The organism is Pseudomonas sp. zfem005, from assembly GCF_032621735.1.
Classification (GTDB): domain Bacteria; phylum Pseudomonadota; class Gammaproteobacteria; order Pseudomonadales; family Pseudomonadaceae; genus Metapseudomonas; species Metapseudomonas solani.
In genome coordinates this window covers 286578-343229 of the sequence record NZ_JAVYJE010000004.1, presented here as the reverse complement: position 1 = coordinate 343229, position 56652 = coordinate 286578, and the positions used below count along the sequence as shown (strand labels likewise).

Genomic DNA, 56652 nt, shown 5'->3' with positions numbered 1-56652 from the left:
GCGGTTATCGCGGCCCGCTGTCCCTGGAAATCTTCAACGACGGCTTCCGCGCCGCACCGCCCCGGGCCAATGCCGCCGACGGCCTGCGTTCGCTGCTGTACCTGGAGGAGAAGACCCGCGACCTGCTGCGCCAGGACCCGACGCCGCCCGCCGACCTCGACCTGCTGTTCGCGCCGCCGCCGGCCGGCCGCTACGACGGTGTGGAGTTCCTCGAATTCGCCGTGGACGGCGAGCAGGGCGCGCGCCTGGCCACCTGGCTGGAGCGCCTGGGCTTCGCCCGCGCCGGGCAGCATCGCTCCAAGGACGTCAGCCTGCTGCGCCAGGGCGATATCAACATCGTCCTCAATGCCGAACCCTATTCCTTCGCCCACGGCTTCTTCGAGGCCCATGGCCCGTCCCTCTGCGCCACCGCCCTGCGCGTGGGCGACAGCGCCTCGGCCCTGGAACGGGCGCGGGCCTATCGCGGGCAGCCTTACCGCGGCCTGGTCGGCCCCAACGAGCGGGAAATCCCCGCCGTGCGCGCACCGGATGGCAGCCTGATCTACCTGGTGGAACCCTCCGCGCCGGGGCAGACCATCTATGACAGCGACTTCCGCCTCGACGCCGCCGCACAGCCCAGCGGCAGCCTCACGCGCATCGACCACATGGCCATGGCGCTGCCGGCCGACAGCCTCGACAGCTGGGTGCTGTTCTACAAGGGGCTGCTGGATTTCGAGGCCGACGACGAGGTGGTGCTGCCCGACCCCTACGGCCTGGTGAAGAGCCGCGCCCTGCGCAGCCGCTGCGGCAGCGTGCGCCTGCCGCTGAACATCTCGGAGAACCGCAACACCGCCATCTCCCACGCGCTGTCCAGCTACCGGGGCTCGGGTGTGCACCACATCGCCTTCGCCTGCGACGACCTGTTCGCCGAGATCGCCCGGGCCAAGGACGCCGGCGTGCCGCTGCTGGACATCCCGCTCAACTACTACGACGACCTGGCCGCGCGCTTTGACTTCGACGACGAGTTCCTCAGCGAGCTGGCTTACTACAACGTGCTCTACGATCGCGACGCCCAGGGCGGCGAACTGTTCCACGTCTACACCGAGCCGTTCGAGGGGCGCTTCTTCTTCGAATTGCTGCAGCGCAAGGGCGGCTATGCCGGCTACGGCGCGGCCAACGTGGCGGTGCGCCTGGCGGCCATGGCCAAGGCGCGCAGTGGCACCGCACGCCAGGCGAAGCTCTAGCCGATGGGCGGGCCGGCGCTTCCTTCGCAGGGGCGACCGGCCCATAATCCGGCCGGTATGCATTTGGCCTGAGTCCGTTATGACCCTTACTGCTGACCTGCCCGACGAGCCTGTCGAAACACCCCGCAAGAGCCGCAAGAACAACCCGGAGAAGACCCGCGAGAACATCCTCCAGGCGGCCATCGTCGAATTCGTCCAGCAGGGCCTCTCCGGTGCCCGGGTCGATGCCATCGCCGAGCGCACCCAGACCTCCAAGCGGATGATCTACTACTACTTCGAGAGCAAGGAGCAGCTCTACCTGCGCGTGCTGGAGAAGCTCTACGGCGACATCCGCCACACCGAGGCGCAGCTGCACCTGGCGGAACTGGAACCGCGCGAGGCGATCCGCCGCCTGGTCGAGTTCACCTTCGACCACCACGACCGCAACGTCGACTTCGTGCGCATCGTCAGCATCGAGAACATCCAGCACGGGCAGTACATCCGCGAGTCCGATGCCATCGGCTCGCTCAACGTCACCATCCTCGCCAGCCTCGACGACATCCTCCGCCGTGGCGTGGCGGCGGGCGCCTTCCGCACCGGCGTGCAGGCGATGGACGTGCACCTGCTGATGTCGTCGTTCTGCTTCTACCGCGTATCCAACCGCCACACCCTGGGCGCGATCTTCGCCATCGACCTCAACGAGGCCGAGGTGAGGGCGCGCCACCGGGACATGATCGTCGAATCGATCCTGCGCTTTCTCCAGGCCTGACCCCGGGCGGGGTCAGGTACCCAGCAACTGGCGCTGGCGCACGGCCGGGGCGCTGGTGGGGAACAGCGGGCGGGTGGGGATGTAGCGGGCGAGGGCGCAGGCAGCGGCGACGCGCTGGCGCTGGTAGCCGGTCTTCAATACGTCCAGGCAGCGGGCTTCGCTCAGGGGCTGGCCCAGCAGGTAGCCGGCGCCCTTGGTGAAGCGTTCCTGGTTGGCCTGCCACCAGGCTTCCACCCGTGCCGGGTCCGGCCAGGCCAGGTCGGTGTCCGGGTCCATGTCCACGTTCGGGTCGTCGGGGTCGTCCGTGGGGCCGGCGTCGTAGTCGGGGTAGACCTTCAGCTCCAGGTCCAGCTCGGCCAGGTCTGCCCCGGTGATCAGGGTGAAGGCTTCGCCGGCCACGCGGGCGTGGGGCAGGTCGCCCATCTGCTGGATCAGCCAGGGCACCGTCACCGGGTCACCGAACAGGCCGGTGGCCTGGATCACCAGGCGTCGGTGCTCGGGGCTCTGCATCAGCCCGCGCAGCCAGGCGATGCTGGCCTCGCGGGGTTGCCAGCAGAGCAGGGCGTTGAGGGCCCGCAGGCGGAACATGCCTTGTTGTTCGGCCAGCAGGCGCAGGGGGCCCAGGGCCTCTTCGTCACCCATCTGCACCGTTGCCCAGTTGGCCCAGAAGCGAACCGCCTCGTCGGCGTGCAGGCGATGGGCGCGGATGGCTTGCATCAGGTCGCGCCGGCGCAGTTCGCCGGCGGTGCGCGCGGCACGGGCCAGCACGCCGGGGTCGGCGTGGGAGAGCCCGGCGATCAGCGCCGGGCCCGGGTCGCGGCGGTGCATGCCGCAAGCGGCCAGGCCCAGGCGGCGGAACAGCGGCTCCTGGGAGGCCAGCAGGCGTTCGGTCCAGGGTTCGACCTTGTCCCAGTCCAGCCAGCCAAGGGCCGCGGTGAAGGCCCGCTCGCCGTCCGGCGCCTTGCGCAGGTGCTCGGCGAGGGTGGACAGCGCCGGGCCGTTGCCGGCCATGAAGGCCAGCGCGGTGGCGGCGAACACCTCGCCCGTGGCCAGCGGATGCAGCCCCTTGAGCAGCAGGTCCAGGCCCTTGAGCCCGGCGATCAGCAGCCCGTCCAGGTGCGCCTCGATGCGGCCATCCAGGGTGCGCAGGTGCTTGAGGTCGTAATGCGGCGCGCGCACGGCATAGTCGCGCAGGCCGGCGAGGAAGCCGGCCTCTTCGGCGTGCTGGTCGAGGACGCGCAAGACAGGCTGGTTCATGGGCACACCGCACTCGGGAGCACCGGGAAAAAGGCGAAGGGCGTATCAGTAGCTGGCATCGTCATAATCCACGACCGTCCAGTTTTCGCCGTCGGCGGTATAGGCGAGGTGCCGGTTGCCAACGGACCAGAGCACGCCGTCCCCCTTGGTGAGGTAGGACGCCGAGCCGGGGCCGACCGAGCCGATATCGGCTTTCTTCAGCTCGCCGTCGATGATCCGGTAGACGCCCTTGGAGGACGCGACGAACAGGGTCCCGTCGAAGGTCTGCACCCCCCACAGGTCTTCGCTGAAGTCGCTCAAGTCGATGAAGTCCCATTGGTCCCCTCGACCGAACAGCACGACGCCGGCCTGGCCGACGATATAGGCCGTGCCATCTTCGCTGCAGTGCACGGCCTGCAGCGCGACGGAGGTCGGGCTTTCCAGGGCCTGCCAGCGCTGGCCGTCGAATATCCAGATCTCGCCATCCATGCCGACGGTGTACAGCTCGTTCGGCGTGAAGCCGTCGATGGCGTTGAAGCCCTTGATGCCCTCGCGGTTGAGAATGGCGTCGGCGATGGATTGCCAGCTGCCGTCGTCGTTGCGCCGGTAGACCTGGCGTTGCATGCCCGCGGCATAGTGCGTACCAGCGATCAGGCGCATGTCGCGCAGTGGGCCGAAATCGCCCGGTCCCACGATGCGTTCGGTGGTCCTGTTGGAGCCCTGGAAGACATGGATGTCGCCATCGAGTCCCATCGACAGCAGGGTCAGGGGGGGCGTCGTCGCGCTGATCGCGGTGGTGGCCCAGTCGATCATGAAGTGCACGAAGGCACCGTCCTTCCAGCGCAGCACCTTGGTGTGATCGACGTTGCGTTCGTTCAGCTCGGTGACCTGGGCGCTGATGAATACCAGGTCACGCCTGACTATCGAACACCTGGCAAAGGTTACGTTTCCGTCATTCATGTTGTTCACATCACTCTTCAATCGTCATCCATCGATTCGAGCTGCTTGGCGCCCCATTCCTTCTGCTCGTCCTTGAGCGGCGAACGGTCCGCGCGTAGCGGCGTATCGTTGTTCTTCACGCCGACCTGCTTGTGGTAGTTGTCGAGCTGGGCTTCCAGGCAGCCTTCGCTGCAGGGCTTGCCATCCTTGCCGGAGGTGGGGAAGGTCTTCTGGTGGGCGAAGATTCCGGTCTTCTTCGCGGCGCCGTAGTTCCAGGTGTTGTCCTTGCCACCCATCTGCGACCGGGCGCCGCCGGCGCTCTCCGACACCATGTAGCCTTTCTCGGCCGTGTTCTGGATGGCGTGCATGTTGCCGTGGGTCTCCGTATAGCGTGACCCCGTGACGCACACGCAGGGCGCACGCGTGTCGTCGTATGCGCTGAAGCCGCTCAGGCGGGTCTTCTCCTTCCTGCCGCCGGCCTCGGTGAAGCAGTGGACTTCCACGAGGTGGTGCGGGGTCTCGCCTTCGCAGCAGCCCTTCTGGTTTTCCGTCGAGCGTGCGGTGTAGGGCACCAGCATGCACTTCTTGGCGTTCTGGCAGGCGTCGTCCTTGCAGTCCTTGTCATGGTCCCCGGAGCACTTTTGCTTGACGTTCTCGCGCTCCTCCTCGCAGCCCTTGCCCGGCGCTCCCGTGGCCACCTCGTCGATGTAGGGCCAGGTGGGCGTGTTGCCGGGGAAGGACGCATGGTTGTGGGTGGTCAGGTCCATCATCCTCACGACGTTGAGGCTTTCGAACTTCACGTTCATCGACCAGGCGGTGAAGTAGACCTTGCCCTTGATCTTGCTGGTGACCACGCCCTTCTTGGGGGCGCAACCCGCCTCGTCGCCGTAGCTGGTCTTGAAGTAGCTCTTGTTCTTGAGCATCACTTCCTGGCCGGAGATCTTGATGGTCCGGGTGCCGTTGGTGGTGTCCTTGGCCATCCCCGTGTTGGGGTAGGGGATGGGCACGCCGGTGGGGGTGGGAGGAGCCTGCGGAGGCGTGAAGCAGACGTCGGGGAAGCAGGCCACGGACTTGCCGTCGGCCGCCTTGCACGAGACCTCCATGTTGTTCGCGTAGACCTGGTTGGCCATCAGGCAGCCCTCACGCGCTGATAGCTCAACAGGGCGACCGCGCGCTGGCCGGCATCGTTGCCCAGGTGGCAGAGGATGTTGTTGCCGGGGCTGTAGCCCTTGCGGCTGGCGGAGTGCGCCAGCGCCAGCATCGCCGGGCCTATCGCCGCGCCGCATTCACCGATGCAGTCGGCGGGATGCCAGAGGTCGAAGAACTCCTTGCGTACCCGAAGGTTGCGGCTGAGCGCGAGGGACGCTTCCTTGAAGTAGTACTGCTCTCCCGAGAGATCGGTGAGGCGGTAGTCGTAGGACTCCATGCGGGAACCGGCTTCCTGCAGTGCGGCGCGCAAGGCCTGGGTGAGGCCATCCGCGCGCAGGGGGATGTCGAGCGACTCGACGGTGGCCGGCTCCATGCCGAAGCCCAGGCCCGTGCAGACCAGCTGCGGTTGGTCTTCCGCGACCGGGGCGCAGAGGCTCACCGCCGCGGCGCCTTCTCCGGGGATGAAACCGTTCGAGTTGAGGCTGGTGAGCAGGCGATCACGTCGTTCGTAGGCCTCCATGACCGGGGCGTTGAGAAACGAGTCGACGCCCGCGATGAGCACATGGCGGTGGCCGAGTTCATGAATCAGCTTGCGCGCATTGAGCAGCCCCACCGCCGCACCGACACGGCCGCGGGCGATGAAGCTCGAATCGGCATGGAACTCCACCCCCAGCTCTTTCTGGATGCCGCGAATCAGGCGCGGGCCGAGGTCGGCGAGTCGGGCGGGCCTGTCTTCTTCGGCGATGCAGAGCAGCAACGGGGTCTTCGCGGGGTCGAGGCCAGGCGTGGAGGCGATCGCTTCGGCAACGGCCCTGGCCGCCATCTTCACCAGCTTGGTCTGGCCGCGCCAGGCCTCTTCGAGCTGCACGCTGGAGCCGACCAGCCACTCGCCGCCCTTGTCGAGGAAACGGGTGTCCTGGAAGTTGTCGATGGCGCAGCGTATCGCTGCACAGGTGGACAGGGCGTCATGGCCGACGGCCGTGACCATCCCGACGCCCTTGATACTGAGTGCCTGCATCACGGGTTGATTTCCTTGCGTCGCAGCATGTCCAGGGACGGGTAGTAGGTCTTGCCAAGCTCCCGTGCCCGCCACCATGCACGGGAACGTGAGCCGACCAGCAACTGCTCTACCTCGAACATGTTCCTCCTCAACGCCCGGCTCGCGCGCCAGGTGATCTCCACCTTGCCGGCATCGGTGTCCACCACCAGCGTGTCGATCACCGCCTGCAGCGTCTCGTGGCCACCCTTCTTCAGGAAGAAGGTCACCGGCACCTGCATCCTCGGCACCTTGAAGCCTGCGCGTTCCTGCTTGGTCAGGTTGAGCAGCAGCACGTCCTCGCCCCCTTGCAGGTGCTCGGTCTGCTGGTCCGGCGGGGCGGCCTGGTAGTAGCGGGGGTCGAAGTCCGGTGGCAGGAAAGGGAAGTGGTCGGCCAGCCAGGCGTCGTCGTAGGTGCCGGCGTAGCCGATGCGCGGCGGCCAGTGGCGGCCGATGGGGCCGAGGGCCATGGGGGTGAAATCGCCGTGGGGGCCGTCGATGGGCTGGCCCAGGGCTTCGGTGTTGGGCATGGGCATGCCGACGATCTCGGCGGTGCCGGCGCTCTTCGGGTACCAGCCGGTGCCGGCCGGGTTGGGCAGGTAGGTTTCGGCGAAGTCCGGGCGGTCGGCCATGGCGCGGCTGCCGCCGAAGGCGTGGGCGTAGCCGATGTCCTGTTCCAGGAAGGGCTGCGGCACGCCGGGGCTGGCGCCGAGCATGCCGGGCTGCCACTGGCGCGGGCCGAGCACGCTGAAGGCCTTGCTGACCCGGCCGACGCGGATGCCGGCGGTGATCTGGGTGGCGGGGCGGCCGTTGGGGGCGTGGGCCTTGCCCATCACCAGCACGTCGCAGAAGGGTTTGAGCGGGGCGAAGTCCATTTCCTGGCGTGGCGCCGAGAGGCCGGGCTCGCCGACGTATTCGTCGGCCATCAGCAGCGGGCGCTGGACCTCGGCCAGGCGCGCTTCGCTGCCGTCCAGCGGCAGGTCGAAGGTGCCCTTGGCGACCACCACCAGGGACTCGCGCCCGTCGGGGGCCAGGCCTTGGGTGTAGGCGGCCATCAGGCGGGTGGCGTTGAGCAATTCCATGTGCGCGGCTCTGTCAGTTGATCTGCACCGAACCGCCCTTGATGCGGTTGACCCCGGAGGAGCGGCTGGAGAGGTAGGCGCCCTTGATCAGCACCTTGCCTTCGCGGGTGAGGGTGATGCTGGCCTTGCCGCAGCGCAGGACGATCTCGCGCTCGGCCGAGAACTCCAGGCGCTCGCCGTCGATATGCGCCACCGCCGGTTCCTTGCGGGTTTCCGGCAGGCGCTGGATGCGGCCGATCACCAGGGGCTGGGCCGGGTCGCCGCCGACGAACATCAGCGCCACCTGGGTGCCGATGTCCTCGCGGGCGAGCACGGTGGTGGTGGTCGCGGCGATGCCGGTCTCCGACGGGCAGCCGGGGAAGGCCACCACCGGGCTGGAGGCCTCGGGTACGTCGAGGAGGATGCCGATCACCACGCCGTCGAGGCGGGTGGCGGCGGGGGTGTGGATCTGGACTGTCATGCTCTGTACTCCCTGACCGAGCGCGGGCTCAGTTCTGCAGGATCTTCTGACCCTTGACCACGACGTTGCTGCTGGCCTTGATGTTGATCGCGCCGGAGCCGTCGATGGTGATGTTCTTGCCACGGATGACGATGGTGCCGTCCTTCTTCATGGTGATGCTGGCGGAGCCGGTGACCAGGCTGATGGAGTCGCCGGCGTTGAGCGAGAAGCTCTTGCCGATGTCGACGCTGTCGTTCTGGCCGACGTCTGTGCTGCGGTTCTGGCCGATGCTGCGCGACTCGTTCTTGCCGATGCTGGTGGTCTGGTTGCTGCCGATGTCCACCTGCTCGTTGGCACCCACGCTTTCGGTGCGGTCGGCGCCGATGGTGATGTTCTCGTTGCTGCCCACGCTTTCGGTGCGGTTGCTGCCGATGGTGATGTTCTCGTTGCTGCCCACGCTCTCGGTACGGTTGCTGCCGATGGTGATGTTCTCGTTGCTGCCGACCTTCTCGGTGCGGTTGGCGCCGATGGTGATGGTCTCGTTGCTGCCGACGTCCTCGGTACGGTTGACGCCGATGGTGATCTTCTCGTTGTTGCCGACCTTCTCGGTGCGGTCGACGCCGATGGTGATGGTTTCGTTGTTGTCCACGGTCTCGGTACGGTCGTGCTTCACGTGCACCGTCTCGTCGTGGTCGATGGTCTTGGTGCGGTCGTGGCCGACCCAGTGGGTCTCGTCGTTCTCGACCTCGATGTCCTGGTTCTTCTCCGCGTGGATGAAGAGCTGCTCCTCGCCCTTCTTGTCCTCCATGCGGATCTCGTTGAAGTTCGCCGGCGTGCCGCCCTTGCTCGAACGGCTCTTGGTGCCGCTCTGGGTGGCGTTGGCAGGCAGCTCGTAGGGCACGGTCTGTTCGGCGTTGTACACGCGGCCAGTGATGATCGGCCGGTCGGGGTCGCCTTCGAGGAAGCTGACGATCACTTCCTGGCCGATGCGCGGAATCTGGATATGGCCCCAGTTCTTGCCGGCCCAGGCCTGGGAGACGCGCATCCAGCAGGAGCTGTTCTCGTTGGACTGGTCGTGGCGGTCCCAATAGAAGTGCACCTTCACCCGGCCGTACTGGTCGGTCCAGATTTCCTCGCCCTTGGGCCCGACGACCATGGCCGTCTGCGGGCCCTGGACGATGGGCTTGATGGTGGTGGGCATGGGGCGGAAGGCCTGGGCGGCCTCGATGCAGTCGAGGGCGCTTTCGAACTGCAGCACGCCACCGGCGGAGCCGCTTTCGTAGCTTTCCTGGCTGACCGAATAGCGCGCGCCGACGATCAGGTACTCGCGGTTCTGGTCGTCGCGGGGGTAGCCGGTCATCTTGAACAGGTGGCCGCAGCCCAGGCCGCGTGCGTTGGTGCGCAGTTGCACGCGCTCGTACTGGGTCTGGATGGCTTCGATGCGGTTGCGCGCGTACTGCTCGCCGTCCTTGCTCTGCACGTATTCGCCTGGGTAGTCGTACAACGGGTGTTCGGCGTTGCTGTGGGAGCGGCTCACGGTGGAGCGCACTTCCAGCCGCGCGCTGGGGCGCTGGAAGTCATAGTCGTTGAGCGCCAGGGAACCCGGTTGCACCTCACGGGCCAGGTACCACTCATAGATGTGGTCGCGCTCGCGCATCTGGTCTTCGAGCGGGTAGAAGGGCACCGAGGCGTAGTCGGCCACCGTCTTGTGCGCGCCATAGGCATCGGAGAGCACCAGCACGTGGCGCTCTTTCTCATGGCGGAAGTAGTAGTAGATGCCTTCCTGTTCCATCAGGCGGCTGACGAATTCGAAGCTGGTCTCGCGGTATTGCACGCAGTACTCCCACTCGCGGTAGGAGCGTGACAGCGAGTCTTCGAAGTCGGAGAAACCGAGGTCGCGGAACACCTGCTTGATGATGTCCGGCACCGTCTTGTTCTGGAAGATGCGGCAATCGGAGGTGCGCGACAGCAACCAGAACCAGGGGCGCAGGCTGATCTGGTAGCCGGCGAACTGGCCGGTGCCGGAGGTCTGGCTGCAGCGGCAGGCGATGCCGTGGAAGTAGCGCTGGCTGCCGTCGGGCAGTTCCAGGGAAACGCCCATGGGCTTGCCCAGCAGGGCATCCAGCTTGATCGAGTAGTTTTCCGAAACCAGGCTCAGTTCGTAGTCGAAGAGCCGGCCGAGCTCCTCGTGGCCGTCGAGCCGGTCCAGGACCAGCACGTTGGGCCCCAGCGGGCTGCTGACCTTGGCCATGCGGGCCTGTTGTGTGATTGCCATGCTGTCCTTGCCTCGTATACCACTGGGGATCGGAGCGAACCGCCAACGGGCCGACGTCAGGGTATCGACGCGGGGCGGGCAGGCCGGGATTTCCGGGGAAACCTTGGTCGAAGTATTAGCAGACGACGCTCGTCCCGGGCGCTTTTTCCGATATCCGCGAATCCATTCGGGGGTGGCGAGAAACAACGGTGCCGATCATGCGGCAGAGTCTCGCCGGCGATTGTTGTAGTGCAGAGCGGCTCCGCTGTCCAGACGCCCGTTCTTCGAGTGCCCGATGCGCGCTCCACTTCAAGACGGGGTTCACATTCATGGCAACGGGGCGGGCGAGGGGAGACGGGGGCCGGGTGCTATGCTCGCCGCCTGCCCGAACCCCGGAGCCCTCCATGAACGACACCCTCGAACGAGCCATCGCCCTGGCCTGCCGTGTACACGCCGGCCAGCGCGACAAGGCCGGCAAGGCCTATATCCTCCACCCCCTGCGCCTGATGCTGCGATTCGACGATGCCGAGTCGCAGATGGTCGCCGTGCTCCACGACGTGGTGGAAGACGGCGACGTCGGCCTCGACGACCTGCGCGCCCTCGGCATCCCCGAACCGGTGCTGGCCGCCATCGACTGCCTGAGCAAGCACGAAGGCGAGGGCTACGAGGCCTTCATCGAACGCATCCGCCCCAACCCGCTGGCCCGCCGGGTCAAGCTCGCCGACATCCGCGACAACCTCGACGTCTCGCGCCTGCCGCACCTGGATGACAAGGACCTGGCGCGGGTGGCCAAGTACCACAGGGCATTGCAGGTGCTGGAGCAAGAGGGCTGATGGCCTGGCGTGATGTGGCGGTGAGCCGCGCCGGGCGTTTCGCCATCGGCGTGGAGGAGGGCAGCGGCCGCCATTACCTGGCCATCCCCGTGAGCAATCGCCTGGTGGATTACGAGGAGCGCTACGCCATCAGCGTCGAGGATTTCGAGCGCTATGGCCGCGACCTCGACAGCGCATTGCCCTTCGTCGAGCAATGCCGGGCACGGCTCATGGATCACCTGCTGCTGGAGCCTCCCGGCGCCGACCGGGGGATTCCAGGCTGACCTATAGGTCGGGTGAAACCCGACAGGCCGCTCCCCGCATAGATAAATCGAGACCTGGGGCATATCCAGCGGCCTTGCTCCTTGATGTTTGTTTCGCGTTCCCCGAAAATTTTTCGCCTCACCGGTTGTCGAACCCGCACCCCCGGGTCGCGACGAGGTATTCGGCGACCCGCTCATGCGCGATACAGACTAGGGAAGGCCTTCAGCAGTGACTCTCTACCGACTCCACGAGGCGGATCTGGATATTCCGGACTCCTGGCAGGACCAGAGCATCAACATCTTCAAACTGCCCGCAACGGGCCCCGCCAAGGAAGCCAGCTTCGTCATCAGCCGCGACCCCAGCAAGGGCGATGGCGTGTTCGCCGATTACATCGAGCAGCAGCTTTCCAATGCACGCCAGCAGTTGCCGGGCTTCGCCCTGATCAAGCAGTGGGACATCAACATCCAGGGCTCGCCCGCCGTGCTGCTGGATTACACCTGGCAGCGCGAAGGCCGCCAGCTGATGCTGCGCCAGGTGTTCATCGAACTCAGCGCCACGGTGCTGATCGCCACCCTCACCACCACGCCCCAGGACCTGCCGTACCACGAGCCGGCCTGGAAGCAGGCGATGCAGACCTTCAAGCCGCTGCCCCCGGCGGCCTGAACCGAGCGCCGCGAGGCACCCCGCAACAAGGATGTAGACGTAACCCATGGATGCACAGGCAGCAGCACGGCTCGGTGATGAGATAGCCCACGGTTTCGGCGTGGCGGCCATGGTTGCCGGCGCGGTGGCGGGTGCGCTGATCGGTGCAGCGGTGATCGCCGCCACGGCGGCCACCGGCGGCGTGGCCCTGGCGGTGATGGCCGGCTCCATCGCTGCGGGCGGCCTGTCGATGTTCCAGATCCTCAAGGGCCTGAACACCATTTTCAACCTTCCCGAACCCACCACGGGGGTGTTGATACGGGGCAGCCCGAACGTCTTCATCAACATCCGCGCCGCCATGCGCGCCGGGGACGATGCTTCGTCCTCCTGCAGCGGCTTGCCCTGCAACCACCCCATCTGGCCCTTCGAGGTGACCATCGCCGAGGGCAGCGCCACCGTTTACATCAACGGCAAGCCGGCGGCGCGCATCACCAGCAAGATGGTCTGTGGCGCTCACATCAAGAGCGGCAGCGAGAACACCTTCATCGGCGGCCCCACCGAGCGGGTCGCCTTCGTGCTGGATATCGAAGGCTGGATGCACAGCGGCCTCGAAGCCCTGGGCTTGGCTGCCCTGGGTGTCGGCCTGGTGGTGGCGGCCATGGCCGGCCTGGCCGCCCTGGCGGCCACCGTGCTGATCGGCGGTGCCATCTATGGCGGCATGGAGCTGCTGGGTGACCTGGGCGACCGCCTCGGCCCCGGCTACCGCGACCTGCTGCAGGGCGTGGCCGGCATGGCCATGCTCGGCCTGGGGCCGAAGATGGCGCGCCTGGGCAAGCCGACTCCGACCACGCGTACGCCCGCCTACAAGGCCGGCGTCACCGAGGCGGACATCATGGGCATTCCCAAGGGCTCGCGGCCGCCACCGGGCGACTATCTCGAGCAGCCCTACATCGACAAGCACCTGAAGACCTTCAAGGACGAAGGCGGCGCCTTCCTGTTCACGGCGGACGATATCGCCAACCCGAAATACGCCGCGTTCAACCCCAACAAGTTCGTCATGGCCGACTCCGACCTGTCCTCGGTGGTGGCCCAGTACAAGAAGACCGGCGATGTCTCCGTGCTGGAGTCGGCGCTCGGCTATGATCCCGGCTCCCTGGCGGGCAAGGAGATCTACATGCTCAAGGTGGAGAACCCCAAGGTGCTGATGCCCACCGGCAACGAAGGCGGGGTGAACTCCCTCTGGCGCCCCGGCGGCCTGACGCACCCGGGTGGCATGCGCGAAGCGGTGCTGGATAATGTCGCCATCAGCCACGGAAACGACATCAACGTACTGAAGTCGGCCCACGACGTCGTGAGAATCCAATGAATCAGAAACTGGACAACGTCCTGCTCCTCGCCCTCGCCAACGATGAACTGGACCGCTTCCTGGTGGGCGAGCCGTTCTACTTCCTCGAAGCGCGCAGCGACAACGACGAACCGCAGAACGTGGTGGCCGCCTTCGACCAGCTGGTGGTGCCGTACTGGCGTGAAACCCGCGACCCGGCGTTCCCCCAGCGCTTCGTCGCGGCACTGCTGAAGATCCTGGCCACCTACCCGGACCGCAACCGCGCCATCTACCTGGCCCACGACTGGGTCTGGTACTACCGCTTCTGCCTGGCGAAGAAACGTGCCCAGCCCGAAGGGCCCTATGGCGAGCTGTTCGAGGTGGACATGAACGGCGTGGCGATAGCCCTGCAACGCCAGCTGGAAGCCAACAAGGCCGCCCTGCAGGCCGACACCCGCTGGGCCGGCGCCGCCTGGAACAGCCCCGACGGCATGTGGACCCCGCTGCTGCGCACCGCCGTGACCGTGCGCGACAAGCTCGGCGGCCCGGACTTCGTGCCGGCCAACGCCTGAGGGGCAACGCCGTTGCCCTTGGGCGAATGAATTCGCCCCTACACCATCCCCAACCCAGGCGCCGTGCCGTCGCCCGCCTCGTGGGAGCGAATTCATTCGCGATGGAATACCCGGCGACTCGCCGCCCTGTACCGGCTGCTAGTCTTTCGCGGCTGAAGCCGCTCCCACAAGGAGAGCCCGCCGCAAGACCGGACAGGGCGGTGTTGGGCCTCGCTGCGCTCGGCGCCAACCTACGGCACCGCGCCCAACCCGAACCACGGTGCCAACCGGTGTGTAGGGTGGATGGCGCTTTTTTCATCCACCAGCGGAGTGGCCGGCGAACACGCAAGGTGGAGCGATGGCGCGGGGTCCACCCTACGCGGCGGAGGCATGGGTGATCGGCCGGGCGATCAGGCCTTGGGCGGGGGGAACAGCGCCTTGACCATGGCGTCGATGGTGCCCTTGATGCCCTTGCCCTTGTTCGGCACTTCGCTGGCGACCCCGGAGTTGAGGTCGAGGCGGCTGCCGGTGTCGATGGCGGTGTTGCCGCTGGTGTAGAGGTTGAAGGCGGTGCCGGAGATGTTGATCTCGCCGCTGGCGTTGAACTCCAGCACGCTCTTGCCGCACACCAGGCGGATCTGCGCGCCGGCTTCGATCAGGTACTGGGTGCTCACGCTGTCGGTCTTGGCGCCGCCCACCATCAGGGTGTCGTTGCGCTTCACCGCGCGGGTGCGGTCCTGGCCGATGCGCGCCAGCTCGTCGTTGTCCACGCTCTTGGTGCGGTTGTGGCCGACCCAGTGGGATTCGTCGTGCTCGACGGCGATGTCCTGGTTGCGTTCCGCGTGGATGTACAGCTGCTCGGCGCCCTTCTTGTCCTCCATGCGGATTTCGTTGAAGTTCGCCGGCGTGCCGCCCTTGCTGGAGCGGCTCTTGGTGCCGCTCTGGGTGGCGTTGGCGGGCAGCTCGTAGGGCACCGTCTGCTCGGCGTTGTACACGCGGCCGGTGATGATCGGCCGGTCGGGGTCGCCTTCGAGGAAGCCGACTATCACCTCCTGGCCGATGCGCGGGATCTGCACCGAGCCCCAGTTCTTGCCGGCCCAGGCCTGGGACACGCGTATCCAGCAGGAGCTGTTCTCGTTGGACTGGTCGTGGCGGTCCCAGTAGAAATGCACCTTCACCCGGCCGTACTGGTCGGTCCAGATTTCCTCGCCTTTCGGGCCGACGACCATGGCCGTCTGCGGGCCCTGGACGATGGGCTTGATGGTGGTGGGCATGGGGCGGAAGGGCTGGCGCGCCTCGATGCAGTCCAGCGAGCTGTCGAACTGCAGCGGGCCGCCCGAGGCGCCGCTTTCATAGCTTTCCTGGCTGACCGAATAGCGCGCGCCGACGATCAGGTATTCGCGGTTCTGGTCGGCACGGGGGTAGCCGCTCATCTTGAACAGGTGCCCCGAGCCCAGGCCGCGGGCGTTGGTGCGCAACTGCACGCGCTCGAACTGGGTCTGGATGGCTTCGATGCGGTTGCGCGCGTACTGCTCGCCGTCCTGGCTCTGGGTGTATTCGCCCGGGTAGTCGTACAGCGGGTGCTCGGCGTTGCTGTGGGCGCGGCTGACGGTGGAGCGCACCTGCAGGTGGGCGCTGGGGCGCTGGAAGTCGTAGTCGTTGAGGGACAGCGAACCCGGCTGCACCTCGCGCGCCAGGTACCAGTCATAGACGTGGTCGCGTTCGCGCATCTGGTCCGCCAGCGGGTAGAAGGGCACCGTGGCGTAGCCGGCCACCGGCGCATGGGCACCGTAGGCATCGGAGAGCACCAGCACATGGCGCGCCTGCTCGTGGCGGAAGTAGTAGTAGATGCCTTCCTGTTCCATCAGCCGGCTGACGAACTCGAAGCTGGTCTCGCGGTACTGAACGCAGTATTCCCACTCGGTGTAGGGGCGGGTGAGGGCGTCTTCGAAGTCGGAGAAGCCGAGGTCGCGGAACACCTGCTTGATGATGTCCGGCACCGTCTTGTTCTGGAAAATGCGGCAGTCGGAGGTGCGCGACAGCAACCAGAACCACGGCCGCAGGCTCACCTGGTAGGCGGCGAACTGGCCGGTGCCGGCGGCCTGGCTGCAGCGGCAGGCGATGCCGTGGAAGTAGCGCTGGCTGCCGTCGGGCAGCTCCAGGGAAACGCCCATGGGCTTGCCCAGCAGGGCGTCGAGCTGGATCGAGTGATCCTCGGAGATCAGGCTCAGTTCATAGTCGAACAGCCGCCCCAGTTCCTCATGGCCGTCGAGCCGGTCCAGCAGCAATGCATCGCCGCCCAGCGGGCTGCTGACCTTGGCCATGCGTGCCCGTTGCGTAATCGCCATCCCACTACTTCCTTAGCGCTGCGCGCGTCACTGCCGGGTTCCGACGCGCCGGAACCGTTTATATCAGGCGGCGCACTCCAGGGCGGAGTGCGCCGCGTCGCTTCAATCGAAGCTGTAGGTGAACTCGCCGTTCTCGGCGCCCACCACCACCTTCTCGACCTTGCGGCCTTCCAGCATGCGGCCGAGGAACTCGCGGGAGAGGTCCGGCAGCATGCTGTTGGTGAGGATGGCGTCGATCTGGCGACCGCCGCTCTCGGTTTCGGTGCAGCGCGAAACCACCAGGTCCACCACCTTGTCGTCGAAGTCGAAGGGCACCTTGTGCGAGCCCTCCACGCGCTTCTTGATGCGGCCCAGCTGCAGGCGGGTGATGCTCTTCAGCATCTCGTCGGTCAGCGGGTAGTAGGGGATGGTCACCAGGCGGCCGAGCAGGGCCGGCGGGAAGATCTTCAGCAGCGGCTCACGCAGCGACTTGGCGATGCCTTCGGGTTCGGGCATCAGCTCGGGGTCGTTGCACAGGCTGGCGATCAGGTCGGTGCCGGCGTTGGTGGTGAGCAGGATCAGGGTGTTCTTGAAGTCGATCACCCGGCCTTCGCCGTCTTCCATCACGCCCTTGTCGAACACCTGGAAGAAGATCTCGTGCACGTCCGGGTGGGCTTTTTCCACCTCGTCCAGCAGCACCACGCTGTAGGGCTTGCGCCGTACCGCCTCGGTGAGCACGCCGCCTTCGCCGTAGCCGATGTAGCCGGGCGGGGCACCCTTGAGGGTGGAGACGGTATGGGCTTCCTGGAACTCGCTCATGTTGATGGTGATGACGTTCTGCTCACCGCCGTACATGGCTTCGGCCAGTGCCAGCGCGGTTTCGGTCTTGCCCACGCCCGAGGTGCCGGCGAGCATGAACACGCCGATGGGCTTGCTGGGGTTGTCGAGCCCTGCGCGGGAGGTCTGGATGCGCTTGGCGATCATCTCCAGGGCGTGGTCCTGGCCGATGATGCGCTTCTTCAGGTGGGTGCCCAGGTTGAGCACGGTCTCGATCTCGTTGCGGGCCATGCGGCCCACCGGGATGCCGGTCCAGTCGGCCACCACCGAGGCCACGGCCTGGTAGTCCACGGTCGGCAGGATCAGCGGGTTCTCGCCCTGCAGCGTGCTCAGGCGCTGTTGCAGGTCGGCCAGCTTGGCGCGCAGGCCATTGAGCTCGTCTTCGCTCAGGCTCGGCGCATCGGCGCCACCTTCGCGGCTGGTGCCGTCCACCGGTTCGGCGGCGGCGCGCAGGCTGGCGCGGGTGGCCAGCAGCTCGTCCACCAGGGCCTTCTCTTCGTTCCAGCGGGCTTCCAGCTCGGCCAGGCGGCCGCGCTCTTCCACCAGCGCGTTGTCGACGTCGGTGCGACGGCTGCCGATGGCGACGCCGATGGCGTGCTCGCGGCCGATGATGGCCAGCTCGGTTTCCAGGGCCTCGATGCGACGGCGGCTGTCGTCCACCTCGGCCGGCACGGCGTGCAGGCTGATGGCGACGCGGGCGCAGGCGGTGTCCAGCAGGCTCACCGACTTGTCCGGCAGCTGGCGTGCGGGGATGTAGCGGTGGGACAGCTTGACCGCCGCCTCCAGCGCTTCGTCGAGGATCTGCACCTGGTGGTGCTTCTCCATGGTCGAGGCGACGCCGCGCATCATCAGGATGGCGCGGTGCTCGGACGGCTCGTCCACCTGCACCACCTGGAAGCGGCGGGTGAGGGCGGGGTCCTTCTCGATGTGTTTCTTGTACTCGGCCCAGGTGGTGGCCGCGACGGTGCGCAGGGTGCCGCGCGCCAGGGCCGGCTTGAGCAGGTTGGCCGCGTCGCCGGTGCCGGCGGCGCCACCGGCACCCACCAGGGTGTGGGCTTCGTCGATGAACAGGATGATCGGCTTGGGCGAGCTTTGTACGTCTTCGATCACCTGGCGCAGGCGCTGTTCGAACTCGCCCTTCATGCTGGCGCCGGCCTGCAGCAGGCCCACGTCCAGGGCGCGCAGTTCGACGTCCTTCAGCGAGGGCGGCACGTCGCCGGCGACGATGCGCAGGGCGAAGCCTTCCACCACGGCGGTTTTGCCCACGCCGGCCTCGCCGGTGAGGATCGGGTTGTTCTGGCGGCGACGCATGAGGATGTCCACCAGTTGGCGGATCTCGTCGTCACGGCCGACGATGGGGTCCAGCTTGCCGCTGCGGGCCTGCTCGGTGAGGTCGACGGTGAAACGCTTCAGCGCTTCCTGCTTGCCCATGGCGGAAGGGGCCATGGCACCGCTGGCTTCGCCCGGGGCAGCGCCGGCGTTGAAGCCGTCGGTGGCGGTCAGGGCGTTTTCCGGGGAGCTGCCGACGATCTCGTCGAAGCGCTCGATCAGGGTTTCCACCTTGATCTTGTCGAACTCGCGGGAAATGGAGGTCAGCGCGTGGCGCAGGCTCGGCGTCTTGAGGATGCCCACCACCAGGTAGGCGGTGCGCACCTGGCTTTCACCGAACATCAGGCTGCCGTAGACCCAGCCGCGCTCCACCGCTTCCTCGACGTGGGAGGACAGGTCGGTGATCGAGGTCGAGCCACGGGGCAGGCGATCCAGCGCCTCGGTGATGTCCTTGGCCAGGCGCCCGGGTTCGATGTTGAACTGGCGGATGATCTGGTGCAGGTCGGAATCCTGCAGCTGCAGGACCTGGTGGAACCAGTGCACCAGTTCGACATAGGGGGTGCCACGCAGCTTGCAGAACACCGTGGCCGCTTCGATCGCCTTGTAGGCGAGGCTGTTCAGCTTTCCGAACAGCTTGGCACGACTGATTTCGCTCATCTTGCTCTCCTTTTCCTGACGGCACGCTTGCTGTGATGGCCGTGTGGTTGGTCCTGTCTGAAGCACTCCATGCGCTTCGTGTTTTTTCTATCGGCGGGTCGCGGTGGCGTGCACTCAGGCGCGCGCCTCCGCACCGTGGTTCAGGTGGCTCACCGCCAGCAGCAGGTCGTCGGCGTCGCCTTCGGGCTTGCCCAGCCAGGTGTTAAAGCCCAGCCGGTCGCCGCCGCCCAGGGTCATGGGCGGCACTTCGTCACGTTCCAGCACCAGGTTGCTGTCCCAGTCCAGCTCCTCGCCCAGGTATTCGGCGACCCAGGCGGCCAGTTCATGGAACAGCTCGCCACCGGGGAGGAAGCGCTGGTACTGCGAGAGGCCCAGCGGGCCGATGCGGATGCGGAACTTGTGCTGGCGGTCCCACACGTGGGTGCCCAGGCACAGGTCGACGCCCAGGGTGCTGGCCTGGGCGCCCAGGCGGCTGTATTCGGGGAGTTCCAGCCATTGGCCGACGTACTCCTCGATGGCCACGGGCACGCCGAAGAACTCCGCGAGTATGGTGCGCAGGCCGTCCGGGTAGCGGGTCTGTGCCGCCAGGTGGCCGGTGAAGTAATAGCGCGCGGCGTCGTCGATCGGGCCCTGGCCCATCAGGCTCTGCATGCCGCGGCCGGAGAGGGCGCCGAGGCGCGGCGACCAGTAGTCGTCGCCGGGGCGGTCCTGGCTCACGGTCGGCCGGGCTTCGGCCCAGGCGCGGTAGAACAGGGTCAGCAGGCGGTGGTTGAAGACGTCGAGGAAGCGCTTGAAGGTGGCGTCGGCGTTGTTGCGCTGGCGTTCACGGGCGTATTCGGTCAGGTGCAGCGGCAGCGGGCCGTTGGGGCCGGTGAGGCCGAAGAAGTACTGCTCGATGCGCGGCGTGCCATCGGGGTTGTGCTCGACGCTGGCCAGGGTCGAGGGGGCGAAGCCGCAATCGGGTTTCTGCCCCAGGCGCAGCGGGTCGTCGGCCAGGCGCACGGAATGCCCCAGGCGCGGGCGCTCGGGGAATTCGCACTCGATGCGGCGCAGCGCCTGGAAGAAATCGTAGTTCCAGGGCGCGGTCTCCATGGCCGCGAGGGTGTTCACAGATTCGGACGGCGTCCGGGCTTCGCCCGCCATCGCATCACCTCGCCCCGTTCAGTGGTCCGCATCACCGTTTCGGTGAAGCTGTTGATTGACACGTAACGTGTCAGGAAACGTTCCAGCACCGCGCCCAGGAGGAAGACCCCGGTGCCGCGGAAGGCGTTCTCGTCGAACTCCAGGCCGATCTCCAGGCCGCGGCCGAAGACGATGGGCCCCGGCATCGGCAGGCGCCGCGTGCAGGGTTTGCTGGTGACCTGGCGCAGGCCTTCGATCTGCATCTGCAGCGCCGAGTCGGTGGGGTCGCCATACAGGCGCAGCAGTTCGCGCAGGGCAGCGGCGCCCTGGCCTTCCTGGCTCAGCGACAGGTAGTTGAGCGACAGCTGGCTGATCAGGCGCCAGGCGCTGGCGTCATGGGCACGGCTCACGCGCGGCCGGCTCGGCCCGGCCAGGCAGCGCACGGACACCACCGGGGCGCTGTCTTCCAGGGTGAAATCGCTGCGGCCGTTGCCCACCGGCATGAACAGCGGCAGGTCGCGGTTGGTGCACAGCGCGCCGATGCCCAGCTGGCGCAGGTCGTGGCGGTAGGGCGCCTGGTTGGCGTCCACCAGGGAAACGAAGGTCTCGCTGCCGATGTAGGTGGAGCGCGGGCCCTTGCGGCGCTGCTTGCTGGAGAGCACGCGGGGCTCGCGGCGCACCGTGTACCAGGCCTGCTCGCGGCCATAGCGGGACGGGTCGCGCACGGCATAGAAGGGCTGGAAGGGCTGCTCGGGGCCGGCACCATGGCCGCTGACCTCGGTGAGCGAGTGCACCTCGAAATCCAGCGGGCGGGTGCGGTCGACGATCACCTGGTGCTCGTGCACGCGGTCGCTCAGGTGGATGCGGTCGGCGCGCCGGGGGAACAGGTTCACCGCCGGGGTGCAGAACAGCTTGAACTGCTCGGTGCCGATGCTGCCTTCCAGGCTCTGGTCGATGCGGTTGAACAGCACGATGACGTCCAGCTCCTGGCCGGCGCAGCGCTGCACCGGGCGGCGCAGGTTGGCCACGTCGATGAACAGGAAGCGGTTGGGCAGGGCGAAGTATTCCTGCAGCAGGCGGTAGCCCTGGAAGGCACGGGGCACCACCGGCAGCACCGCGTCCTCGTCGTCGAAGCCGCGCGGGCGCAGGCTTTCCGGCGGCAGGCGCTCGACCCAGTCGCCACCGGGGGCCTGGACGAACACCGCGCAGGCATTGCCCAGCAGTTGCTCGTAGAGGCGGAAGGGTTGTTCGTCAGCGCCGTGCAGGTAGAAAGACAGGCTTTCCAGGGGTAGGGCGCTGAAGGGCAGCCCGGCACCGGTGCGCAGGCGCAGGCGCAAGGCGGCCTTGGCGCTGGGCTCGGAGGCGGCGAGGCGGCCGAGCACCGAGGCGGGGTTGCCGAAGTATTCGACCTTGGCCACTTCCAGCGGCCACAGGGTCACCGGCTGGGAGGTGCGGTACTCGCAGGCGGTCTGTTCGTCGGTGCCCAGCAGGCCGCGCAGGGAGGCATTGCGCTCCACGGTGAAGCCGCTGGCCAGGGAGCCTTCGTTGGGATCGGCCTGCAGCTGCACCACGGTCATCGACGGGGTCGGCGCCAGGTAGTGCGGGTAGGCGATCTCCAGCAGGTTGTGGGTAAAGGTCGGGTACTCGGCGTCGAGCTTCAGCTGCACCCGCGCGGTGAGGTAGGCGAAGCCTTCCAGCAGGCGCTCGACATAGGGGTCGGCGCAGTCGATGCCGGAGAGGGTCAGGCGGCTGGCGATCTTCGGGTACTCGCCGGCGAATTCCGCCGCGCTTTCGCGGATGTGCTGCAGCTCCTGGTTGTAGTACTCGAGCATGCGCGGGTTCATTTGTTGCGCTTCCGCAGGTGGTCGGCGGGGACGATCTGCACGTGGCCGGTCTCCAGGTCCAGGTCGGTGGTGAGGAGCATGCGCAGGGGCACGGGTTCGGCCCACAGGTCGCCTTCGATCTCGAAGGACAGGGCGTTGTGGTTCATCTGGTCGGCTGCCAGTTGGGCGCGCACGCGCAAGGTGGATCGAATGATGCGCGGCTCGTAGTCGGCGATGGTCTCGGTGAGCAGGGCCTCGATGGCCTGCACATCGACGCTGGAGGCGGTGTGCCCGGCCAGCGGCGGCAGGCCGTAGTTGACCACCGAGTTGCCGGCCTGGATCTCGCTGGAGGTCTCGCTGTCCAGCGGCGCGATGGTGTTGAACAGCCAAGCCAGGTCGCGCAGGACGGACGCCTTGAGCTGGGTCAGGGAGAGCACGCGCTTGTCGACGCTCTCCTTGGCGTTGCTCGGGTCTTCGTCGGTCAACCGGTCCAGAAGGGAGGGTTGCAGACGTTCCTGCAGCGTCAGCTCGGCCATGCTCAGGCCTCCGGCTGCCCGAAGGCGAGGGTGCGCAGCTCGAACAGCGCGGTGTCGCCCTGGTCGGTGACGAACAGGCGCTGGCCGATGGGGCGGCCGTCGTCGAGGAAGTCGGTCTTGCGGCTCAGGCGGATGGCGCCGTCGGCGTCGTCCTGGCTGCCCGGGTAGCGGCTGGGGATCAGGCCCACGGTGGCGCCACCGTTGACCAGGGTGACTTCCACCGGCAGCCACACCAGGTCGCGCAGGTCGGTGGGGGCCTCGGTCACCAGGCTCTGGATGTTGTGCATCGGCAGCCACACGTAGCGGCCGTTGACGATGAGTTCGAGCACCGGGCCCAGGCGCGGGTCGGCGTCGGCGAACCATTCGAAGGGCTGGTCGTTGAGGGTGCCGGCGACGGCGGGGGCGGCTTCGAAGGCCTGGTCGCGCAGGGCCTGGGCGGCTTCGTGCTGGCCTTCGGCGTCATGCTTGAGGGCCTGGATCAGCGGCGCCACCCATTCGGCGGGCTCGCCCAGCACCACGGGGGTGAGGCGGCCGGCGAACACTTCGGCGCGCAGGGCTTCGCATTCCAGGGCGGTGCGGTAGGTCTGCACCATGGCCAGGGTGCTGGCATCCAGCTCGCCGGCGACTTTCAGCTGGTTCTGCGCGCGGCTCCATTGGCCGAGCACCGCCAGCAGCTGGAACAGGAACACCCGCAGCTCGGCGTTGGAAGGTTGGGCACGCACCTGGTCCTGCAAGGACTTCAGGGCTTCGTCGGCGCGTCCTGCGCGCAGTAGTTCTTCGGCGGTCATGGTCGTCCTGCCTGCAGCCGGGCTGCGCGAAGGGAATGGGGGATGTGGCTCGAGGTGGCGCTCTCCACTGCGGCCTGGGGCAGGCGGCAGTGGGCAGCGTCACGAAGGTCGACCGGCGGAGGGGAGGCCGCTGCGTGGGAATCGGGCAAGGGTCTGGCCATGGTCGGTCCGGGGGAGGGTGGCTTGAAACGCATCCGGGCCCGCTTGCGCAGGCCCGGATGAGAGAGCATCAGATCTTGACGTTCTCGCGGATGTTCCAGCCGTATTTGACCGGGCCGCCATCTTTGGCGCCGTCGGCTTTCTGCGGCTGGTAGTCGACCTTCACCTGGGCGAAGTTCAGGCTGATGTTTTCGGTCAGGCGATCCTCACCACCGCTACCGCCGGTGCTCACGGAGGAGATCAGCACTTCGCTCATGGTGATGATCAGGTACTCGACCGGCGACTCGCCGCCCGCCTTGCGGATGGTCAGCTTGGCTTCCGGGTAATGCTTACCGCTGGAGCAGGCCATCATCAGGTTGGGGCTGGACTTGTCGACGTACTTGGTCAGCGACAGGTCCTGCACGCTTACCTTGCCGGCGCCGCCGCCACCACCCTGGTGCATGTTGCCGGATTGGGACATGCCCCAGCTCCAGGCCAGCACGTCGATTTCCTTGCCGTGGCTCTTGTCGGCGGACTCGCCTTCGACGTCGCCGATCTTGATGAACATATCTACAGCCATCATTCCTCCTTCGTGGCTTTCGCCACTTTGTCAGAGACGCCCGCCACCTGGCGGGCGCTTAAAGTGACGCGCCTCAGGCCCCCTTGGCCGAAGGCAGCTTGGATACCAGGCGCAGCGACACGGTCAGCCCTTCGAGCTGGTAGTGCGGACGCAGGTAGAACTTCGAGCTGTAATAGCCCGGGTTGCCCTCGATCTCCTCGACCACCACTTCAGCGGCTGCCAGCGGGTGCTGCGCCTTGGTGGTTTCGGTGGAGTGAGCGGGATCGCCATCGACGTAGTTGAGGATCCAGTCCTGCAGCCAGCGCTGCATGTCGTCCTTCTCCTTGAACGAGCCGATCTTGTCGCGAACGATGCACTTGAGGTAGTGCGCGAAGCGGCAGGTGGCGAACAGGTACGGCAGGCGCGCCGCCAGGTTGGCGTTGGCGGTGGCGTCCGGGTCGTCGTATTCGGCCGGCTTCTGCAGGGACTGGGCGCCGATGAAGGCCGCCAGGTCGGTGTTCTTCTTGTGCAGCAGCGGCATGAAACCGTTCTTCGCCAGCTCGGCCTCGCGGCGGTCGGAGATGGCGATCTCGGTCGGGCACTTCATGTCCACGCCACCGTCGTCGGTGGGGAAGGTGTGCGCCGGCAGGTTCGGCACTTCACCACCGGACTCCACGCCACGGATGCGCGAGCACCAGCCGTAGAGCTTGAACGAACGGTTGATGTTCACCGCCATGGCGTAGGCCGAGTTGGCCCAGGTGTACTTGGCGCTGTCGGCGCCGGCGGTGTCTTCCTCGAAGGCGAACTCTTCCACCGGGTCGGTCTTGGCACCGTAGGGTTGGCGGGCCAGGAAGCGCGGCATGGTCAGGCCGATGTAGCGCGCGTCGTCGGACTCGCGCAGCGAGCGCCAGCCGGCGTATTCCGGGGTGGTGAAGATCTTGGTCAGGTCACGCGGGTTGGACAGCTCCTGCCAGGAACCCATGCCCATCACGGTGGGGGAGGCGGCGGAGATGAACGGCGCGTGCATGGCGGCGGAGACCTTGGCGATCTCGCCCAGCAGCTCCACGTCCGGCGGCGACTGGTCGAAGTAGTAGTCGCCCAGCAGGCAGCCGTAGGGCTCGCCACCGAACTGGCCGTATTCCTCTTCGTAGAGCTTCTTGAAGATCGGGCTCTGGTCCCAGGCGGTGCCTTTGAATTTCTTCAGGGTCTTGTGCAGCTCGCCCTTGGAAATGTTCAGCACGCGGATCTTCAGCTGCTCGTCGGTCTCGGTGTTGTTCACCAGGTAATGCAGGCCACGCCAGGCGCTTTCCAGTTGCTGGAAATCCGGGTGGTGCATGATCAGGTTGACCTGCTCGGTGAGCTTGGCGTCGATCGCAGCGATGATCGATTCGATCGACTTGATCGCATCGTTGGAGATCAGGCTGGTCTGTGCCAGGGCATGCTCGGCGAGGGTGCGCACGGCGGTTTCCACCGCTTCGCGGGCACGCTCGGTCTTGGGTTTGAATTCCTGCAGCAGCAGCGAGGCGAACTCGCTGGTCTGCTCGGTCGCTTCGCCGCCCTGGGGCGCAGCGTCGGTCATCAATTCGGCCATCTGGGTGTCCTCTTAAGCTTGCGGCTCGTTGTCTTGCGGCTTCGGCGCGCTGGCCAGGGCCTGCAGCAGGGCCGGGTCCTTGATCGCTTTCATGATCAGCTCTTCAGCGCCGGTCTTGCCGTCCATGTAGGTCAGCAGGTTGGCGAGCTGGGTGCGGGCTTCGAGCAGCTGGTTCAGCGAGTCGACCTTGCGCGCCACGGCGGCGGGGCTGAAGTCGTCCATGCTCTCGAAGGTGATGTCCAGGGAAAGGTTGCCGTCGCCGGTCAGGGCGTTGGGCACGTTGAAGGCGACGCGCGGCTTCATGGCCTTGAGGCGCGAGTCGAAGTTGTCGACGTCGATCTCCAGGAACTTGCGGTCCGCGACGGCGGCCAGGGGTTCGGCCGGTTTGCCGGCGAGGTCGGCCATGACGCCCATGACGAAGGGCAACTGCACCTTCTTCTCGGCGCCGTAGAGTTCCACGTCGTACTCGATCTGGACGCGGGGCGCGCGGTTGCGTGCGATGAATTTCTGACTGCTGGTGCTACCCATGGTGCTCCTCCTTCGCTGCCTGTGCGGCTGTATTGGCGTCATCGGCAGCTAGCCGGTAACGGTTGCGTGAACCCGCTTCGAACGTGCCCTGCACTATTCGGACTCGGGGCCCCGCAAATTCTCGAACTGGGACATCCCATCCGGGATCAGGTTGCGCACGATCGCCGCGAAATCGGCCGTGACCAGGGTCTTCGCACGCTTGAGCAGGATCGGCACCGGGCTCGATGGCTCCTGGCGCGCGTAGTACTCGAGGATGCGATCCAGGGTCTTGAGCACGTCGTCGCGGTTGGTCACCTCGCCGGAGATGCGCGGCGTGGCGCGGGCGCTCGGTGCGCTGCTGGTGCTGCCGGCGCCGCTGGCGGTGTCGTCACCGGCCGCCGGCTCGTCGGCTACGGCGTCGTCGCCGGGGGCCTGGTCCTTGTGGATCTGCAGGGCGTGGCGCAGCAACTGCTTGAGGGCGCCGAGGTCGGCGCTCTGGGCCGAGCCCACGCGATCGGAAAGGGTCGACTCGATGGTGGCCAGCGCGGACTGGGCATCGGTCAGGGCGTTGCGGGTGCTGGCGAGCAGCGCTTCATCGCTGTCGCGGAAGGCGCCCTGCAACTGCTCGGGGGTCAGCGTTTCACTGGGGAAGCGCTGCAGGTCGAGGGCGTTGAGGGCGGCACGCAGGCTCACCGAGCCAAAGGCCCGCGAGCTGGTCAGGCTGCTTTCGCGCAGCAGCTGGATCACCGGTTCCGCCGCAAGCCCGGTGAGGGCGTTGATGCGGAAGGTGGGGTCGTTGTCATCGTCGGCGTCGAGCTGCGGGTACAGGCCGTCCCAGTATTGGGTCAGCAGCTCGCGCACCAGGATCAGGCCCTGGGCGAGACCCGGCAGCCCTTCGAGGGCGAGGGTGCTCTGCAGGAAATAGTTGGCGATGCGCAGGTCTTTGCTGCGTTGCAGCAGCTCACTGGACAGCTCACGGACATCACGCCAGACAGGGGGCTCGGCGGGGAGTACGGAGTCGCCCATCTGGCGCTCGGGTTGCCCTTGGGCAATACGTTCCAGTTCGAGATACGCAGCGTCGTATTCGAGGTCGTCGCCGCAAGGCGAATCAGCGGAAACAGGGGATAGCAAACGCGACACATCCACCACGGTGGGTGTTCTCCTTGTCAGGCCTCAGAGGTAAAGGCGAGCAGTATTCAGAGTGAACGTACGGCCTGATCACAGTCCTTTGGATCAACGTTCCGATGACGCCAATTTCATGGCTTCACCCGCTGCAACTCTTTTCCATTCTTGGGGTCGTATTTCGCCCTTGTCAAGACAATCCCAGAGCACAAACGACAGATGTGCACCAGTCCACGCTAGCCTCTTTCAGCTGTCATTTTTGTCTTTTTTCGATCTAAGATATTTCGGCTAAAGCCATGCATATTTTCCGTTCGTCTATACGATGGGTGTATGGCCAAGGGCCACGTGCAGAACAGGGACCGGATCGAAGTTGCACGGCATCGAAGGGACTCGGTGCTCGCGTCCACAGTGAGAAGTGCAAGGAGTCGCAATGCCACTGCGTTTGACCATCACCAGTTATCACAAGCTGACGCCAGGACAACGTCCCGAGGTGGAGCTTGATCGTGGTGAGCTGAGGATTGGCCGCAGTGCCGATAACGATTGGGTGTTGCCCGATCCCGAGCGCCTCGTTTCCAGCCAGCATTGCACCATCCAGTTCCGCGACGGCACCTACTACCTGACCGACACCAGCACCAACGGCGTGATGCTCGCGCAGTCGGGCGTGCGCCTGCGTCGCGGTAACAGCGAGCCGCTGCTGGATGGCGAAATCCTCAAGCTCGGCGAGTACGAGATCCTCGTTCAGGTGCAGGGCATGAGCATGAACATGCAGCCCGCCAGCGCCGCGCCGATGAGCGGGGGCGGCGACCCCTTCAGCAGCTTCGATGCGCTGATGAGCCGGCAGACCTCCACGCCTTCGATTCCCGAGCCGATGGCGCCGCCGCCGGCTTCCATGGCCCATATCCAGGGTGGCGGTTCGCCGCTGGACACCAAGCCCGACCTGTTCGACTTCCTCAATCCGCCACCGGCTGCCGCACCGTCGATTCCCGATCACGTGCCCGCCGAGCGTCATGATTTCCGCCCGCCGACGCCGATCCCCAGTTTCGAGCCGACGCCAGTACCGCCCGTGAGTGCCCCTGCCGCATTCGCCGAGCCTGCAGGCGTCGCACCGGCGATCCCTGCCGACTGGGACCCCTTCGCCGACCTCGGCCTCACCAGTCCTGCGCCCCAGCACGCGCCAGCCGTTCCGGTGCCGATGCCCACGGCGGCGGCACCGCTGGAGCCGGCACCGGTAGCCGTCGAACTGCCGGCGGACTTCTTCAGCAATCCGCCGCTTGGCCACGACTCCGCCGCCACCTCGATCCCGACGCCCATTCCCGATCCGCAGCCCATCGCCCAGCAGACCATCGCGCCGATGCCACCGGCCATCCAGATGGCCCCGGCGGCGATCCCGGCGCCTGCCGTTGCCACGCCCGCACCGGTTCCGGCACCACCCGCGCTGACGCCCACTGCCCAGGCCACCCACGCCGCCGCGGTGTCCGCCCCAGCGGCCCATGCACCTGCACCGAGCGGCGACGACGGTGCGCTGATGGATGCCTTCCTGCGTGGCGCCGGCCTTGGCCAGCTGCGCATCGATCGCGCTGAAGCCGCCGCGCAGATGGAAGCCATCGGTCGCAGCTATCGTCTGATGGTGGAAGGCCTGGTGGATGTGCTGCGTGCGCGCTCCAGCCTCAAGGGCGAGTTCCGCATGGCGCAGACCATGATCCGACCGGTGGAGAACAACCCGCTCAAATTCGCCCCCAACGTCGACGAGGCCTTGCTGCTCCTGCTGCGCCACGGCAACGCCGCGTTCATGCCGCCGGACCAGGCCGTGGGCGAAAGCTTCGACGACCTCAAGGCCCACCAACTGGCAGTGATGGCCGGCGTGCAGGCGGCCATCAAGCACATTCTCAAACGCTTCGAGCCCTCGGTGCTGGAAGCGCGGCTGAACAAGCCCTCGGGGCTTTCGGCCTTGCTGCCGGGTTCCCGGCAGTCGCAATACTGGGAGCTGTTCACCGACCTCTACGCGAGCATCTCGCGGGAGGCCGAAGATGATTTCCAGGACCTTTTCGGGCGCGAATTCAGCCGCGCCTACGAGGAGCACAGCGCCAGACTTCGCGGGCATTGACCCCCGCAACCCCTTGGGTGCCAGGCAGTCGGCCCCGCGGATCAACAGCAGTCATTGAGGACGAATCGAAATGCCAAGGATTCTACTGGTAGCCGTAGTAGCGCTTCTGGGCGCATGTGCTTCCGAGCCACCGCCGCCGCCACCGCCTACCGTGGTGCAGCTGCATATCGAAGCCTCCAGCGACGTCAACCCGGGGCCGGGCGGGCAGGGCGCACCCGTGCGCGTGCGGGTGTTCGAACTGAAGAGCGCCACCGCCTTCAACCGTGCCGACTACTTCTCCCTGGTGGAGCAGTCGCAGGCCACCCTGTCCACCGACCTGGTCGCCCAGGACGAGTTGCTGGTCAAGCCCGGCGACAAGCAGATGCAGGAGCGCAAGCTGGACGACGCCACCCGCCAGTTCGGCATCGTCGTCGGCTACCGCGAGCTCGACAGCGCGGTCTGGCGTGACGTGATCACCGTGCCCCTGAACCAGACCAGCGCCTACAGCGTGAAATTCGGCGCCCACGCCATCAGCGTCTCGCCGGCTCCCATCGCCGAGCCGGCCAAATAGAAACGGAGAGTTCGTCCATGTCCTGGAACAACCGAGTGGTCTGGTCTGAGGGGATGTTCCTGCGTCCGCAGCATTTCCAGCAGCACGACCGCTACCTGGAGTCCCTGGTGGAAGGCCGCTGCCGAGCGCTGCAAGCCGGCGGCTGGGGTTTCTCCGAACTGAAGATCGACGAGGCGCTGCTCACCCAGGGCAAGCTGGCCATCGTCTCGGCCCGTGGCGTGCTGCCCGACGGCACCCCCTTCGACATCCCCGGCGACGACGTGGCCCCGGTGCCGCTGGACGTCGAGGACAGCCTGCGTGACGGCATCATCTACCTGGCCCTGCCGCTCAAACGCGCCGGTGCCCGCGACACGGTGGAAGAGGGCGAGGCCCTCGGTGGCGCGCGCTACCAGAGCGCGGTGCGCGAAGTGCGCGACGACAACGCCCCCTTCGAAAGCCGCGCCCCCGTGTCCATCGGTGGCCGCGCCCTGCGCCTGCTCACCGCCCGTGACGGCCTCGGCGAATACGCCGCCGTCGGCGTGGTGCGGGTGGTGGAAAAACGCGCCGACCGCTCCCTGGCGCTGGACGAAAGCTACATTCCGCCGCTGCTGGATGTGACCGCCTCGCAACCCCTGGCGGCCTTCCGCAGCGAACTGCTGGGCCTGTTGCACCAACGCGGCGAGGCCCTGGCCGGCCGCGTGGTCGCCTCCGGCGCCGGTGGCGCCTCGGAGATCGCCGACTTCCTCCTGCTGCAACTGGTCAACCGCGCCGAACCCCTGGTCTCGCACCTGGCCAACATCACCCCGTTGCACCCGGAATGGTTCTACCGCGAGGCGGTGAGCCTGGCCGGCGAGTTCTCCACCTTCTCCGCCAGCGGCCGTCGCCCGGCGGAATTCCCGGCCTATGAGCACGACGACCTGGCCACCACCTTCGCCCCGGTGATGCTTGCCCTGCGCCAGGCGCTGTCGATGGTCATCGACAGCCGCGCGGTGCCGATTCCGATCATCGAGAAAGCCTACGGCGTGCACGTGGCGATGCTCGCGGACAAGAGCCTGCTGGACAACTCGGCGTTCATCCTCGTGGTGCGTGCCGACGTGCCGGGCGAGTCGCTGCGTTCGCGCTTCCCGCAGCAGGCCAAGATCGGCTCCGTGGAGCACATCCGCGACCTGGTCAACCTGCAGCTGCCGGGTATCGCGCTGCTGCCGATGCCGGTGGCGCCACGGCAGATCCCGTACCACGCGGGCAGCACCTACTTCGAACTCGACCGCGGCAGCGACCACTGGAAGCAACTGGTGCATTCCGGCGGCTTCGCCTTCCACATCGCTGGCCAGTTCCCTGGCCTGAACCTGGCCTTCTGGGCCATCCGGAGTTAATTCGCGATGCATCCAATCGACGATCCCTTCGGCGGGCCGCCCGCCGGTGGTGGCAGCGGCGGCAACGGTAACGGCAACAACGACCGCACCATGATCATGCCGCGCCCCGGTGGCCGTGCCCCGGACCCGGCCGCGCCGCGCTACGACGCGCCCACGCCGCCGCCTGCGGGCCCGGCGCCCACCGGCCCGATGCTCACCGCGCGCGGCCAGGGCCTCAACCCCCTGGAAGCCGCCGCCGGGCCGATGCTGGCCTTGCTCACCCGCCTGCGCAACACCATCGCCCACCCGATGCCCGCCAGCCTGCGCGCGCAACTGCTGGGCTACCTGCGCCAGTTCGAAGAGAAGGCCCGTGCCGCCGGCATCGCCCAGGACGAGGTCATGCTCAGCCGCTACGTGCTCTGCACCGCGCTGGACGAAGCCGTGCTCAGCACCCCCTGGGGCAGCGGCAGCGACTGGAGCAAGCAGAGCCTGCTGATCACCCTGCACAACGAAGCCTGGGGTGGCGAGAAGGTCTTCCAGCTGCTCGACCATTGCCTGCAGAACCCGCGCCAGCGCCTCAACCTGCTGGAGCTCCTGTACCTGTGCATCAGCCTTGGTTTCGAAGGCCGCTACCGGGTGATGAACGATGGCCGCAGCCAGCTCGAGGCCCTGCGCGAGCGCGTGGCCGGCACCATCCGCAGTACCCACGGCGAGATCGAACGCGAGCTGTCGCCGCACTGGCGCGGCCTGGTGGTGGCGCGTGATCGCCTGCGCCAGTTCCTGCCGCCCTGGGTGGCCGTGGCCATCGGCGCCGCGCTGCTCCTGGCGCTGCTGTTCGGCATGCGCCTGAAGCTGGCCGCCGAAGCCGAGCCGGTGTTCAAGAACCTGCATGCCCTGGGCGACGTCCCGGTGCAGACCATCGACCGCCCGCCGCAACAGCCGAAGATCGTCGAGCGCCCGCGCCTGGCCGGCTTCCTCGCCGAGGAGATCCGCCAGCAGAAGGTCGCGGTGGAAGACGCCGTCGACCGTTCGGTGGTGACCATTCGTGGCGACCAGCTGTTCGCCTCCGGCAGCGCCACCATCGCCGACGACTTCCAGCCCCTGCTGCTGCGCATCGCCGAGGCGATCCGCAAGGTGAAGGGCAATGTGCTGGTTACCGGCCACAGCGACAACCGGCCCATCGCCACGCTGCGCTACCCGTCCAACTGGAAGCTGTCCCAGGACCGCGCCCAGCAGGTGATGGACGTGCTCGCGGCCAAGAGCGGCCAACCCGAGCGCTTCCGCGCCGAGGGTCGCAGCGACACCGAGCCGGTCGCATCCAATGACACCGCCGACGGCCGTTCGCGCAACCGTCGGGTGGAGATCACAGTCTTTGCGGAGGGCGTCGAGTGAAGGCGTTTTTCAGTTTCCTCGCCCGCTGGGTGATACCGGTGCTGGGCCTGATCGCCCTCAGCCTGGTGATCTGGTTCGTCGGCCCGCTGATCGCCATCGGCGACGTCGAGCCCCTGGCTTCGGCCACCGTGCGCTGGGTGCTCATCGGCCTGCTGTTCGCGGTGTGGATCGGCTGGCGCGTGCTGCGCATCATCCAGGCCCGTCGCAACGCCGCCAAGGTGATGCAGGGCCTGGTCGCCGTGGCACCGGATGCCGCCAGCGTGGCCACCAGCGAAGAGCTGGCCACCCTCAAGCAGCGCATGGACGAAGCCCTGGTCCTGCTCAAGCGCGCCAAGCTCGGCGGTAGCGAGCGGCGCAACCTCTACGAGCTGCCCTGGTACGTGATCATCGGCCCGCCGGGTTCGGGCAAGACCACCGCGCTGGTCAACTCCGGCCTCAACTTCCCCCTTGCCGAGCAGATGGGCAGCGGCGCCATCCGTGGCGTCGGCGGCACCCGCAACTGCGATTGGTGGTTCACCGACGAAGCCGTGCTGCTCGACACCGCCGGCCGCTACACCACCCAGGACAGCCACGCCCAGGTGGACAAGGCTGCCTGGCTGGGCTTCCTCGACCTGCTGAAGAACCAGCGCAAGCGCCGCCCCATCGACGGTGCCTTCGTGGCCATCAGCCTGTCCGACCTGCTGCTGGGCAGCGAGACCGAGCGTGCCGCCCACGCCCGCGCCATCCGCGCCCGGGTGCAGGAGCTCTACGCTCAGCTCGGCGTGCGCTTCCCCATCTACGTGATGCTCACCAAGCTCGACCTGGTGCCGGGCTTCATGGAGTTCTTCGACTCGCTGAGCAAGGAAGACCGCGCCCAGGTCTGGGGCATGACCTTCGCCCTCGACGACGGCAAGAGCGCCGAAGGCCCGCTGTCGGTGTTCGGCAATGAGTTCGCCCTGCTCGAACAGCGCCTCAACGACCGCCTGGTGGAACGCCTGCAACAGGAACGCGACCCCGCGCGGCGCGACCTGATCTACGGCTTCCCGCAGCAGTTCGCGGCCCTGCGCGATGCGCTGTCCACCTTCCTCGACGGCGTGTTCAAGCCCAACCCCTATGAAGAGCGCGCGCTGCTGCGTGGCGTCTACTTCACCAGCGGCACCCAGGAAGGCAGCCCCATCGACCGCCTGATCGGCGCCATGGCGCAGAGCATGAACCTCGACCGCCAGCACCTGGCCCGCCAGACCGGCACCGGGCGCAGCTACTTCATCGAGCGCCTGTTCCGCGAAGTGGCCTTCGGCGAGCGCGGCCTGGTGGGGGCCAACCCCAAGGTCGAGCGCCAGCGCAAATGGATGGCCCGTGGCGTGCTCGCCGCGACGGCGATCCTGGTCCTGGGCATCGCCGCCATCTGGTTCGCCAGCTTCAGTGCCAACCGCAGCTACATCGCCGCCGTCGACGGCCGGGTCAAGCCGCTGCACGGTGAACTCCAGGGCCTCAGCCCGGCACAACGCGACGTGCTCGCGGTGCTGCCGCTGCTCAATGCCATCCGCAACGTGTCCGGCGATGCGCCGAGCTGGGCGGAAGGCTACGGCCTCTACCAGGGCGACATGCTCGGTGCCGAAGGCGCCAGCGTGTACCGCAAGCTGCTGATCGCGGTGATGGCGCCGCGGGTCATGGCCCGCATCGAGGAACAGCTGCGCAGCGGCGGCTCCTCGGACTTCCTCTACGAGGGCCTGAAGGCCTACCTGATGCTCGCCGACCCGGAACACTACGACGGCGACTTCATCAAGGCCTGGGTGGCGCTGGACTGGGACCGCAGCCTGCCGCGCGACCTGGTGCCCGAACAGCGCCAGGCGCTCAACGAGCACCTGGCCGCGCTCTACGACCGCGCGCCGCCGGCCGTGCGCCTGGACGACAACCTGGTGCAGGACACCCGTCGCCAGCTGCAGCAGCTGTCCATCGCCCAGCGCGTGTACGACCGCGTCAAGCGCCAGAAGCTGCCCCAGGGCCTGCCGGACTTCCGCATCAGCGAAGCCGCCGGCCGCGACGCCGCCCTGGTGTTCTCGCGCAAGAGCGGCAAGCCGCTCAACGATCCGCTGTCGGGCTTCTTCACCCAGCGGGGCTACCGCGAAGTGTTCATGGTCTCCAGCCTGAGCCAGTCCGGCACCCTGGCCGAGGAGCAATGGGTACTCGGCCGCACCATGGACGACACCCAGGACGCCGCCAGCCTGGCCCTGGAAGTGCGCCAGCTGTACTTCCAGGACTACCTGCGCCAATGGGATGCGCTGCTGGCCGATATCGACTTCGTCGCCATCACCAGCACCGCCCAGGCCGCCGACGTGCTGCGCGTGCTGTCCGGCCCGCAGTCGCCGCTGAAGAAGCTGCTCGAAGCGGTGGCCAAGGAAACCGACCTGCAGAAGGAAGAACGCCTGGCCGCCGAGAAGCTCAAGGGCACCAGCGACACCGTCGGCAAGCTCAAGGATCGCCTCGGCTCCCTGGTGGGGCAGGGCGACGACGCCCCGCAACAGCAGCAGGCGCCGAGCGAGGACCCGATTACCGCGCACTTCGCCGAGCTCAACAGCCTGGTGGCCAAGAACGACAACGAACCGGCGGCCATCGACGGCCTGCTGGCGGACATGAACGCCCTCTACGTGCAGATCAGCGCCATGAGCGGTGCCAGCGGCGACGCCCTGCTGGGTGAAGCGAAGAACCAGGCCCAGGCCGCCGCCCAGCGCGTCAGCCTCGGTGCCGAGCGCCAGCCGCCGCTGGTCCAGGGGCTGGTCAAGTCCGTGGTCAGCGCCACCACCAGCACCATGATGGGCGGCATCCGCAACCAGCTGAACGCCGCCTGGACGGCCGAAGTGGTCAACGTCTACCGCCAGTCCCTGGCCGGCCGCTACCCGCTGGATCGCAACAGCACCCGCGATGCCACCCTGGACGACTTCGGCGCCTTCTTCGGCGTCGGCGGGGTGATGGACAGCTACTTCCGCAAATACCTGCAGCCCTACGTCGACACCTCCGCCACCACCTGGCGCTGGCAGCCGGGCGCGGCGGAGAAGCTCGGCATCGGCTCCGGCGTGCTGGGCACCTTCCAGCGTGCCGCGCAGATCCGCGACGCCTTCTTCCGCTCCGGCAACACCACGCCCATGGTGCGCTTCGAGCTGAAGGCGGTGGCCATGGACGCTGCCATCGACCAGTTCCAGCTCGACCTGGACGGCCAGCAGTTCAGCTATGACCACGGCCCCAGCCGGCCGGTGGCCATGCAGTGGCCGAGCCCCAACAGCCTGGGCGTGGTGCGCCTGACCATCTCGCCGCCGTCCTCCAGCGGCCGTTCGGCCATCACCATGGAAGGCCCCTGGGCCTGGTTCCGCCTGCTCGACCAGTCGGACCTGACCCAAGGCAACGCGCCGGACCGCTTCACCCTGCGCATGCGCGTGGACAACGCCAGCATCTCCAGCGAGCTGCGCGCCAGCAGTGCCTTCAACCCGTTCCGCAGCCGTGTGGTCAGCGGCTTCGGCCTGCCGGAGCGCCTATGACGACGGCGGGCTTCTACGGCAAGCTCGCCGGCCGCGGCGACTTCATTCATCGCGGCCTGCCACCGGCCTTCATCGAGGCCTGGGACCAATGGCTGGCCGCCGGCATGGCGCAGAGCCAGGCCGAGCTGGGCGCTGCCTGGCTGGATGCCTACCTGGTCAGCCCGTTGTGGCGGTTCGCGATCGCGCCCAACCTGCTGGGCGGGGACGCCGTGGTCGGCGTGGTGATGCCCAGCATCGACCGGGTCGGCCGCTACTTCCCGCTGGCCATCGCCGTGCTGCTGGACGAGCGCACCAACCTCGGTGCCATCGTCGGCGGCGCCGATGACTGGTTCGACCGTGCCGAAGCCTTGCTGCTATCCACCCTTGAGCCGGAGGCGGATTTCGACGCCTTCGAAGCCGGGGTGCAGGGGCTGGGGTCGCCGCTGGTGACCACGCGCCATGACGCGCGGCTCAGCGAGGTGGGGGCGTTGCGTTACGCGGTGCAGGGCGGCGAGTCGCGACAGGCGGTACTGGCGCAGATCGCCAGCGACGGCTGCAGTTTCTGGTGGGGGCATGGTTCAGAGCGTGTCGCGGCCGAGCTGGTGAGATTCCAGGGCTTGCCGCCGACGCGGTATTTCAGCCGCTTCCTGGTGGGCGAGGGCGCCGTAGAGCAGCCCGCCGGCATCGGGCAGATCGATTTCGGGAGCCTGTGATGCCACTGCCTCCGGTTGCGCAATACCGCTCGGCCAGCCACAGCCACGTCGGCATGGTCCGCCAGGTCAATGAAGACGCCTGCCTGGATGCCGGCGACAACGGCCTCTGGGTGGTCGCCGACGGCATGGGCGGCCACGCCGCCGGTGACTACGTCAGCAACCTGATCGTCGATACCCTTCGCGGCGTGCAATACGGCGACGGGCTCGATGCCTATGTCGACGCCTTGCGCGCGGCGCTGATACACGTCAACACCCTGGTCCGTGCGGAGACCCAGCATCGCGGGGTGAGCACCATGGGCAGCACGGTGGTGCTGCTGGCCGCGCGGGGCAGCGAGGGCACCTGCCTGTGGGCCGGTGACAGCCGCCTTTATCGCCTGCGCGAGGGCAAGCTGGAACCCATCAGCCGCGACCACAGCTACGTGCAGGAACTGGTGGACAGCCACCTGCTCAGCGAGGCCGAGGCGAAGGTGCATCCCATGGCCAATATCGTCACCCGTGCGGTGGGGGTCCAGGATGACCTGGACGTGGAAGAAACGAGGTTCGTGGTGCTGCCCGGCGACAGCTTCCTGCTGTGCAGCGACGGTCTGAACAAGACCGCCGAAGACCACGAACTGTGTGAAGTGCTGGGCCACGAGGACCCCTATCAGGTGGTCCGCAGCCTGGTGCATCTGGGCTTGACCCGGGGCGCGCCGGACAACATCACGGCGGTAGTCGTCAAAGCATCCTGAAAAAGAAAAAAAGACCAGCATGGACATAGAAATTCCGGGGTATGAAATCGAGCGCGAGCTGGGCGACGGCGCGATGGCCGTGGTCTACCTGGCCACCCAGCGTTCGCTGGAGCGCAAGGTCGCGCTGAAGGTGATGGCCGCGGCGCTCGCCGCCGACGCCAGCTTCTGCGAACGCTTCCTGCGCGAGGGCAAGACCCTGGCGCGGCTGTCGCATCCGCACACCGTCACCATCCACGACATCGGCAACGTCGGCAGCCTGTACTACATGGCCATGGAGTACCTGCCCAACGGCACGCTGAAGGAGCGCATCAACGCCGGCCTCAGCCCCGAGCAGGGCCTGGTCTGGCTGCGCCAGATCGCCTCCGCGCTGGGCTACGCCCACGCCCAGGGCCTGGTGCACCGTGACGTCAAGCCGGCCAACATCCTGTTCCGCGCCGACGGCGGCGCGGTGCTCTCGGACTTCGGCATCGCCAAGGCGCTGGACGACCGCACCCAGTTCACCCAGGCCGGCTTCGCCGTCGGCACCCCCAGCTACATGAGCCCCGAGCAGGCGCGCGGCCTGGAAATCGACGGCCGCGCCGACCTCTACGCCCTGGGCGTGGTGCTCTATGAAATCCTCACCGGCAAGCTGCCCTATGTCGGCTCCGACTCGCTGTCCACCGCCCTGGCGCACCTCACCGAGCCGCTGCCGGAGCTGCCCATCGCCCAGGGTCGCTACCAGGAGATCCTCACCCGCCTGTTGGCCAAGGACCCCAAGGACCGCTACCCGGACGCCGCCGCGCTGATCGCCGCCCTCGACCGCCTGCCGACGCTGCCCGCAGCGGCCCCGGCGGACGACGACGGCGCCACCCAGTTCCGCCCCCTCGGCCTGCCGCCGACCCCGCCCGCCGCGCCGACGGGCAGCGGTATGACCGGGCTGACCCCGGTCTCGGTGACCATGCCCCCCCTCGACGCCCCCGCGCCGCCGACCCAGGTGCCGCCACCGGCGACACCCCCGGCCACGCCGCCCAAGAAGGGCAAGCGCGCCTCGGTGCTGGACACCGAACTCAGCGCCGCTGCCGCCCAGCCCTCCAGCGGCCCCAACCGCGCACCGCTGATCGCCGCCGCCGGCCTGGCCGTGCTCGGCCTCGCCGGCATCGGCGGCGGTGCCTACTGGTGGCTGAACCAGTCGCCGGCCAAGCCCGACACGGCCCAGGTCGACGCTGGCCAGGTCGATGGCGGTGCCAGCGGCACCACCGGCGGCGAAGGCGACAAGCCGGCAGACAGCGGTTCCAGCGCCGACTCCAAGCCCGTGGGCAACCAGGACGGCGGCAGCCGGCCGTTGATCATGGCCGGCAAGAAAACCCTTTTCGAGCGCGTGCTGAGCAAGCCCGGTGCGCGCTTTGCCAGCGCCGCCGGCGCCCAGGCCGACGGTGCGCCGGTGCCGGCGTTCTCGGTGTTCTACGTGTACGCGCGCAAGGTCGTGGGCGGCACGCCCTGGGTGGAAGTGGGCGCCTCCAGCGATGGCCACCGCGATGGCTGGCTGCCCCTGGACAAGCTCAGCGACTGGAAGCAGAGCCTGGTGCTGAAGTTCACCGAACGTTCCGGCCGCTCGCCGGTGATGTTCCTGCGTGACCCGGACCAGGTCGAGCTGTTCCTCGCCGACTCCAGCAAGGCACGCAACGCCGTGCACCAGGCCCAGTTCGGTGACAGCACCGACCCGGAGATCGTCGCCATCGAGCCGGCCGCCAGCGCCATCCCCCAGGACCAGTTCTACCTGCTGCCGATCTTCGATTCCCGCGAGAGCTTCGACGCCAGCGGCCAGCCGGTGCAGCTGCTCAACGTCGCCTCCATCGACCCGGGCGACACGCCCCAGGTGAAGGGCGAGGGCAGCGCGCCGGCGGCGAAGACCGATGCCTTCCGTACCGCCATCGTGCTGGTGGTGGACACTTCGGTGTCCATGCAGCCCTACATCGACCGCGTGCGCGACGTGGTGCACGAGTTGCACAACCAGATCGCCGCCCGGGGCGAGCTGGACAGCGTCAGCTTCGGCATGGTCGGTTTCCGCAGCAACACCGACAAGACGCCGGGCCTGGAGTACACCGCCAAGACCCTGGTGAGCCTGGACGAGGGACGCAATCCGGACCAGTTCCTGCAACTGGCGCAACAGGTCAAGGCCACCAACGTCTCCAGCCACGACTTCAACGAGGACGCCTTCGCCGGTGTCATGGAAGCGGTCGACGGCATGGACTGGAGCGGCTACGGCGGGCGCCTGATCCTGCTGGTCAGCGATGCCGGCGCGATCCGCAAGAACGACCCCCTGGGCCGTACCCAGATGAACGAGGCCGAGGTCCGCGAGGCGGCGCTGCGCAAGCAGATCAAGATCTACGCCCTGCACCTGAAGACCGACGCAGGGAAGAAGAACCACGGCTTCGCCGAGCAGCAGTACCGCAGCCTCACCGCCGATGCCAACCCGCAGATCGGCGACCTGTACATCCCGGTGGCCGGCGGCGACGTGAAGAAGTTCGGCGACAGCATCGGCGAGATCGGCAGCGTCTTCGCCGACCTGGTGCACAAGGTGCGCAGCGACGCACCGCTGGAGGCGCCGGTGGCGGGCAACAGCATCGCCGCCAAGACCGCCGCCATCGGCTACGCCATGCACATGGACTTCCTCGGCCACAAGTCCCAGGCCCGTGCGCCGCAGCTGGTGACCGCCTGGACCTCCGACCGCGACCTGACCAACCCGCAGCTGCCGGCCTTCCAGGTCTGCGTGCTGCTGACCAAGCTGCAGCTCAACGACCTGCAGCAGTCGCTGAAGGTGATCGTCGACGCCGCGCGCCGCACCCAGAGCTCGCCCAAGGACTTCTTCCAGGAGATCGCCAGCGCCAGTGCACACATGGCCCGCGACCCCTCGAAACTGGCCCGTGGCAGCAACCTGGCGCAGAGCGGCATCCTCGGCGAGTACCTGGAAGGGCTGCCGTACCGCAGCAAGTCGCTGAACATGAACCAGGATCTGTGGCTGTCGCTGTCGGTGGCCGAGCAGGAGGACTTCATCGACGAGCTGGACTCGAAGATCCGCCTCTACGAAACCTTCCACAACGACACCGCCAACTGGGTGCGCTTCGGCGACGCGGCGCCCGGTGACGCCCTCTACCGCGTGCCGCTGTCGACGCTGCCCTGATGCTCAGGCTTCGCGACCTGCGCAAGACGCGGGGGCAGGGCGCCCAGCGCTACAGCCTGGAAATCCCCAGGCTGGACCTGCGCGCCGGGCAACGCCTGGCTCTGGTCGGCCCCAGCGGCAGTGGCAAGAGCACGGTGCTCGACCTGCTCGCATTGATCCTCTCGCCGGATGCCGGCGGGGTGATGGAATGCGAGCTGGACGGCCGCGTGCGCGATGTCACCGCGCTCTGGCGGCAGGGTCGCAACGACGAACTGGCGGCCCTGCGCGGCCGTGGCATCGGCTACGTGCTGCAGACCGGCGGCCTGCTGGGTTATCTCGATGTGGCCGGCAACATCGGCCTGTCCCGCGCACTACTGGGCATGCCCGACGACGACACGGTGCGCCACCTGGCGACCCACCTGGAAATCGCCGACCAGCTCGGCAAGCGGCCATCGGCGCTCTCGGTGGGGCAACGCCAGCGCGTCGGCATCGCCCGCGCCCTGGCCCACCGCCCGCGGCTGCTGCTGGCCGACGAGCCCACCGCGTCCCTCGACCCGATCAACGCTGAGCGGGTGATGCAGCTGCTGGTGGAACAGGCCCGCGCCCATGACCTGTGCCTGGTGGTGGCGACCCACGACCAGGCCCTGGCCGCCCGCGCCGGCCTCACCCCCTTGCCCCTGGCGCTGCAACGCGGCGTCGACGGCGGCGTCACCGCCACCCTGGCGGAGGCCGGCTGATGCGCAAGGGGCTGCTCGCCACGCTGGCCTGGCACGACTACCGCAACGAGGCGCGGCTCTCGGCCTGTGCGGTGCTCGCGCTGGTGGCCGTGGTGGCGCCGCTGCTGGTGCTCTTCGGCCTCAAGCACGGCCTGGTCAGCACCCTGACCGAGCGCCTGGAGCGCGACCCCGCCGTGCGCGAGGTGATCCCCCTGGGCGGTGCCCGCTACAACCTGGACAGCATCGCCGAGCTGGCCGCGCGCCCCGAAGTGGCCTTCGTGGTGCCGCGTACCCGGCAGATCGCCGCCACCGTCGACCTGCACGCCGACGGCGGCAGCCAGCCACTGACCGTGGAGATGGTGCCCACCGCCGAAGGCGACCCCCTGGTGCCGGCCGAGCAGCTGCCCCGGGGCAGCGGTGAGGTGGTGCTCAGCCAGCGCGCCGCCGAGCGCCTGGGCGTGAAGGTGGGCGATGAACTCACCGCTGCCTTCGGCCGCTCGGTTTCCGGCACCCCCGAATACCAGCGCACCCGCGTGAAGGTGAAGGCGGTGCTGCCCCTGGAAGTCTTCCAGCGCCAGGCCCTGTTCGCCCGCCTGGACCTGCTGGAAGCGGTGGAAGACTACCGCGACGGCCTGGCCGTGGAACGCTTCGGCTGGCCGGGTCGCGAAGCCGCCGGCACACGGGCGCGGGTCTACCCCGGCTTCCGCCTCTATGCCCGCGACCTGGATGCGGTGGAAACCCTGCGCCTGCACTTCGCCGGACACGACCAGGAAGTCGCCACCCAGGCCGAAGCCATCGCCCAGGTGCGTTCATTGAGCCGCAACCTCACCCTGGTGTTCTGGATCATCGCCGGGCTGGCCCTGGCCGGTGCCTTCGCCGCCATGGCCGCCAGCACCCTGGCAGCGGTGGAGCGCAAGCGCCGCGAACTCTCGGTGCTGCGCCTGCTGGGCTTCTCCACCGCCGCGCTGGTCGGCTTCGTGGTGCTGCAGGCGCTCTACACCGGCACCTTCAGCCTGGCCCTGGCGGGTGTGCTGTACCTCGCCGCCGAGACCGGGCTCAACCACTTGTTCCAGTCGGCGGCGGGCGAATCCGCCTGCCGTCTGCTGTTCTCCCATTACCTGCTGGCGTTGCTAGCGACCCTGGCCTGCAGCGCATTGGCTGCGGCCACCGGTGGCTGGCGTGCGGCCCGAATCGAAGCTTCGGAAGGATTACGTGATGTTTAAGTTGCTGACAGTCGCATTCTCACTGTCCCTGGCGGTGGCCTCGGCGCACGCCGACCCGGACCCGCTGTACAACCCCAAGCCGCTGCCGGACGACGTCAGCCTGCCGCTGCCCTGCGACGGCGAGATGGTGTTCCGCTACGTCTACGTGCTGGCCAAGGGCACCCTGGACGACCGCGAAGTGAGCCTCGGCTACCCCTTCAGCGAGAGCGAGACCGGCTACCAGCAGTCGTTCATCTCCGGTTATCGGCGCGACTACATCAACGGCCAGTTCACCCTGTCGGACCTGTCCAAGGACTGGCAGGGCAAGCTTTCCGGCAGCCTGCCGAAGCCGGAGAAGGGCACGCCGCTGAAGCCGATGCTGTACTTCGTCGGCAAGTACGAGGTGACCCAGCGCCAGTACGACCTGGTGATGGCCCAGGCGGCCTCCCTGGCCGGCCAGGGCGAGGCGCCGGCCTGCGAGCCGGCACCGGCGGGCATGGCTTCGCGCCTGCCCAAGGTCAAGCTGTCGCGCTTCGAGGCCGAGCGCTTTGGCGCGGTGTACAGCGCCTGGCTGCTGAAGAACCACCGCGACCTGCTGCCCATCAGCGGGCGTGGCAGCAAGGCCGAGGACGGCGGAGTCGGTTTCGTGCGCCTGCCCACCGAAGTGGAATGGGAGTTCGCCGCCCGTGGCGCCCATGCGGTGAGCCGCCAGGAGCTGGAAGCACGGCTGTTCCCACGCAAGCAGGAAGGCGCCGAGGGTGACGGCCCGCTGGGCGACTGGGCGGTGTACAACCAGGTCGCCGGTGGCACCGGCCAGGCCGCGCGCCTGCTGCCCATCGGCTTGAAGAAGCCCAACCCCATCGGCCTGTTCGATGTCATCGGCAACGCCGCCGAGATGGTCCAGGAGTCCTTCCAGCTGGTGCATGCCGGGCGTCGGCAGGGCACCTACGGCGGCTTCGTGGTCAAGGGCGGCAACTACCTGGAAGGGGAGATGACCCTGTTCACCGGCATGCGCCGCGAGTACCCGCTGTTCGCCGCCGACGGCACTGAGCAGCAGAACGAGACCACCGGCTTCCGCGTCGCCATCGGCGCGCTGTCGGCGCCGCGCTCGCGCTACAAGGACCTGTTCGAACAATGGAAGGCCGAGGGCCGCGCCTCCTCGCTCACCGATGAGATCGCCGACGACCAGGACCCGACCCAACTGCTCGACAGCATCATCGCCGGCAGCACCGACACCGAGTTGCAAGGGCGCCTGGCGCTGGTCAACGAGGAGCTCAAGCGCAACATTTCGCTGATCGCCAAGCAGCGCGAAGAGGCTGCGGGCAACCTGATCCAGTCTGCCGCCCTGGTGGCCGAGACCATCAACAACTACAACATCCGCCTGACCAACCTGAAGAAGAGCCGTGACCAGGCGAAGACCGCCAAGGACGAAGCCTCGGTCAAGCTCTACGAGAGTGCGATGGCCAACGGTAAAACGGCACTCGACGGCGCCGTGGCGATCTATATTGACAACCTGGCGACCGGTACTCGCTATACCGATGCGGTGATCCAGGCGCAGTTCCAGCGGACCAAGGAAGAACTCAACCGCAACCCGGTGCTGGGCAAGAGTCTCGTGACGCGCGCCACGCTTTTCGTCAAGCATGTGGGCGAGTATCGTCAGCAGCGCAGGGCGGACCCGGAAGCGATTCTGAAAGAACTGCTCGGCCCCTGAGGCCACGCTACAAGGACGGCGTTTTAGGTGGCTTCCGTGAAGCCTTAATGGATTGGCAAGCCACTGAGAAGCGTAAGCGAGGCCGCCAGCGCAAGGCGAAAGCAGGTGAGAAAGCGGAGTCTACGAGCTGTAGATGAGCATTTCGAGACTGTTTTCAACGCTGCGATGGCAACGCAGATAGCTTCTCAGCGGCTTGTTAGACACACTCAAGAACGAGAGCATCGACCATGGCAACCCCACGTAACATTCCCGCATTTTCCGCAGTACGCACCGCACTGTTCACCGCCGTCACCTGCACCAGCGTGCTGCTCACCGGCTGCGCCGGTATGGGCTCCCCCAGCTCCAAGGTCGCGGCCAGCACCAAGGCCGAGTACTACCCGCAGTGCTACCAGCCGGTCAGCCAGCTGCGTGCCTCCGACCAGGCGATGACCCAGTCGGTCGCCACCGGTGCCATCGCCGGCGGCGTGATCGGCGCCCTGGCGGGCGGCCTTTCCGGCGGTGACCACGCCGGCCGCAACGCGCTGATCGGCGCAGCGGGCGGTGCCCTGGTAGGCGGCGCAGCGGGTTACTACAGCGCCCGTCAGCAGCAGATCGCCGACGACAACGCGCGCATTGCCTCCTACGCCAGCGACATCGATCGCAGCAGCGGCGAGATCGACCGCAGCATCCAGTACGCCAGCGCCGCGCAGAACTGCTACCAGCGCGAGTTCGCCTCGCTGCAGGCCTCGCGCAAGGCCAAGACCGTGAGCGAGACCGAAGGCCGCCTGCGCCTGGCCGAGATCGTCAGCGGGCTGAACGAAACCAACGCCCTGATGGCGGCCGTCGACGGCCGTGCCGGCGAGAACATCAACACCTACACCCAGGCCTACGAGAAAGACCTGCAGACCGTCGGTGTCGAGCGCAAGGACGTGAGCCAGGTCGTCGCCGCCGAGACGCCGGTCACCCCGGCTACCACCAAGACCACGACCAAGACCAACACCAAGACCACCACGTCCAAGACCACCACGCCGCCGAAGAAGACCACCGCCACTGCCAAGGCCGTGCCGAAGGAAGCGGTGAGCACCGAGCGCACCCTGCAACAGGCCGAAGCCAAGCGCGCCGAAAGCCAGAAAGTCGCCAGCCGTGGCCAGACCATGGTCAGCGATGTGTGCAACAGCCCCGACATGGGTGACTGGGCCCCGGCCAGCTGCGCCTCCAAGGCCTGACCCCTCGGCAGGCCCCTCCAGCCCGCCGCCTGCATCACCCGCCCGTCCGGGCGGGTGATTGCCTTCCAGCGACAACCCTTCCTGTTTTCACCTCGTACCCGAGAGCGATGCTGCGTGCCGCCGGGTGGCCCCTGGACCGTGCCGGGTGGCTCGGGCCTGCTCAGTGGCCCCGTAGCGTGCGGGTGAAGCGCTGGATGGTGTCCACGACCCGCTGGGCCCCCTCCTGGATGCTCTGGATGGCCCGGCCCGCCTCGTTGGCCAGGCGTACACCCTGGTCCACCTTCTCGCAGCTCTCGCGCATGCTGCCGACGGCTTCCTGGGCCAGCTCATGGTTGCGCTTGACCACTTCGACTATCTCCTCGGTGGCCCGTGCGGTGCGTGCCGCGAGGTTGCGCACCTCGTCCGCCACCACCGCGAAGCCACGGCCTTGCTCACCGGCGCGCGCCGCTTCGATGGCGGCGTTGAGGGCCAGCAGGTTGGTCTGGTCGGCGATGCCACGGATGGACTGCACGATGCTGTTGATTACGTCGGACTGCTGGCTCACGGCGCCGATGCGCTCGGCGGCATGGTTCAGCTCCCCGGCGATGCCCTGGACCAGCGCCACGGTGCGATTGACCACTTCTGCGCCACCCTGGGCCTCGGCGTCGGTCTGCTGAGCGGTCTCGTACGCCACGTGGGCCGCTTCGGACTCGGCCTGCTGCTCGAGCACCTCGGTGGTGATGTCGGAGGCGAACTTGACGATCTTGTACAGCTTGCCGCGGGTGTCGAAGACCGGGTTGTAGCTGGCCTCCAGCCAGATGACGCCACCGTGGCTGTTACGCCGTTCGAAGCGACCGCTGACGTACTCGCCCCGGTTCAGGCGCTGCCAGAACTGCTGGTAGCCGGGGTTGCCGGCTTCCTCCCTCGAACAGAAGATCCGATGGTGCTTGCCGACGACATCCTGCGTGCGGTAGCCCGTCACCGCGAGGAAGTTCTCGTTGGCGGCGACCACCTCGCCGGCCGGGTTGAATTCGATGACCGCCATGGAGCGGTTGAGGGCATTGATGATCGCGTCCTCCTCATGTTCGTGCATGAGGTTGGCGCTGATGTCGGTGGCCAGCTTGATCACCTTGGTGACCCGCCCGCTGGCGTCGCGTACCGGGTTGTAGGTGGCCTCCAGCCACACATCGTGCCCCTGCTTGTCCAGCCGCAGGAAACGCTCGCGGATGAATTCGCCCTGGGCCAGTCGCTGCCAGAAGCGCCGGTATTCGGCGCTGTCGGCCAGCGTAGGTTCGCAGAACAGGCGGTGGTGCCGGCCGGAGATCTCGTCCAGGCGGTAGCCCATGGTGCGCAGGAAGTTGTCGTTGGCCGCGACGATGGTGCCGTCGGGCAGGAACTCGATGATGGCCTGGGAGCGGTCCAGCGCGTCGCGCAGGGCGCGTGCCGTGGCCAGTTCATCCTGGCACCTGGCCAGTTCGTTTTTCAGGGCTGCACTGAACAGGATCATTTCACGTCGCTCCAAGGTGGCGTCGGGCGTGTGGGGGGCTACACGCACACCCGGATTCAAAAGGGCCCAGCGGCACCGGCGACGGAGTGGGGAAGTCGCCGACTGCGCATCGCCGGGCCACGAACTCAGGGGCGGTCGCCCCTCAGGATCTGGGCCGGGATCTGCTCCAGGGGGATTTCGCGTCGCACCGCGTCCAGCTTGCGGGCTTCCTTGGGCATGCCGTAGACCACGCAGGTGGCCTCGTCCTGCCCCAGGGTGTAGGCGCCGGCTTCGTACATTTCCCGCAGGCCTCGGGCACCGTCATCGCCCATGCCGGTCATGATGATGCCGGTGGCGTTGGCGCCGGCGGCGCGGGCCGTGGAGCGGAACAGCACGTCCACCGAGGGCTTGTGGCGGGACACCGGTGGCCCGTCGACGATGTCCACCACGTACTGCGCGCCGTTGCGCTTGAGCAGCATGTGGCGGCCACCGGGGGCAATCAGTGCGCGGCCGGGAATCACCCGGTCGCCGTGGCGCGCCTCGCGCACCTCGATCTGGCAGAGGCCGTCCAGCCGTGCGGCGAAGGCAGCGGTGAATTTTTCCGGCATGTGCTGGACGATGACGATCCCCGGGCAGACCCGGGGCAGGGCGGTGAGCACGTATTCCAGGGCCTGGGTGCCGCCGGTGGAGGTGCCCAGGGCGACGATGCGCTCGGTGGTGCGGGTCATGGCGGCCGGCCCGCCGGCCGGCAGGATGGCGTCGGCGCTGAGCTTGGGCGCCACGGCCGGCGTGGCGGACGCGGGGGCGCCGGGCAGGCGCTTGAGGCGTGCCTGTGACGCGGCCTTGATGGCCCCCACCAGCTCCTCGGTGGCCTCGATGAGGAACTGGCGCAGGTTGCCCTGGGGCTTGGTGACGATGGCCACGGCACCGGCGGCCAGGGCCTCCATGGTGGTGGCGGCGCCCTTCTCGGTCAGGGTCGAGCAGATCACCACCGGCGTGGGCCGTTCGGCCATCAGCTTCTTCAGGAAGGAGATGCCGTCCATGCGTGGCATCTCCACGTCCAGCACGATCACGTCCGGCCAGTTGCGGTTCATCCGTTCCAGGGCGAACAGCGGGTCGGCGGCGGCCCCGATCACCTCGATGCCACTGTGGCCGGACAGGCTGCCGGTCAGTACCTGCCGAACGACGGCGGAGTCGTCGACGATCATCACCTTGATCTTGTTCATGGCGAGCAGGCCTCGTAGCGCCGACTGGCAAGTTGTTGCGGGTTGGGGTGGCGGAGCGCGACGTTGCCGCTCCACACGTCGAAGATCAGGTTGCGGTAGCCCTCGCCGCCGACGTGGCGGGCGTGGCAGGCGAGCCCGTGGGCGGCCAGCAGGGCCAGGCCGGCCTCGACATTCTTGTGGCCGATGTGCCGGCGCTCGCGGCTGCCGAACATGTTGCCACCGCCGAACAGACTGACCCGGTAGTCCGTGGCGCGGGTGCCGCTGTCGCGGATCTCCTGCAGCAGCTGGTGCAAGGCTTCGTCGGCGTAGCGCCCGTCCGGTTCGCGGCCCGGGTGACGACAGGTGGGCAGCATGTAGTGGCACATGCCACCCAGCAGCGCCCCGCGGTGCCAGAGCACGATGGAGACGCAGGAGCCCAGCAGGGTGCGCAAGCGGGTGTAGCGGTCGCCGAAATACAACTCGCCCGGCTGCAGGAACACCTCGATGACGCCCTGGGGCTTACGCATGGGGCCTCCGGTAGATCGACGGGCGCACCGATTGCAGCTCGTCGCTGATGCCGTTGAGGCTTTCCGAATGACTGACCAGGAAATAGCCGCCCGGGCGCAGGCGTGCGCAGAGGCGCTGCACCACCTGGCGCTTGGTGTCGGCATCGAAGTAGATCATCACGTTGCGCAGGAAGATCACGTCGAACACGCCCACGTCCGGCAGCGCGTTGTTGAGGTTGATCTGGCGGAACTGCACGCGGCGCTTGAGGGCCGGGTCCAGGGTGAACAGCCCTTCGTTGCGCCCGGTTCCCCGCAGGCAGAAGCGCTGGCGCAGGTTGCCGGGGATGCCTTCGGCGTCTTCCAGCGGGTAGAGCCCGGCCCGGGCCTTGTCGAGGATGCGCGTGCTGATGTCCGAGGCGAGGATCTCCCAGGGGCGGGCGGCGACGGCGTCAGCCAGCAGCAGGGCCAGGGTGTAGGGCTCCTCGCCGCTGGAGCAGGCGGCACTCCAGATGCGCAGCGGGCCGCTGCCGCTGCGCAGCTCGGTGCCCAGCTTCTCGCGCAGGAATTCGAAGTGCTTGGGCTCGCGGAAGAAGTAGGTCTCGTTGGTGGTCAGCAGATCGACGGCGATCTGCAACTCACTCTTGTCCTTCATCAGCAACTGGTAGTAGTCGCCGTAGCAGCCCAGGCCGAAATGGCGCAGGCGCTTGCTGAGCCGGCCGGCGATGAGCTGGCGCTTGGCTTCCGACATGGCGATGCCGGCGATCTCGTGGATCATCCCGCGGAACTGCTGGAACTCGCGGTTGGAGAGGCTGAGATCGGTCATGGTGGGCTCCCGGTCAGGCCGACTGTTGCAGGTCGGCGGTGGTGCCGACGTCGGCCAGGCGCTGCAGATCGTCCAGGGACAGCACCTGGCCGATGTCCAGCAGCACCACCAGGCGGCCGTCGAGCTTGGCCATGCCGTGGATGAAGTCGGTGCGGATGCGGGCGCCGAAGCGGGGGGCCGGTTCGATGTCCTGTGTGCCGATCTCGATCACGGCGTTGACCGCCTCGACGAGGATGCCCATCACCTGGCGCAGGTCGTCGCGTTCCACCTCAAGGATGACGATGCAGCTGCGCCGGCTGATGGCGGTGTTCCCGGCGCCGAGGCGCTGGCGCAGGTCCATGATCGGCACCACGCCACCGCGCAGGTTGATCACCCCCAGCACGCAGGGCGGCATCATCGGCACCGGGGTCAGGTGGCCGTACTCGATGATCTCGCGCACGCTGCGGGTGCCGACGGCGAACACTTCGTCGGCCAGGGTGAAGGTCAGGTACTGCTCGGGCGCATCCGGCTGGGCGGCGTCGCCGGGGCGGCTGAAGACGCTGGACATGCTTCGCTCCTGGGGGCACCGGCAGGTGCCCCGGTCACGGTATCGAAAGGTCGGGTCAGTGCTGGAAGCGGACGAAGCCGGCCGGCACTGCGTCGTCGAAGGCGTCGTCACGGTCCTCCACCACCCTGAGGGAGGCCTTGCGGGCCGCACCGGCCATGCCCTTGGCACTGGCGTCACGACCGGCCTTGCCGGCGCTGGCGACCTTGAAGAAGTCCATCAGCTGTTGCAGCTGCTCGGCCTGGCCGCTCATCTCCTCGGCGGTGGCGGCCAGCTCCTCGGCGGAGGAGGCGGACTGCTGGGTGATCTCGCTGAGCTGGTTCATCGCGGTGTTGATCTGGCTGACGCCTGTGGTCTGCTCTTCCGAGGCGGCGGCGATCTCCTGCACCAGGTCGGAGGTCTTGGCGATGGAGGGCACCATCTGGTCCAGCAGGGTGCCGGCCCGCTCGGCCAGGGAGACGCTGCTCTTGGCCACTTCGCTGATCTCCAGAGCGGCCACCTGGCTGCGTTCGGCCAGCTTGCGCACCTCGGCGGCCACCACCGCGAAGCCCTTGCCGTGTTCGCCGGCGCGGGCAGCCTCGATGGCGGCGTTGAGGGCCAGCAGGTTGGTCTGGTAGGCGATGTCGTCGACGATGCCGATCTTCTCGGCGATGGTCTTCATGGCCGCCACGGTGTCGCGCACGGCCTGGCCGCCTTCGTCGGCTTCACGGGCAGCCTTGCTGGCCATGCCGTCGGTGACCTTGGCGTTCTCGGTGTTCTGCGCGATGGAGGCGGACATCTGCTCCATCGAAGCACTGGTTTCCTCCACCGAGGCAGCCTGTTCCGAGGTGCCCTGGCTCATGCTCTGAGCGGTGGCGGAAATCTGCTCCGAGGCGCTGGTCAGCGAGTCGGCGTTGCTGCGCACCTCGCCGATGATCTGGCTGAGCTTCTCCACCATGGTCTTGATGGCCGCCAGCATGCTGCCGGTGTCGCCGGGCTTGGTCTCGACGGTGGCGGTCAGGTCGCCGGCGGCGATGCGGCTGACCACGTCCACGGCGTAGGCCGGTTCGCCGCCCAGCTGGCGCAGCAGGTTGCGGGTGATCAGGCCACCCAGCAGACCGACTACCAGCAAGGTGATGGCAGACAGCAGCAGGGAGATCAGCGTGGCCTGCTGGCGGGTGGCTTCTGCGCGCAGCCCACCGTCGGTGGCCATCTTGATGTTGTAATCGAGGTGCTTGTTAAGAGCCTGGCGCAGCGTCTCGACGTGGGATTCCTGCAACTGGAGCATGGCATCACGGGCCTGCTCATTCTGATTGGCGCGAGACAGCTTCAGCGCCTCATCCGAGGCTTGCAGGAGTTCAGTGATGGCCTTCCGATCAGCGTCGAGGAGTTGCTGGTCCGCATCATCCACTATCGTTTTCTCGTAGTCGCCCATGGCTGCCTGAATATCAGCCCGGTTGGCTTTTATGGTGACCTCGATCTCCGCCATGGCTTTGTCATCGGTCGTCAGGATGTGGCTGTAGACATGCTGGATCAGCGCGTTGACGGCGTTGCGCATCTTGTTCAAGGCCGTCAGTGATGGCACCGAGTTCTCGTTGGCGAAGTTGGCGGCGGTGTAGACCTGGTTCATTTGCTGGTAGGACACCCCGGCGAGCAGGAGGATGCCGAGCAGGGCGGACATCACCAGGAGGATCATTTTCTTGCTGATGGTCATTTTCAGTACTCCTGTGCGCGTCTGCGCAATCAGACGAGGGACAGTCGGGGGGTGTTGCGCTGGCCGGCCAGCGCGGCGATCTGGTCGACGTTCAGCACCTGCTCCATGCGCAGCAGGGTGAGGAAGCGTTCGTCCACACGGGCGAGGTCTTCGATGTATTCCGGGGGGACGCGGCTGCCGAAGGCGGGGGCCTGGCGCAGGGCGCGCGGCTCGATCTCGGCGACGGCGGTGACGGCGTCCACCAGGGCGCCCATCAGCTGGGCCTCGTCACCGTCCTGCAGCTCGACGATGACGATGCAGGTGCGGGTGCCCAGTTCGGTGCTGCCGAGGCCGAAGCGCTCGGCGAGGTCGATGATCGGCACCACGGCGCCGCGCAGGTTGATCACCCCGCGCACCAGCGGCGGCATCATCGGCACCTGGGTGATGGCGTGGAACTCGAGGATTTCCCGCACGTAGCGGGTGGCAACGCCGAACAGGTCGCGGCCGACCCGGAAGGTCAGGTACTGGCGTTGCTCGTCGTCGACGAATTCCGGCAGGGGCAGGCTGGCGGTACTCATTGCAGGCTACTCCGTTGGCTGAGGGCGGTGCCGCTGGCGCCAGGGCGACCAGGCTGTGCGAACTGGGCGAGCAGGCCGGGGATGTCGAGGATCAGCGCCACCGCGCCGCTGCCGAGGATGGTGAAGCCGGAGAGCGACGGCACCTGGCCGAACACCTTGCCCAGCGGCTTGATGACGGTCTGGAATTCGCCGTGGAGCTGGTCCACCACCAGGCCGGCGCGGACCCCGGCGTAGCTGACCACCACCACGTTCTCCCGGCGCGGGCGCGGGCTGGCTTCCTCGAACAGGTTGCGCAGGCGGATGAAGGGCAGCACGTCGCCGCGCAGGTCCAGCTGGTCGAGGTCGTCCAGGTCGCTGCTGGGCAGCTCGATGCATTCCTCCACCATGTCCAGGGGCACCACGTAGCTGGAGCTGCCGACGCCGATCAGGAAACCGTCGATGATGGCCAGGGTCAGCGGCAGGCGGATGCGTACGCAGGTGCCGGCGCCCAGTCGGCTGTCCAGCTCCACCGTGCCGCGCAGGGCGGTGATGTTGCGCTTGACCACGTCCATGCCGACACCGCGGCCGGAGAGGTTGCTGATCTGCTCGGCGGTGGAGAAGCCGGGCTCGAAGATCAGGTTGAAGGTGTCCTTGTCCGAGAGCTGCTGGCCTTCGGTGACCAGGCCGCGCTGTACGGCCTTGGCGAGGATCTTCTCGGGGTTGAGGCCGCCGCCGTCGTCGCTCACTTCGATGACGATGCCGCCGGCTTCGTGGTAGGCGTTCAGGCGCACCACGCCCTGCAGTGGCTTGCCGCTGGCGCGACGCTGCTCGGCCGGCTCGATGCCGTGGTCCATGGCGTTGCGTACCAGGTGGGTGAGGGGATCACCGATCTTCTCCACCACCGTCTTGTCCAGCTCGGTGTCGCCGCCGCTGATGTGCAGGACGATGTCCTTGCCCAGCTCCTTGGAGACATCGCGCACCACCCGCTGGAAGCGGTTGAAGGTGGCGCCGATCTGCACCATGCGCAGGGTCAGGGCGGAGTCGCGGACTTCCTCCACCAGGCGCGAGAGGGTTTCGGCGGACTCACTCATGTTCACCAGGCCGCAGCCCTGGGCGAGCATGCGGGTGTTGGCGCCGGCGATGATCAGCTCGCCCACCAGGTTGATCAGTTGGTCCAGCTTGCCGGCATCGACGCGGATCAGGTTGGCCTCGCCGCTGGCGCGGGCGGTTTCCTTGAGGGCCTTGCCGACTGCGGCGGTCTCGCCCGGTTCGGCGGCGGCCGGTGCCTCGGGGCTGGAAACGGGCTGGGCTTCGTTGGCCGGCGGGGTATCGAGGCTGGCCAGTTCGGCCTCGCTCAGGGTGCCGCAACGCAGCAGGCGCTGGCGCTGGGCGTCGCCTTCGTCGGTCTGTTCGGCCAGCAGCTCGGCGTAGCGGGCGAAGGGGGCGCCGGGCGGCAGGATGCGGATGCGGCCCTCTTCGCGGACGAAGTCGAAGGCGCCTTCGATCACCGCCTGGTCGGCTTCGGTGGTGAAGGCCACTTCCAGGCCCAGGTAGCAGGCTTCGGGGTCTAGGGCGTCGAAGGTGGGCAGGTGATCGAGTACCGGCTCGATGTGCAGCAGGTCGCCGAAGGTCGCCAGGTAGCGCAGGAATGAGACCGGGTCCATGCCATCGCGCAGGCTGTCGGCACCGAAGCGCAGGGACAGGTGCCAGTGCTGGCTGGCGACGCCTTCGCTGGGCGCGGCTGCGCATTCGGAGGGCGCTTCGGTAGCGGCGGCCGGGGTGCCGTTCAGGTACTGGCTGAGGCGTTGCACCAGTTCGGCTTCGTGGATGCCCATGACCTCCGGCAGCTCGGCCAGGTCGCGGCCCTCGGCGAGGTGGTCCACCAGGCCGACCAGGTGGTCGCCCACCAGCAGCATCAGGGCGCTGAGGTCGGCACCGAACGGCAGCTCGCCGGCACGGACGCGGTCCAGCACGCTTTCGGCCACGTGGGTGAAGGCGACGATGGAGTCGAAGCCGAACAGCCCGGAGGAGCCCTTGATGGTGTGGGCGGCGCGGAAGATGGCGTTGATCAGTTCGGGATCGTCCGGCGATTGCTCGATCTGCAGCAGGGCGTCTTCCATCTGCTGCAGCAGCTCCCGGCTTTCGGCGATGAAGGTGCCGATCACGCTGTCGAGGTTCATCAGTGCAGCCCTCCGATGGGGAGCAGGTCACGCAGGCCACTCAGTTGCAGGATCTCGGTCATGGCCGGGCTGGCCCCTTCGAGGCTGAGGTGGACGTGCTGGCGGCGGGCTTCCTGGCAGGCCGCCAGCAGCAGCTGCAGGCCGGCGCAATCCACTTCCTCGATGGCGCTGAGGTCCAGGTGCAGGTCCACGGCCCCTTGCAGGGCGTTGGCCAGCAGCAGCTTGGTGTCGGCGGCGGTGTAGATGGTCAGCGCGCTGTCCAGGGCCAGGCGGCGGCTGCCATCGAGGGATTCAAGGGTGCTCATGGCGGTCTCCCGGTCAGGGCAGGATCAGCTTGGAAACGGCCGTCAGCATCTGGGCCGGCTGGAAGGGCTTGACCACCCAGGCCTTGGCCCCGGCGGCCTGGCCTTCGGCTTTCTTGGCGTCGCCGGCCTCGGTGGTGAGCATGATCACGGGGGTGAACTTGTAGGCCGCCAGCTGCTTGACGTTCTTCAGGAAGGTGATGCCGTCCATGTTCGGCATGTTCACGTCGCTGATGATCAGGTGGACCTTGCGGCCGTCGAGCTGGGTCAGCGCGTCCTTGCCGTCGACGCCTTCGAGCACGTCGTAGCCGGCGGTTTTCAAGGTCATGCCCACCACCTGGCGGATGGAGGCGGAGTCGTCGACGATGAGAATGGTCTTGGCCATGATGGGTCCTCAGAAAAAGGTGATGTCGGAAGCGGAATGGCTGGCGCCCGCGCTGCCCGAGCCGCCCTGGCGGCCGTGGTGGATGGCGTGCTGTTCGGGGGTGGTGTAGGTGCTGGAGAGTTCGTCGAGCCAGGAGCGGGCGTCCACGTGGCGGGCGTCGTCCTGCTCCAGGTGCTGGGCCAGGCGGCCGATGTCGTCGCGCATGTGGCCGAGCATCTGGCTGACCCGGTCCTGGAACTGCAGGGCGACCAGCACCTCGGAGATTTCTTCGCCGACGGCGGCGTTGTCATTGCGCAGGGCGTTGCCATGCTCCACCAGGCGGGTGGCGCCGGAGCGGAACTGGGCGATCACCTGGCGGATCACCTGGCTGGCGTTTTCCAGGGTCCCGGCGTCGCGGGTGGCGTGTTCGTTGGAGACTTCCAGGGTGCGCTCGATGGCGCCGCTGACGGTCTCGATGGTGTCGCCGATGCGTTTGCCGGTTTCCTCGGAGAGGGTGGAGAGCTTGCGCACCTCGTCGGCGACCACGGCGAAGCCGCGGCCGGCCTCACCGGCGCGGGCGGCTTCGATGGCGGCGTTGAGGGCCAGCAGGTTGGTCTGCTTGGCCACATCGCCCACTTCCTTGGCCATGGTGCGCAGCTGGGCGGTGTAGCTGTTCAGCCGCTCCACCTCCTGCAGCAGGCTCTCCTTGCTGGAGAGCGCCAGGCGCAGCTGGCTGACGATGTCTTCCAGCTCCACTTCGCTCTGGGCCAGCAGGGTGACCAGGGCATCGCTGTCGGCCTGCATGCCGCTGGAGACGGCTTCGCTGATGCGGCCGGCGAGGCGGGCGAAGCGCTCGGAGAGGGCTTCGATGGCGGTCTGGGTCTGGTGGCGGGCGGATTCGATCTGCGCCGACCAGATCGGCGCGATGCTGACGCACAGCTCCGGCAGGCCCTGCACGTGGCGCTCGGCCTCGAGCCGGGTACCTTCGGCCAGGGCCTCGTCGCGGGCCTGCTTGAGTGCCTGTTCGTGGGCGCCGCCACGGTGGGCAAGGACGACCCAGAGCAGCAGCGTGGGCGCCACGGCCGCCAGGGTCCAGGCCGGGGAGGGGAACTGGCTGGCCGTCCAGAACAGCAGCGCGCAACCGGCGCCGCAGAGGGCGATGGGCAGCCAGGGGACGCTGGAAGTGTGGGTCGGGCTGGTCACGGTCGCGCTCCTTGAGGACACGGGGCCCGCAGCGGCGATACCTTGCGGGGGTGTGTCCAGCATGAGCGCGGGGCGCCATCGGCCCTATCGTCCTATCCCGGTGATGGCATCGGGACATCCTGCTTTTTTGTAGGGATTTCCCGAGGGGCTGCGTTGCGCCACTCCCTAATATCGAGTGGCGACCTGTGGTTCAGGCCGTCAGGCCGTGGGTCATGGCGTATTTGATGATGTCGGCGTTGCAGGTGAAGCCCATCTTCTCCATCAGCCTCGTCTTGTGGGTGCTGACGGTCTTGTTGCTGATCACCAGCTGGTCGGCGATCTGGTTGACGCTGAGGCCTTGGGCCAGCAGGCGGAGGATCTGGAACTCGCGGTCGGAGAGTTGGGCGGCGGCATCGTCCGTGGGGCTGCTGCTGGCGAAGGCGAGCTGTTCGGCGATGCGCGGGTCCAGGTAACGCCCCCCATCGGCCACCCGGTGGATGGCAGCGAGCAGGGTCTCCGGGTTGTGGTCCTTGGT

At 67.5% G+C, this 56652-nt stretch carries 48 protein-coding genes (2 of these 48 running past the window's edge); 19 read left to right on the top strand and 29 right to left on the bottom strand.

Annotated elements, in window-relative coordinates; genetic code table 11:
* Window positions 1-1223, top strand: partial view of a 3-dehydroshikimate dehydratase QuiC gene (gene quiC / locus RTW82_RS11125; protein WP_316925111.1) — the 3' portion only. 688 nt of this gene lie to the left of the window's left edge; the window shows 1223 of its 1911 coding nt (coding positions 689-1911); its start codon lies off the left edge, out of view; it ends in the stop codon at window positions 1221-1223.
* Between the two features lie 79 nt (window positions 1224-1302).
* On the top strand, window positions 1303-1971 hold the full coding sequence (locus tag RTW82_RS11120; protein ID WP_316925110.1) for a TetR family transcriptional regulator: 669 nt from the start codon (window positions 1303-1305) through the stop codon (window positions 1969-1971).
* A gap of 12 nt (window positions 1972-1983) precedes the next feature.
* On the opposite strand, the gene RTW82_RS11115 is transcribed toward RTW82_RS11120, so the two are convergent.
* The 7 genes from RTW82_RS11115 to RTW82_RS11085 are packed head-to-tail and all read right to left on the bottom strand — an operon-like array spanning window position 1984 to window position 10127.
* The gene (locus tag RTW82_RS11115; protein WP_316925109.1) at window positions 1984-3228 is read right to left on the bottom strand and encodes a TIGR02270 family protein; all 1245 of its coding nucleotides are present in this window, start codon (window positions 3226-3228) and stop codon (window positions 1984-1986) included.
* 45 nt (window positions 3229-3273) lie between these two features.
* Window positions 3274-4167 carry a hypothetical protein gene (locus RTW82_RS11110; RefSeq protein ID WP_316925108.1) on the bottom strand — a complete coding sequence of 298 codons (894 nt, stop codon included), beginning with the start codon at window positions 4165-4167 and terminating at the stop codon, window positions 3274-3276.
* A 17-nt stretch (window positions 4168-4184) separates the two neighbouring features.
* Window positions 4185-5276, bottom strand: coding sequence for a PAAR-like domain-containing protein (locus RTW82_RS11105; RefSeq protein WP_021217657.1), 1092 nt, complete (start codon window positions 5274-5276; stop codon window positions 4185-4187).
* A complete protein-coding gene (locus RTW82_RS11100; RefSeq protein ID WP_021217656.1) occupies window positions 5276-6313 on the bottom strand; it encodes a hypothetical protein in 1038 nt (345 codons plus the stop codon). Before RTW82_RS11100 ends, RTW82_RS11105 begins: the two co-directional genes overlap by 1 nt.
* Window positions 6313-7413, bottom strand: a complete 1101-nt coding sequence (locus RTW82_RS11095; RefSeq protein WP_265168702.1) for a DUF2169 domain-containing protein — start codon at window positions 7411-7413, stop codon at window positions 6313-6315. The genes RTW82_RS11100 and RTW82_RS11095 overlap by 1 nt, the downstream gene beginning before the upstream one ends.
* A 13-nt stretch (window positions 7414-7426) precedes the next feature.
* Window positions 7427-7873, bottom strand: a complete 447-nt coding sequence (locus RTW82_RS11090) for a DUF6484 domain-containing protein (RefSeq protein WP_021217654.1) — start codon at window positions 7871-7873, stop codon at window positions 7427-7429.
* A 28-nt stretch (window positions 7874-7901) separates the two neighbouring features.
* Window positions 7902-10127, bottom strand: coding sequence for a type VI secretion system Vgr family protein (locus RTW82_RS11085; protein ID WP_316925107.1), 2226 nt, complete (start codon window positions 10125-10127; stop codon window positions 7902-7904).
* Between the two features lie 383 nt (window positions 10128-10510).
* Here RTW82_RS11085 and RTW82_RS11080 point away from each other — a divergent pair, with 383 nt between their 5' ends.
* The 5 genes from RTW82_RS11080 (at window position 10511) to RTW82_RS11060 (ending at window position 13720) form a co-directional block, all read left to right on the top strand.
* Window positions 10511-10939: a GTP pyrophosphokinase gene (locus RTW82_RS11080; RefSeq protein ID WP_316925106.1), complete on the top strand. Its 429-nt coding sequence runs from the start codon at window positions 10511-10513 to the stop codon at window positions 10937-10939.
* Window positions 10939-11202 carry a hypothetical protein gene (locus tag RTW82_RS11075; protein WP_021217448.1) on the top strand — a complete coding sequence of 88 codons (264 nt, stop codon included), beginning with the start codon at window positions 10939-10941 and terminating at the stop codon, window positions 11200-11202. Before RTW82_RS11080 ends, RTW82_RS11075 begins: the two co-directional genes overlap by 1 nt.
* Before the next feature lie 208 nt (window positions 11203-11410).
* Complete coding sequence (locus RTW82_RS11070) at window positions 11411-11845, top strand: DcrB-related protein (RefSeq protein ID WP_184492199.1); 435 nt, start codon at window positions 11411-11413, stop codon at window positions 11843-11845.
* Between the two features lie 46 nt (window positions 11846-11891).
* Window positions 11892-13190, top strand: coding sequence for a PAAR domain-containing protein (locus RTW82_RS11065; RefSeq protein ID WP_021217446.1), 1299 nt, complete (start codon window positions 11892-11894; stop codon window positions 13188-13190).
* Complete coding sequence (locus RTW82_RS11060; protein WP_021217445.1) at window positions 13187-13720, top strand: hypothetical protein; 534 nt, start codon at window positions 13187-13189, stop codon at window positions 13718-13720. The genes RTW82_RS11065 and RTW82_RS11060 overlap by 4 nt, the downstream gene beginning before the upstream one ends.
* A 389-nt stretch (window positions 13721-14109) precedes the next feature.
* On the opposite strand, the gene RTW82_RS11055 is transcribed toward RTW82_RS11060, so the two are convergent.
* The 10 genes from RTW82_RS11055 to tssA form a co-directional block, all read right to left on the bottom strand.
* On the bottom strand, window positions 14110-16023 hold the full coding sequence (locus tag RTW82_RS11055; protein WP_374981907.1) for a type VI secretion system Vgr family protein: 1914 nt from the start codon (window positions 16021-16023) through the stop codon (window positions 14110-14112).
* Window positions 16024-16149: 126 nt separating this feature from the next.
* Complete coding sequence (tssH, locus tag RTW82_RS11050) at window positions 16150-18849, bottom strand: type VI secretion system ATPase TssH (RefSeq protein ID WP_316925104.1); 2700 nt, start codon at window positions 18847-18849, stop codon at window positions 16150-16152.
* 114 nt (window positions 18850-18963) lie between these two features.
* On the bottom strand, window positions 18964-19992 hold the full coding sequence (gene tssG / locus RTW82_RS11045) for a type VI secretion system baseplate subunit TssG (protein ID WP_021217512.1): 1029 nt from the start codon (window positions 19990-19992) through the stop codon (window positions 18964-18966).
* The gene (gene tssF, locus RTW82_RS11040) at window positions 19956-21815 is read right to left on the bottom strand and encodes a type VI secretion system baseplate subunit TssF (protein WP_031287034.1); all 1860 of its coding nucleotides are present in this window, start codon (window positions 21813-21815) and stop codon (window positions 19956-19958) included. The genes tssG and tssF overlap by 37 nt, the downstream gene beginning before the upstream one ends.
* The gene (gene tssE, locus RTW82_RS11035) at window positions 21812-22330 is read right to left on the bottom strand and encodes a type VI secretion system baseplate subunit TssE (protein ID WP_021217510.1); all 519 of its coding nucleotides are present in this window, start codon (window positions 22328-22330) and stop codon (window positions 21812-21814) included. Before tssE ends, tssF begins: the two co-directional genes overlap by 4 nt.
* A 2-nt stretch (window positions 22331-22332) precedes the next feature.
* Complete coding sequence (locus RTW82_RS11030; RefSeq protein WP_021217509.1) at window positions 22333-23118, bottom strand: type VI secretion system accessory protein TagJ; 786 nt, start codon at window positions 23116-23118, stop codon at window positions 22333-22335.
* Between the two features lie 229 nt (window positions 23119-23347).
* Complete coding sequence (locus tag RTW82_RS11025; protein ID WP_031287032.1) at window positions 23348-23836, bottom strand: Hcp family type VI secretion system effector; 489 nt, start codon at window positions 23834-23836, stop codon at window positions 23348-23350.
* A 73-nt stretch (window positions 23837-23909) separates the two neighbouring features.
* Window positions 23910-25406, bottom strand: coding sequence for a type VI secretion system contractile sheath large subunit (gene tssC, locus RTW82_RS11020; RefSeq protein WP_021217507.1), 1497 nt, complete (start codon window positions 25404-25406; stop codon window positions 23910-23912).
* A gap of 12 nt (window positions 25407-25418) precedes the next feature.
* Entirely contained in the window at window positions 25419-25934 is a 516-nt protein-coding gene (gene tssB / locus RTW82_RS11015; protein WP_021217506.1) for a type VI secretion system contractile sheath small subunit, read from the bottom strand.
* A gap of 93 nt (window positions 25935-26027) precedes the next feature.
* Entirely contained in the window at window positions 26028-27062 is a 1035-nt protein-coding gene (gene tssA / locus RTW82_RS11010) for a type VI secretion system protein TssA (RefSeq protein ID WP_316925103.1), read from the bottom strand.
* A gap of 403 nt (window positions 27063-27465) precedes the next feature.
* Here tssA and tagH point away from each other — a divergent pair, with 403 nt between their 5' ends.
* The 12 genes from tagH to tagQ all read left to right on the top strand — a co-directional run bounded on the left by tagH (window position 27466) and on the right by tagQ (window position 45317).
* Window positions 27466-29139 (top strand): type VI secretion system-associated FHA domain protein TagH, encoded by a 1674-nt coding sequence (gene tagH, locus RTW82_RS11005; RefSeq protein ID WP_316925102.1) that lies wholly within the window; start codon window positions 27466-27468, stop codon window positions 29137-29139.
* A gap of 70 nt (window positions 29140-29209) precedes the next feature.
* Window positions 29210-29689 (top strand): type VI secretion system lipoprotein TssJ, encoded by a 480-nt coding sequence (gene tssJ, locus RTW82_RS11000; RefSeq protein ID WP_031287028.1) that lies wholly within the window; start codon window positions 29210-29212, stop codon window positions 29687-29689.
* 17 nt (window positions 29690-29706) lie between these two features.
* Window positions 29707-31041: a type VI secretion system baseplate subunit TssK gene (gene tssK, locus RTW82_RS10995; RefSeq protein ID WP_031287027.1), complete on the top strand. Its 1335-nt coding sequence runs from the start codon at window positions 29707-29709 to the stop codon at window positions 31039-31041.
* Window positions 31042-31047: 6 nt separating this feature from the next.
* Window positions 31048-32412 (top strand): DotU family type VI secretion system protein, encoded by a 1365-nt coding sequence (locus RTW82_RS10990; protein ID WP_271657768.1) that lies wholly within the window; start codon window positions 31048-31050, stop codon window positions 32410-32412.
* Complete coding sequence (gene tssM, locus RTW82_RS10985; RefSeq protein WP_184490499.1) at window positions 32409-35924, top strand: type VI secretion system membrane subunit TssM; 3516 nt, start codon at window positions 32409-32411, stop codon at window positions 35922-35924. The genes RTW82_RS10990 and tssM overlap by 4 nt, the downstream gene beginning before the upstream one ends.
* On the top strand, window positions 35921-36616 hold the full coding sequence (gene tagF / locus RTW82_RS10980) for a type VI secretion system-associated protein TagF (RefSeq protein WP_043247245.1): 696 nt from the start codon (window positions 35921-35923) through the stop codon (window positions 36614-36616). The genes tssM and tagF overlap by 4 nt, the downstream gene beginning before the upstream one ends.
* Complete coding sequence (locus tag RTW82_RS10975) at window positions 36616-37344, top strand: PP2C family protein-serine/threonine phosphatase (protein WP_021217498.1); 729 nt, start codon at window positions 36616-36618, stop codon at window positions 37342-37344. The genes tagF and RTW82_RS10975 overlap by 1 nt, the downstream gene beginning before the upstream one ends.
* Window positions 37345-37363: 19 nt before the next feature.
* The gene (locus RTW82_RS10970; protein ID WP_316925101.1) at window positions 37364-40504 is read left to right on the top strand and encodes a serine/threonine-protein kinase; all 3141 of its coding nucleotides are present in this window, start codon (window positions 37364-37366) and stop codon (window positions 40502-40504) included.
* Window positions 40504-41220: an ABC transporter ATP-binding protein gene (locus RTW82_RS10965; protein ID WP_184490496.1), complete on the top strand. Its 717-nt coding sequence runs from the start codon at window positions 40504-40506 to the stop codon at window positions 41218-41220. Before RTW82_RS10970 ends, RTW82_RS10965 begins: the two co-directional genes overlap by 1 nt.
* Complete coding sequence (locus RTW82_RS10960) at window positions 41220-42422, top strand: FtsX-like permease family protein (RefSeq protein WP_316925100.1); 1203 nt, start codon at window positions 41220-41222, stop codon at window positions 42420-42422. The genes RTW82_RS10965 and RTW82_RS10960 overlap by 1 nt, the downstream gene beginning before the upstream one ends.
* Complete coding sequence (locus RTW82_RS10955) at window positions 42415-44112, top strand: formylglycine-generating enzyme family protein (protein WP_043246451.1); 1698 nt, start codon at window positions 42415-42417, stop codon at window positions 44110-44112. Before RTW82_RS10960 ends, RTW82_RS10955 begins: the two co-directional genes overlap by 8 nt.
* Window positions 44113-44339: 227 nt before the next feature.
* The gene (tagQ, locus tag RTW82_RS10950) at window positions 44340-45317 is read left to right on the top strand and encodes a type VI secretion system-associated lipoprotein TagQ (protein WP_021217493.1); all 978 of its coding nucleotides are present in this window, start codon (window positions 44340-44342) and stop codon (window positions 45315-45317) included.
* Window positions 45318-45477: 160 nt separating this feature from the next.
* On the opposite strand, the gene RTW82_RS10945 is transcribed toward tagQ, so the two are convergent.
* The 12 genes from RTW82_RS10945 to RTW82_RS10890 all read right to left on the bottom strand — a co-directional run.
* The gene (locus RTW82_RS10945) at window positions 45478-46803 is read right to left on the bottom strand and encodes a methyl-accepting chemotaxis protein (RefSeq protein WP_081711649.1); all 1326 of its coding nucleotides are present in this window, start codon (window positions 46801-46803) and stop codon (window positions 45478-45480) included.
* A 125-nt stretch (window positions 46804-46928) separates the two neighbouring features.
* The gene (locus RTW82_RS10940; protein WP_271657763.1) at window positions 46929-48008 is read right to left on the bottom strand and encodes a chemotaxis response regulator protein-glutamate methylesterase; all 1080 of its coding nucleotides are present in this window, start codon (window positions 48006-48008) and stop codon (window positions 46929-46931) included.
* On the bottom strand, window positions 48005-48514 hold the full coding sequence (locus tag RTW82_RS10935) for a chemotaxis protein CheD (RefSeq protein ID WP_316925099.1): 510 nt from the start codon (window positions 48512-48514) through the stop codon (window positions 48005-48007). The genes RTW82_RS10940 and RTW82_RS10935 overlap by 4 nt, the downstream gene beginning before the upstream one ends.
* A complete protein-coding gene (locus tag RTW82_RS10930) occupies window positions 48507-49316 on the bottom strand; it encodes a CheR family methyltransferase (RefSeq protein WP_021217489.1) in 810 nt (269 codons plus the stop codon). Before RTW82_RS10930 ends, RTW82_RS10935 begins: the two co-directional genes overlap by 8 nt.
* 13 nt (window positions 49317-49329) lie before the next feature.
* On the bottom strand, window positions 49330-49863 hold the full coding sequence (locus tag RTW82_RS10925; protein ID WP_316925098.1) for a chemotaxis protein CheW: 534 nt from the start codon (window positions 49861-49863) through the stop codon (window positions 49330-49332).
* A 55-nt stretch (window positions 49864-49918) separates the two neighbouring features.
* The gene (locus tag RTW82_RS10920) at window positions 49919-51553 is read right to left on the bottom strand and encodes a methyl-accepting chemotaxis protein (protein ID WP_316925097.1); all 1635 of its coding nucleotides are present in this window, start codon (window positions 51551-51553) and stop codon (window positions 49919-49921) included.
* A 29-nt stretch (window positions 51554-51582) separates the two neighbouring features.
* On the bottom strand, window positions 51583-52110 hold the full coding sequence (locus RTW82_RS10915) for a chemotaxis protein CheW (protein ID WP_021217486.1): 528 nt from the start codon (window positions 52108-52110) through the stop codon (window positions 51583-51585).
* Window positions 52107-54269 carry a chemotaxis protein CheA gene (locus RTW82_RS10910; RefSeq protein ID WP_316925096.1) on the bottom strand — a complete coding sequence of 721 codons (2163 nt, stop codon included), beginning with the start codon at window positions 54267-54269 and terminating at the stop codon, window positions 52107-52109. Before RTW82_RS10910 ends, RTW82_RS10915 begins: the two co-directional genes overlap by 4 nt.
* A complete protein-coding gene (locus RTW82_RS10905) occupies window positions 54269-54574 on the bottom strand; it encodes a lipid asymmetry maintenance protein MlaB (protein WP_111264209.1) in 306 nt (101 codons plus the stop codon). Before RTW82_RS10905 ends, RTW82_RS10910 begins: the two co-directional genes overlap by 1 nt.
* A 13-nt stretch (window positions 54575-54587) precedes the next feature.
* A complete protein-coding gene (locus tag RTW82_RS10900) occupies window positions 54588-54956 on the bottom strand; it encodes a response regulator (protein WP_021217483.1) in 369 nt (122 codons plus the stop codon).
* Between the two features lie 9 nt (window positions 54957-54965).
* Window positions 54966-55739 carry a methyl-accepting chemotaxis protein gene (locus tag RTW82_RS10895; RefSeq protein ID WP_373875442.1) on the bottom strand — a complete coding sequence of 258 codons (774 nt, stop codon included), beginning with the start codon at window positions 55737-55739 and terminating at the stop codon, window positions 54966-54968.
* Between the two features lie 589 nt (window positions 55740-56328).
* Window positions 56329-56652, bottom strand: partial view of a response regulator gene (locus RTW82_RS10890; RefSeq protein WP_021217481.1) — the 3' portion only. It continues 306 nt past the right edge of the window; 324 of the gene's 630 nt are visible here — the last part of the coding sequence; its start codon lies beyond the right edge, outside the window; its stop codon occupies window positions 56329-56331.

What these genes read in the sequence shown, in the direction of transcription:
- RTW82_RS11055 (WP_374981907.1), bottom strand. Translation starts at nt 16,023, where the DNA reads ATGGCCAAGGTCAGCAGCCCGCTGGGCGGCGATGCATTGCTGCTGGAC.
- RTW82_RS10990 (WP_271657768.1), top strand. Translation starts at nt 31,048, where the DNA reads ATGCATCCAATCGACGATCCCTTCGGCGGGCCGCCCGCCGGTGGTGGC.
- tssH (WP_316925104.1), bottom strand. Translation starts at nt 18,849, where the DNA reads ATGAGCGAAATCAGTCGTGCCAAGCTGTTCGGAAAGCTGAACAGCCTC.
- RTW82_RS10945 (WP_081711649.1), bottom strand. Translation starts at nt 46,803, where the DNA reads ATGATCCTGTTCAGTGCAGCCCTGAAAAACGAACTGGCCAGGTGCCAG.
- tssK (WP_031287027.1), top strand. Translation starts at nt 29,707, where the DNA reads ATGTCCTGGAACAACCGAGTGGTCTGGTCTGAGGGGATGTTCCTGCGT.
- tssF (WP_031287034.1), bottom strand. Translation starts at nt 21,815, where the DNA reads ATGAACCCGCGCATGCTCGAGTACTACAACCAGGAGCTGCAGCACATC.
- tssJ (WP_031287028.1), top strand. Translation starts at nt 29,210, where the DNA reads ATGCCAAGGATTCTACTGGTAGCCGTAGTAGCGCTTCTGGGCGCATGT.
- RTW82_RS10910 (WP_316925096.1), bottom strand. Translation starts at nt 54,269, where the DNA reads ATGAACCTCGACAGCGTGATCGGCACCTTCATCGCCGAAAGCCGGGAG.
- RTW82_RS10935 (WP_316925099.1), bottom strand. Translation starts at nt 48,514, where the DNA reads ATGCGTAAGCCCCAGGGCGTCATCGAGGTGTTCCTGCAGCCGGGCGAG.
- RTW82_RS11065 (WP_021217446.1), top strand. Translation starts at nt 11,892, where the DNA reads ATGGATGCACAGGCAGCAGCACGGCTCGGTGATGAGATAGCCCACGGT.
- RTW82_RS10960 (WP_316925100.1), top strand. Translation starts at nt 41,220, where the DNA reads ATGCGCAAGGGGCTGCTCGCCACGCTGGCCTGGCACGACTACCGCAAC.
- RTW82_RS10920 (WP_316925097.1), bottom strand. Translation starts at nt 51,553, where the DNA reads ATGACCATCAGCAAGAAAATGATCCTCCTGGTGATGTCCGCCCTGCTC.
- RTW82_RS10970 (WP_316925101.1), top strand. Translation starts at nt 37,364, where the DNA reads ATGGACATAGAAATTCCGGGGTATGAAATCGAGCGCGAGCTGGGCGAC.
- RTW82_RS11085 (WP_316925107.1), bottom strand. Translation starts at nt 10,127, where the DNA reads ATGGCAATCACACAACAGGCCCGCATGGCCAAGGTCAGCAGCCCGCTG.
- RTW82_RS11095 (WP_265168702.1), bottom strand. Translation starts at nt 7,413, where the DNA reads ATGGAATTGCTCAACGCCACCCGCCTGATGGCCGCCTACACCCAAGGC.
- RTW82_RS11060 (WP_021217445.1), top strand. Translation starts at nt 13,187, where the DNA reads ATGAATCAGAAACTGGACAACGTCCTGCTCCTCGCCCTCGCCAACGAT.
- RTW82_RS10930 (WP_021217489.1), bottom strand. Translation starts at nt 49,316, where the DNA reads ATGACCGATCTCAGCCTCTCCAACCGCGAGTTCCAGCAGTTCCGCGGG.
- RTW82_RS11075 (WP_021217448.1), top strand. Translation starts at nt 10,939, where the DNA reads ATGGCCTGGCGTGATGTGGCGGTGAGCCGCGCCGGGCGTTTCGCCATC.
- RTW82_RS10895 (WP_373875442.1), bottom strand. Translation starts at nt 55,739, where the DNA reads ATGCAGGCCGACAGCGATGCCCTGGTCACCCTGCTGGCCCAGAGCGAA.
- tssB (WP_021217506.1), bottom strand. Translation starts at nt 25,934, where the DNA reads ATGGGTAGCACCAGCAGTCAGAAATTCATCGCACGCAACCGCGCGCCC.
- RTW82_RS10900 (WP_021217483.1), bottom strand. Translation starts at nt 54,956, where the DNA reads ATGGCCAAGACCATTCTCATCGTCGACGACTCCGCCTCCATCCGCCAG.
- tssE (WP_021217510.1), bottom strand. Translation starts at nt 22,330, where the DNA reads ATGGCCGAGCTGACGCTGCAGGAACGTCTGCAACCCTCCCTTCTGGAC.
- tagF (WP_043247245.1), top strand. Translation starts at nt 35,921, where the DNA reads ATGACGACGGCGGGCTTCTACGGCAAGCTCGCCGGCCGCGGCGACTTC.
- RTW82_RS10915 (WP_021217486.1), bottom strand. Translation starts at nt 52,110, where the DNA reads ATGAGTACCGCCAGCCTGCCCCTGCCGGAATTCGTCGACGACGAGCAA.
- RTW82_RS11115 (WP_316925109.1), bottom strand. Translation starts at nt 3,228, where the DNA reads ATGAACCAGCCTGTCTTGCGCGTCCTCGACCAGCACGCCGAAGAGGCC.
- tagQ (WP_021217493.1), top strand. Translation starts at nt 44,340, where the DNA reads ATGGCAACCCCACGTAACATTCCCGCATTTTCCGCAGTACGCACCGCA.
- RTW82_RS10965 (WP_184490496.1), top strand. Translation starts at nt 40,504, where the DNA reads ATGCTCAGGCTTCGCGACCTGCGCAAGACGCGGGGGCAGGGCGCCCAG.
- RTW82_RS11025 (WP_031287032.1), bottom strand. Translation starts at nt 23,836, where the DNA reads ATGGCTGTAGATATGTTCATCAAGATCGGCGACGTCGAAGGCGAGTCC.
- RTW82_RS10955 (WP_043246451.1), top strand. Translation starts at nt 42,415, where the DNA reads ATGTTTAAGTTGCTGACAGTCGCATTCTCACTGTCCCTGGCGGTGGCC.
- tssG (WP_021217512.1), bottom strand. Translation starts at nt 19,992, where the DNA reads ATGGCGGGCGAAGCCCGGACGCCGTCCGAATCTGTGAACACCCTCGCG.
- RTW82_RS11080 (WP_316925106.1), top strand. Translation starts at nt 10,511, where the DNA reads ATGAACGACACCCTCGAACGAGCCATCGCCCTGGCCTGCCGTGTACAC.
- tssC (WP_021217507.1), bottom strand. Translation starts at nt 25,406, where the DNA reads ATGGCCGAATTGATGACCGACGCTGCGCCCCAGGGCGGCGAAGCGACC.
- RTW82_RS11110 (WP_316925108.1), bottom strand. Translation starts at nt 4,167, where the DNA reads ATGAATGACGGAAACGTAACCTTTGCCAGGTGTTCGATAGTCAGGCGT.
- tagH (WP_316925102.1), top strand. Translation starts at nt 27,466, where the DNA reads ATGCCACTGCGTTTGACCATCACCAGTTATCACAAGCTGACGCCAGGA.
- RTW82_RS11120 (WP_316925110.1), top strand. Translation starts at nt 1,303, where the DNA reads ATGACCCTTACTGCTGACCTGCCCGACGAGCCTGTCGAAACACCCCGC.
- RTW82_RS10940 (WP_271657763.1), bottom strand. Translation starts at nt 48,008, where the DNA reads ATGAACAAGATCAAGGTGATGATCGTCGACGACTCCGCCGTCGTTCGG.
- RTW82_RS11100 (WP_021217656.1), bottom strand. Translation starts at nt 6,313, where the DNA reads ATGCAGGCACTCAGTATCAAGGGCGTCGGGATGGTCACGGCCGTCGGC.
- RTW82_RS11030 (WP_021217509.1), bottom strand. Translation starts at nt 23,118, where the DNA reads ATGACCGCCGAAGAACTACTGCGCGCAGGACGCGCCGACGAAGCCCTG.
- RTW82_RS11105 (WP_021217657.1), bottom strand. Translation starts at nt 5,276, where the DNA reads ATGGCCAACCAGGTCTACGCGAACAACATGGAGGTCTCGTGCAAGGCG.
- RTW82_RS10975 (WP_021217498.1), top strand. Translation starts at nt 36,616, where the DNA reads ATGCCACTGCCTCCGGTTGCGCAATACCGCTCGGCCAGCCACAGCCAC.
- RTW82_RS11090 (WP_021217654.1), bottom strand. Translation starts at nt 7,873, where the DNA reads ATGACAGTCCAGATCCACACCCCCGCCGCCACCCGCCTCGACGGCGTG.
- RTW82_RS10925 (WP_316925098.1), bottom strand. Translation starts at nt 49,863, where the DNA reads ATGTCCAGCGTCTTCAGCCGCCCCGGCGACGCCGCCCAGCCGGATGCG.
- RTW82_RS10905 (WP_111264209.1), bottom strand. Translation starts at nt 54,574, where the DNA reads ATGAGCACCCTTGAATCCCTCGATGGCAGCCGCCGCCTGGCCCTGGAC.